64 protein-coding genes and 1 tRNA gene (1 of these 65 running past the window's edge) are annotated in these 54,710 nt (G+C 66.9%); 17 read left to right on the top strand and 48 right to left on the bottom strand.

Annotation, left to right across the window (positions count from 1 at the left end; all coding sequences use genetic code 11):
• From CRT23_RS12395 to CRT23_RS12195, 44 genes are all read right to left on the bottom strand, one after another.
• Positions 1 to 901, bottom strand: the 5' portion of a protein-coding gene (locus CRT23_RS12395; RefSeq protein WP_103709944.1) for a hypothetical protein. The gene continues 896 nt to the left of window position 1, outside the view; only the first 901 of its 1,797 coding nucleotides appear in the window; it begins with the start codon at positions 899 to 901; its stop codon lies beyond the left edge, outside the window.
• Positions 902 to 911: 10 nt separating this feature from the next.
• Positions 912 to 1,271, bottom strand: a complete 360-nt coding sequence (locus CRT23_RS12390; RefSeq protein ID WP_103709943.1) for a hypothetical protein — start codon at positions 1,269 to 1,271, stop codon at positions 912 to 914.
• Positions 1,272 to 1,285: 14 nt separating this feature from the next.
• A complete protein-coding gene (locus CRT23_RS12385) occupies positions 1,286 to 1,687 on the bottom strand; it encodes a hypothetical protein (protein ID WP_103709942.1) in 402 nt (133 codons plus the stop codon).
• An 8-nt stretch (positions 1,688 to 1,695) separates the two neighbouring features.
• On the bottom strand, positions 1,696 to 2,850 hold the full coding sequence (locus tag CRT23_RS12380) for a hypothetical protein (protein WP_103709941.1): 1,155 nt from the start codon (positions 2,848 to 2,850) through the stop codon (positions 1,696 to 1,698).
• A gap of 453 nt (positions 2,851 to 3,303) precedes the next feature.
• Positions 3,304 to 6,549: a hypothetical protein gene (locus tag CRT23_RS12375; protein ID WP_103709940.1), complete on the bottom strand. Its 3,246-nt coding sequence runs from the start codon at positions 6,547 to 6,549 to the stop codon at positions 3,304 to 3,306.
• Positions 6,549 to 8,906 carry a hypothetical protein gene (locus CRT23_RS28480; RefSeq protein ID WP_181017333.1) on the bottom strand — a complete coding sequence of 786 codons (2,358 nt, stop codon included), beginning with the start codon at positions 8,904 to 8,906 and terminating at the stop codon, positions 6,549 to 6,551. Before CRT23_RS28480 ends, CRT23_RS12375 begins: the two co-directional genes overlap by 1 nt.
• Before the next feature lie 4 nt (positions 8,907 to 8,910).
• On the bottom strand, positions 8,911 to 9,636 hold the full coding sequence (locus CRT23_RS12365) for a hypothetical protein (RefSeq protein WP_103709939.1): 726 nt from the start codon (positions 9,634 to 9,636) through the stop codon (positions 8,911 to 8,913).
• A gap of 9 nt (positions 9,637 to 9,645) precedes the next feature.
• Positions 9,646 to 9,801, bottom strand: coding sequence for a hypothetical protein (locus tag CRT23_RS28475; RefSeq protein WP_156653309.1), 156 nt, complete (start codon positions 9,799 to 9,801; stop codon positions 9,646 to 9,648).
• Positions 9,798 to 11,219, bottom strand: a complete 1,422-nt coding sequence (locus CRT23_RS12360) for a hypothetical protein (protein ID WP_103709938.1) — start codon at positions 11,217 to 11,219, stop codon at positions 9,798 to 9,800. The genes CRT23_RS28475 and CRT23_RS12360 overlap by 4 nt, the downstream gene beginning before the upstream one ends.
• Entirely contained in the window at positions 11,219 to 11,599 is a 381-nt protein-coding gene (locus CRT23_RS12355; RefSeq protein ID WP_103709937.1) for a hypothetical protein, read from the bottom strand. Before CRT23_RS12355 ends, CRT23_RS12360 begins: the two co-directional genes overlap by 1 nt.
• 1 nt (position 11,600) lies before the next feature.
• A complete protein-coding gene (locus CRT23_RS12350) occupies positions 11,601 to 12,194 on the bottom strand; it encodes a hypothetical protein (RefSeq protein ID WP_103709936.1) in 594 nt (197 codons plus the stop codon).
• A gap of 89 nt (positions 12,195 to 12,283) precedes the next feature.
• Positions 12,284 to 13,528 carry a P22 phage major capsid protein family protein gene (locus CRT23_RS12345; protein ID WP_103709935.1) on the bottom strand — a complete coding sequence of 415 codons (1,245 nt, stop codon included), beginning with the start codon at positions 13,526 to 13,528 and terminating at the stop codon, positions 12,284 to 12,286.
• A gap of 21 nt (positions 13,529 to 13,549) precedes the next feature.
• Complete coding sequence (locus tag CRT23_RS12340) at positions 13,550 to 14,422, bottom strand: hypothetical protein (RefSeq protein ID WP_103709934.1); 873 nt, start codon at positions 14,420 to 14,422, stop codon at positions 13,550 to 13,552.
• A gap of 1,178 nt (positions 14,423 to 15,600) precedes the next feature.
• A complete protein-coding gene (locus CRT23_RS12335; protein ID WP_103709933.1) occupies positions 15,601 to 16,491 on the bottom strand; it encodes a glycoside hydrolase family 16 protein in 891 nt (296 codons plus the stop codon).
• 154 nt (positions 16,492 to 16,645) lie between these two features.
• The gene (locus CRT23_RS12330; protein ID WP_103709932.1) at positions 16,646 to 18,025 is read right to left on the bottom strand and encodes a hypothetical protein; all 1,380 of its coding nucleotides are present in this window, start codon (positions 18,023 to 18,025) and stop codon (positions 16,646 to 16,648) included.
• A gap of 76 nt (positions 18,026 to 18,101) precedes the next feature.
• The gene (locus CRT23_RS12325; protein ID WP_103709931.1) at positions 18,102 to 18,338 is read right to left on the bottom strand and encodes a hypothetical protein; all 237 of its coding nucleotides are present in this window, start codon (positions 18,336 to 18,338) and stop codon (positions 18,102 to 18,104) included.
• Between the two features lie 67 nt (positions 18,339 to 18,405).
• A complete protein-coding gene (locus tag CRT23_RS12320) occupies positions 18,406 to 19,149 on the bottom strand; it encodes a hypothetical protein (RefSeq protein ID WP_103709930.1) in 744 nt (247 codons plus the stop codon).
• A 5-nt stretch (positions 19,150 to 19,154) separates the two neighbouring features.
• Positions 19,155 to 21,452: a portal protein gene (locus tag CRT23_RS12315; protein ID WP_103709929.1), complete on the bottom strand. Its 2,298-nt coding sequence runs from the start codon at positions 21,450 to 21,452 to the stop codon at positions 19,155 to 19,157.
• On the bottom strand, positions 21,452 to 23,029 hold the full coding sequence (locus CRT23_RS12310) for a hypothetical protein (protein WP_103709928.1): 1,578 nt from the start codon (positions 23,027 to 23,029) through the stop codon (positions 21,452 to 21,454). The genes CRT23_RS12315 and CRT23_RS12310 overlap by 1 nt, the downstream gene beginning before the upstream one ends.
• Complete coding sequence (locus CRT23_RS12305) at positions 23,022 to 23,459, bottom strand: DUF2280 domain-containing protein (RefSeq protein ID WP_103709927.1); 438 nt, start codon at positions 23,457 to 23,459, stop codon at positions 23,022 to 23,024. Before CRT23_RS12305 ends, CRT23_RS12310 begins: the two co-directional genes overlap by 8 nt.
• Positions 23,460 to 23,466: 7 nt before the next feature.
• Positions 23,467 to 24,105, bottom strand: coding sequence for a putative metallopeptidase (locus CRT23_RS12300; protein ID WP_103710030.1), 639 nt, complete (start codon positions 24,103 to 24,105; stop codon positions 23,467 to 23,469).
• Entirely contained in the window at positions 24,105 to 24,374 is a 270-nt protein-coding gene (locus tag CRT23_RS12295; protein ID WP_103709926.1) for a hypothetical protein, read from the bottom strand. Before CRT23_RS12295 ends, CRT23_RS12300 begins: the two co-directional genes overlap by 1 nt.
• Positions 24,374 to 24,523, bottom strand: a complete 150-nt coding sequence (locus tag CRT23_RS28470) for a hypothetical protein (protein WP_181017332.1) — start codon at positions 24,521 to 24,523, stop codon at positions 24,374 to 24,376. Before CRT23_RS28470 ends, CRT23_RS12295 begins: the two co-directional genes overlap by 1 nt.
• Positions 24,524 to 24,753: 230 nt before the next feature.
• Positions 24,754 to 24,984: a hypothetical protein gene (locus tag CRT23_RS12290; protein ID WP_103709925.1), complete on the bottom strand. Its 231-nt coding sequence runs from the start codon at positions 24,982 to 24,984 to the stop codon at positions 24,754 to 24,756.
• Positions 24,981 to 25,178: a hypothetical protein gene (locus CRT23_RS12285; protein WP_103709924.1), complete on the bottom strand. Its 198-nt coding sequence runs from the start codon at positions 25,176 to 25,178 to the stop codon at positions 24,981 to 24,983. The genes CRT23_RS12290 and CRT23_RS12285 overlap by 4 nt, the downstream gene beginning before the upstream one ends.
• Entirely contained in the window at positions 25,175 to 25,315 is a 141-nt protein-coding gene (locus CRT23_RS28465) for a hypothetical protein (RefSeq protein WP_181017331.1), read from the bottom strand. The genes CRT23_RS12285 and CRT23_RS28465 overlap by 4 nt, the downstream gene beginning before the upstream one ends.
• On the bottom strand, positions 25,312 to 25,545 hold the full coding sequence (locus tag CRT23_RS12280) for a hypothetical protein (protein ID WP_103709923.1): 234 nt from the start codon (positions 25,543 to 25,545) through the stop codon (positions 25,312 to 25,314). The genes CRT23_RS28465 and CRT23_RS12280 overlap by 4 nt, the downstream gene beginning before the upstream one ends.
• 14 nt (positions 25,546 to 25,559) lie before the next feature.
• A complete protein-coding gene (locus CRT23_RS12275) occupies positions 25,560 to 26,420 on the bottom strand; it encodes a recombinase family protein (RefSeq protein ID WP_103709922.1) in 861 nt (286 codons plus the stop codon).
• Between the two features lie 106 nt (positions 26,421 to 26,526).
• Positions 26,527 to 26,814 (bottom strand): hypothetical protein, encoded by a 288-nt coding sequence (locus tag CRT23_RS12270; RefSeq protein WP_103709921.1) that lies wholly within the window; start codon positions 26,812 to 26,814, stop codon positions 26,527 to 26,529.
• Positions 26,815 to 27,028: 214 nt separating this feature from the next.
• Complete coding sequence (locus tag CRT23_RS12265; protein ID WP_103709920.1) at positions 27,029 to 27,763, bottom strand: hypothetical protein; 735 nt, start codon at positions 27,761 to 27,763, stop codon at positions 27,029 to 27,031.
• Positions 27,764 to 27,870: 107 nt separating this feature from the next.
• Positions 27,871 to 28,515, bottom strand: a complete 645-nt coding sequence (locus CRT23_RS12260; protein ID WP_103709919.1) for a hypothetical protein — start codon at positions 28,513 to 28,515, stop codon at positions 27,871 to 27,873.
• Complete coding sequence (locus CRT23_RS12255; protein ID WP_245436167.1) at positions 28,512 to 29,255, bottom strand: DNA-processing protein DprA; 744 nt, start codon at positions 29,253 to 29,255, stop codon at positions 28,512 to 28,514. The genes CRT23_RS12260 and CRT23_RS12255 overlap by 4 nt, the downstream gene beginning before the upstream one ends.
• Before the next feature lie 167 nt (positions 29,256 to 29,422).
• Entirely contained in the window at positions 29,423 to 29,794 is a 372-nt protein-coding gene (locus tag CRT23_RS12250; protein ID WP_146056370.1) for a hypothetical protein, read from the bottom strand.
• On the bottom strand, positions 29,772 to 30,176 hold the full coding sequence (locus CRT23_RS12245) for a hypothetical protein (RefSeq protein WP_146056369.1): 405 nt from the start codon (positions 30,174 to 30,176) through the stop codon (positions 29,772 to 29,774). The genes CRT23_RS12250 and CRT23_RS12245 overlap by 23 nt, the downstream gene beginning before the upstream one ends.
• A complete protein-coding gene (locus tag CRT23_RS12240; RefSeq protein WP_103709915.1) occupies positions 30,173 to 31,216 on the bottom strand; it encodes a DUF1376 domain-containing protein in 1,044 nt (347 codons plus the stop codon). The genes CRT23_RS12245 and CRT23_RS12240 overlap by 4 nt, the downstream gene beginning before the upstream one ends.
• Positions 31,213 to 32,679, bottom strand: a complete 1,467-nt coding sequence (locus CRT23_RS12235; protein WP_103709914.1) for a DnaB-like helicase C-terminal domain-containing protein — start codon at positions 32,677 to 32,679, stop codon at positions 31,213 to 31,215. Before CRT23_RS12235 ends, CRT23_RS12240 begins: the two co-directional genes overlap by 4 nt.
• Positions 32,676 to 32,867, bottom strand: coding sequence for a hypothetical protein (locus CRT23_RS12230; protein ID WP_103709913.1), 192 nt, complete (start codon positions 32,865 to 32,867; stop codon positions 32,676 to 32,678). Before CRT23_RS12230 ends, CRT23_RS12235 begins: the two co-directional genes overlap by 4 nt.
• 4 nt (positions 32,868 to 32,871) lie before the next feature.
• Positions 32,872 to 34,137, bottom strand: coding sequence for a site-specific DNA-methyltransferase (locus tag CRT23_RS12225; protein ID WP_103709912.1), 1,266 nt, complete (start codon positions 34,135 to 34,137; stop codon positions 32,872 to 32,874).
• Positions 34,134 to 34,595: a RusA family crossover junction endodeoxyribonuclease gene (locus CRT23_RS12220; RefSeq protein ID WP_103709911.1), complete on the bottom strand. Its 462-nt coding sequence runs from the start codon at positions 34,593 to 34,595 to the stop codon at positions 34,134 to 34,136. Before CRT23_RS12220 ends, CRT23_RS12225 begins: the two co-directional genes overlap by 4 nt.
• A 15-nt stretch (positions 34,596 to 34,610) precedes the next feature.
• Positions 34,611 to 35,237 (bottom strand): hypothetical protein, encoded by a 627-nt coding sequence (locus CRT23_RS12215; protein WP_146056368.1) that lies wholly within the window; start codon positions 35,235 to 35,237, stop codon positions 34,611 to 34,613.
• 92 nt (positions 35,238 to 35,329) lie between these two features.
• A complete protein-coding gene (locus CRT23_RS12210) occupies positions 35,330 to 35,998 on the bottom strand; it encodes a Gp49 family protein (protein ID WP_245436165.1) in 669 nt (222 codons plus the stop codon).
• A gap of 51 nt (positions 35,999 to 36,049) precedes the next feature.
• Positions 36,050 to 36,673 (bottom strand): DUF2829 domain-containing protein, encoded by a 624-nt coding sequence (locus CRT23_RS12205; RefSeq protein WP_103709909.1) that lies wholly within the window; start codon positions 36,671 to 36,673, stop codon positions 36,050 to 36,052.
• Positions 36,674 to 36,675: 2 nt separating this feature from the next.
• Positions 36,676 to 37,164, bottom strand: a complete 489-nt coding sequence (locus CRT23_RS12200) for a hypothetical protein (RefSeq protein WP_103709908.1) — start codon at positions 37,162 to 37,164, stop codon at positions 36,676 to 36,678.
• Between the two features lie 326 nt (positions 37,165 to 37,490).
• Positions 37,491 to 37,563 (bottom strand) — tRNA-Trp (locus CRT23_RS12195).
• Between the two features lie 374 nt (positions 37,564 to 37,937).
• Here CRT23_RS12195 and CRT23_RS12185 point away from each other — a divergent pair.
• Entirely contained in the window at positions 37,938 to 38,678 is a 741-nt protein-coding gene (locus CRT23_RS12185) for a LexA family transcriptional regulator (RefSeq protein WP_103709906.1), read from the top strand.
• 55 nt (positions 38,679 to 38,733) lie between these two features.
• Here the strand turns inward: CRT23_RS12185 and CRT23_RS12180 are convergent, their stop codons facing one another.
• A complete protein-coding gene (locus CRT23_RS12180) occupies positions 38,734 to 39,759 on the bottom strand; it encodes a P63C domain-containing protein (protein ID WP_103709905.1) in 1,026 nt (341 codons plus the stop codon).
• A gap of 77 nt (positions 39,760 to 39,836) precedes the next feature.
• Positions 39,837 to 40,094 carry a hypothetical protein gene (locus tag CRT23_RS12175; protein WP_103710028.1) on the bottom strand — a complete coding sequence of 86 codons (258 nt, stop codon included), beginning with the start codon at positions 40,092 to 40,094 and terminating at the stop codon, positions 39,837 to 39,839.
• Positions 40,095 to 40,285: 191 nt separating this feature from the next.
• Here CRT23_RS12175 and CRT23_RS12170 point away from each other — a divergent pair, with 191 nt between their 5' ends.
• From CRT23_RS12170 to CRT23_RS12090, 16 genes are all read left to right on the top strand, one after another.
• Positions 40,286 to 40,777 carry a hypothetical protein gene (locus CRT23_RS12170; RefSeq protein WP_103709904.1) on the top strand — a complete coding sequence of 164 codons (492 nt, stop codon included), beginning with the start codon at positions 40,286 to 40,288 and terminating at the stop codon, positions 40,775 to 40,777.
• Positions 40,777 to 41,061 carry a hypothetical protein gene (locus CRT23_RS12165; RefSeq protein ID WP_103709903.1) on the top strand — a complete coding sequence of 95 codons (285 nt, stop codon included), beginning with the start codon at positions 40,777 to 40,779 and terminating at the stop codon, positions 41,059 to 41,061. Before CRT23_RS12170 ends, CRT23_RS12165 begins: the two co-directional genes overlap by 1 nt.
• On the top strand, positions 41,061 to 41,321 hold the full coding sequence (locus CRT23_RS12160) for a hypothetical protein (RefSeq protein ID WP_103709902.1): 261 nt from the start codon (positions 41,061 to 41,063) through the stop codon (positions 41,319 to 41,321). The genes CRT23_RS12165 and CRT23_RS12160 overlap by 1 nt, the downstream gene beginning before the upstream one ends.
• A gap of 55 nt (positions 41,322 to 41,376) precedes the next feature.
• The gene (locus tag CRT23_RS12155; protein ID WP_103709901.1) at positions 41,377 to 41,802 is read left to right on the top strand and encodes a hypothetical protein; all 426 of its coding nucleotides are present in this window, start codon (positions 41,377 to 41,379) and stop codon (positions 41,800 to 41,802) included.
• A 65-nt stretch (positions 41,803 to 41,867) separates the two neighbouring features.
• Positions 41,868 to 42,134 (top strand): hypothetical protein, encoded by a 267-nt coding sequence (locus CRT23_RS12150; protein WP_103709900.1) that lies wholly within the window; start codon positions 41,868 to 41,870, stop codon positions 42,132 to 42,134.
• A 2-nt stretch (positions 42,135 to 42,136) separates the two neighbouring features.
• Positions 42,137 to 42,361 (top strand): hypothetical protein, encoded by a 225-nt coding sequence (locus tag CRT23_RS12145; protein WP_103709899.1) that lies wholly within the window; start codon positions 42,137 to 42,139, stop codon positions 42,359 to 42,361.
• An 8-nt stretch (positions 42,362 to 42,369) separates the two neighbouring features.
• Entirely contained in the window at positions 42,370 to 43,653 is a 1,284-nt protein-coding gene (locus CRT23_RS12140) for an ATP-binding protein (RefSeq protein WP_146056367.1), read from the top strand.
• Positions 43,654 to 43,658: 5 nt separating this feature from the next.
• Positions 43,659 to 44,171, top strand: a complete 513-nt coding sequence (locus CRT23_RS12135) for an HNH endonuclease (RefSeq protein ID WP_103709897.1) — start codon at positions 43,659 to 43,661, stop codon at positions 44,169 to 44,171.
• Positions 44,168 to 45,142 (top strand): PD-(D/E)XK nuclease-like domain-containing protein, encoded by a 975-nt coding sequence (locus CRT23_RS12130; protein ID WP_103709896.1) that lies wholly within the window; start codon positions 44,168 to 44,170, stop codon positions 45,140 to 45,142. Before CRT23_RS12135 ends, CRT23_RS12130 begins: the two co-directional genes overlap by 4 nt.
• On the top strand, positions 45,139 to 46,140 hold the full coding sequence (locus CRT23_RS12125) for an AAA family ATPase (protein ID WP_103709895.1): 1,002 nt from the start codon (positions 45,139 to 45,141) through the stop codon (positions 46,138 to 46,140). Before CRT23_RS12130 ends, CRT23_RS12125 begins: the two co-directional genes overlap by 4 nt.
• Positions 46,140 to 46,514, top strand: coding sequence for a helix-turn-helix domain-containing protein (locus CRT23_RS12120; RefSeq protein ID WP_103709894.1), 375 nt, complete (start codon positions 46,140 to 46,142; stop codon positions 46,512 to 46,514). Before CRT23_RS12125 ends, CRT23_RS12120 begins: the two co-directional genes overlap by 1 nt.
• Positions 46,511 to 47,347, top strand: a complete 837-nt coding sequence (locus CRT23_RS12115) for a zinc-finger-containing protein (RefSeq protein ID WP_103709893.1) — start codon at positions 46,511 to 46,513, stop codon at positions 47,345 to 47,347. Before CRT23_RS12120 ends, CRT23_RS12115 begins: the two co-directional genes overlap by 4 nt.
• Entirely contained in the window at positions 47,344 to 48,111 is a 768-nt protein-coding gene (locus CRT23_RS12110; RefSeq protein WP_103709892.1) for a hypothetical protein, read from the top strand. The genes CRT23_RS12115 and CRT23_RS12110 overlap by 4 nt, the downstream gene beginning before the upstream one ends.
• The gene (locus tag CRT23_RS12105; protein ID WP_103709891.1) at positions 48,108 to 48,374 is read left to right on the top strand and encodes a hypothetical protein; all 267 of its coding nucleotides are present in this window, start codon (positions 48,108 to 48,110) and stop codon (positions 48,372 to 48,374) included. Before CRT23_RS12110 ends, CRT23_RS12105 begins: the two co-directional genes overlap by 4 nt.
• Positions 48,371 to 48,679 carry a hypothetical protein gene (locus CRT23_RS12100; protein WP_103709890.1) on the top strand — a complete coding sequence of 103 codons (309 nt, stop codon included), beginning with the start codon at positions 48,371 to 48,373 and terminating at the stop codon, positions 48,677 to 48,679. Before CRT23_RS12105 ends, CRT23_RS12100 begins: the two co-directional genes overlap by 4 nt.
• A 147-nt stretch (positions 48,680 to 48,826) precedes the next feature.
• Complete coding sequence (locus CRT23_RS12090; RefSeq protein WP_103709888.1) at positions 48,827 to 49,903, top strand: site-specific integrase; 1,077 nt, start codon at positions 48,827 to 48,829, stop codon at positions 49,901 to 49,903.
• A gap of 1,394 nt (positions 49,904 to 51,297) precedes the next feature.
• Here CRT23_RS12090 and CRT23_RS12085 read toward each other — a convergent pair.
• Both CRT23_RS12085 and CRT23_RS12080 read right to left on the bottom strand, forming a co-directional pair.
• Positions 51,298 to 52,080, bottom strand: a complete 783-nt coding sequence (locus tag CRT23_RS12085) for a calcium-binding protein (protein ID WP_146056379.1) — start codon at positions 52,078 to 52,080, stop codon at positions 51,298 to 51,300.
• Positions 52,081 to 52,957: 877 nt separating this feature from the next.
• On the bottom strand, positions 52,958 to 54,583 hold the full coding sequence (locus CRT23_RS12080; RefSeq protein WP_103709886.1) for a hybrid sensor histidine kinase/response regulator: 1,626 nt from the start codon (positions 54,581 to 54,583) through the stop codon (positions 52,958 to 52,960).
• Positions 54,584 to 54,710 lie beyond the last annotated feature (127 nt).

Genomic DNA, 54,710 nt, shown 5'->3' with positions numbered 1-54,710 from the left:
ACACCGGCCAGAAGTGCGTTTTACCGGTGAAGTGTGTCTTGTCGTACATCCGGTCGAGCCGGTAGGCGTTGTGCAGCACCTGCCCGAAGATATTGTTGGTCTCCAGGCGTCCAGAGAGATCGGCATCCACGAAGTCGTAGACCGGGGCGAGGATGATGTTGTCGAAGCGGACCATGCCGGCCAGGCCCTGGACGCTGAACACGTACGGGTAGACGGTTGGTGTCCACGGCGTCGCCGGAGCAGGCTGATCCTGGTAGATCCCGAGATTGCTGAAAGTCGTGCCTCGCGCGCGGGGATCAGTGAGTTTGAACGGGTTCGCTACGGTCCCCGTGATGTGGATCCACGTGCCGCCGCCCGAGGGAACCTCGCTCCAGCCCTGCCCCTCCCATACGATCGGGCAGGCCCATGTGATCGACGTTGCCGCCGGCAGGACCATTGTCAGCGCCGGCAGCCGGATCTTGCCGCCGGCGGGGCTCTTCGCACACATCGCGTTCGCAGCGGATTGGAACGTTGAGGTCGCGTCGGCCAGGAACTGCGCATAGGTCGAGCCGGCCGGAATGAACGAGAGTAGCGACGGTCCAGCATCCATGGCCAGCTGCGCGTGCGTCCGTCCGAAGGTGCCCCCCGGCGGCTTGATCGAGAATGGCGAGACGTCACCACCGGACGCGGCATCGGCGTTCGAGGGCAGGGACAGAGCGTTCGGGGTGGATCGGAACCCGTTCGACCCGGTGTCCACGCAGCCCATCGGCACCTGCGCGGCGTTCGCGCGATTGCGGACACTCAGCTGGCGACAGGTCCCACTATTCTGGATGCCGATTTCGGGCAGTGTAAGGGCTTGTGAGGCTGCCGCACCGGACAAGCCGACGAGGGCGACCAGAGCGAGAGAGATCCTGCTGAGCATGGGGTGATCCTTAGTTCGCGATCGAGGCGGCGGCGGCGAGCACTGCGGCGATCTGTTCTTCGGTCAAGCCCAGGGTTGCCTTGGCGAAGACGACAAGGGTGCAGCCTGCCGTAACGAACGCTGTCCCGGTAAACGCGCGATTGTTCAGGTCGCCCGGATCGGACGGAACGGCGGCGGCCAGGGTCGCAGTCGCGCCGGGGATCAGGTCTTCGAGGGCAGCGAAGAATTGGTTGCGGCCCGGGGACAGGGTCGCGGCGGCCCCGGCGGGATTGAGGTCGAACCGGAAGCCTGTGCCGACGCGGGTCGCCGTGACGCTCGGGCTGGAGCTGACGTCGATCGGGAAGGTGGGGCGGATCGGATAAGAGGGCATGCCGTGCTCCAGGCTCAGGCGAATTCGATTGGTTCGTCGAAGATCTCGGCCGTCTCTGGACCGATCGTCACCGACACGCGCACGTCGTAGAGACCGGGCGGGAAGTTCAGCAGCGTGCCGGCCTGGAACACCGCCTCGACGATCCCGGGGTTGGCGACGAGGAGCGTTCCGGCGGACCAGGAGGCCGAGAGGATCGGCGCGAGGTCCACGCCTGACCGGCCCCAGTCACGGGCATGGTGACGGACGGGCGGGCGCGGCGTGACGGTCAGAACCAGGTCTGACGCGCGCGAAAAGTCGATCAGGCCGGCATCCGAGATGTCGAGGCGATCGTCCGCCGTCGCGCTGCGGAAGACATGCCTGAATCGCCACTGCCCGCGCCGGGAGACCGCACCGAGCGTGTTCATGTACGAGGGCATGGCAGCGCTCAGAGCTTGAGATAGAAGGTGCCGAGCCGGGTCGGCTGCATGGTCCGGTGGGGCACACCGCCATCCGGGTTCGAGATCGGCACACCGAACGTCTTCGAGCCTACCGGGTTGGGCGTGGTCTTGTAGTTCGTGGTTGCGGTCCAGACATTCGGCACCGCAGCTCCGCTACCCTGCTGCACGACCTGGAGCTGAGAGTAGATAACGCCCGTCTGCTCCGGATAGCTGACCTCGACCGTGCCGTCTGGCAGGTCGGCCGGCAGGTTCTTCAGGGATAGCGCTTCGACGCAATCACCGCCGATCTGGCCTGGCACCTGGGCGTCGGGGAAGTAGGAGAACCGGGCTGAGACCGTTCCCGTCGTTCCTGCGCCTGCCGGCGCCGACATGGTGATTGTGCCGCCGGACCTGCCAATGACCGTGGTTCCAGCCGGCACGCCATCGGCCTGGATGATCATGTCCAGGCCGACGCGGCCGAAGTTGTCCACGGTGGCGACTGCGGAGCCGGCCGTAAGCGTGAGCTGCCCGGAGACCTGCAGGCGGTTCGCAGGCGTAGACCCCATGTCGTCGAGGCCTCCCGCGACGAACCCCTGCATGGTGGGGATTACGATCTGGCGACTGGCGGAAAAATCCTCGGTCGCCGACACACCACGCCCGCCGATCACGGACGCGATCGCATCCGGGAAGGTGTTCCACAGGTAGAGGAAGAGGGCCTTGGCACTGACGTTGGCGAGCTCGGTGGCACCCGAGCCGGCCCCGCCGATGGTGCGTGCGTTCATCCGGACCCAGCCGGCCTGGATCGATGCGTCGAGGCGCCATTTGATGTCGCCCGTCATCGCGATGGCAGTCGGGTCGACCGGCGCGTCGGAGCCGGTGTCGGCCGCGAGTGCCTCGCCAAGGCCGTCGTCGTTCCAGAGCAGGTCGCCGTAGGGACCGAGCACCTCCTCGCGGTACAAGCCGGCCGGCAGGTAGACCCGGGGAAAGCGCCCAAATCCGTCGGCCTCGACGGGCTGCGTCCAGGGCTTGGTCAGCGCCGCATCCTTGTAGACCGTCAGCGGCGTGGTCGTGCCGCCAGCATAGAAGTTCGCCCGCGGGATCAGAAGGGGACGACCGGAGTCGTCGAGCACCTGCTGCCGCGAGAACGGCCAGGAAATCGTCATGCAGGGGTGCTCCGGAAATGCAAAAGCCCCGCGCGGAGGCGGGGCCTTGGGCAGCGCGGCGGATCGCTCGCGCGCGTCTCGGGACGCTGGTTGTTTCGGGCGGATTGCCTGTGAGGTCAAGGGGCGCCGCGTCGGCGGTGCGAAGCGGACCGGAAGGGAGCGAAACTTTCACAGGCTCAGGCCCGGAAACTTTCCGGACGTTCTGGCTCGGCTGCTTGGCCGTGGCGCAAGAGCGACGCATCCGGTACCGTACCCGGCAACCCGCGAGGATCGCAGATGACCCGAGTTCTCTGGATGATGGTCCAGGCCGCTACGATCGGGTGGCTCACGTGGAGCGCGTTCAACAACGCCGACGTGCATCCGGATCCGCGCCTGTCGGGCCCGCTCGCCGTCTTGGTCATGTTCCTGCTGTCGACCCTGATGGTGGCCTTCGCCACCGCCGTCCTAACGAACCTATGGGACTGGGCGCACCGTCAGCTTCAGGGGCTCCCCTTCCGAGCTGGGCGCGCGGTCGCCCGCTTGCGCAACGCGTCCTGTGATGCGGGTCAGGCGATCGAGCAGGGCAATGGTCGCGGCGCCCGGCTTGGCGCTGGCCAGTTGCGCCAAGCGCCGGCCGCCCTCCGGAGTCGTGAGTAGCTCGGCGAGCCGATCCACGTTCTTGCCCGCCTGCCAGTCGTCAAGCCGGTTCATGATGCGCGACGGCAGCTTGAATCCACCGGTGGCGATCGCTGCGCCGCCCTCGCCGACGAGCCCGCGCTTGCGGAGCTCCTGCAGCGCCTCGTTGTTGAACGAGGTCTTCGAGCCGATCCCCTGCCGGGTGCCCGTCGCTTCCAGGATGTCGAGGAAGCGCGAGAAGCCGGCGTTCACCTGCTCGCCGTTGGGCAGGGCGCGGATCGCCGCCTCGATGTTCTCACGCTGCAGGGCATTGCCCCGGATCGCTGCGGCGAACTTCGCTCCGCCGGCCTGATTGGGGCCGGTCTGGAGGCGCTGCGTCGCCTCGGCGAACTCAGTGCCGAGGTGCATCCGGACGAGGTCGCGGGCCGCGTTGGGGTTGCTCCGGGACAGTGCCCGAACCGTTGTGGTGACTTCCTGCGCCGTCCCCTCGCGCGGCTTGGTCGGGAACAGTGCGGCGATCGCGTCGCTCACCTTGGGCGAGTTGGCGATCCGGCCGAGCGGCGAGCGATCGATCGCCTCGCGGCCCTGATAGGCGACCGCGAGGCGCTGGAGGCGCTGCCGGGCCTCGGGCAGCTGCGCGAGCAGATCCTCGTTCCGGCGCATCGCGGCCCGGATCGTCGTGGCGGAGGCACCGCCCTCGGCTCCGCCGACCTCATCAAGGATCCGCGTGACTTCGCGATCCTGAAAGGCGCGCCGCGCTTCCGGGGTGGCGTTCGCCAGGAACTCGCGCGCGGCAGTCGGTCCCTGCACCGCGCCCGGCACCTGTTCGGCCGGGGTCGCCATCCGACCGGTGCGGGGGTCCCGCTGGACGAGGCGGGCGAGCGGCGTGTTGCCCGAGAACGGCTCCAGGGGCCGGCTGTTGGCCGCGAACCGTGCATCGGCCGTTGCCATCTCGGGCACGCCCTTCAGCACGTTGTCGAGAGCGGTGCGGGCGGCCTGGAGGCGGCTCGCTTTCACGCCATCGCCCATGTCCGTGGCGGTGCGGATGTCCTGGTCGAGCCGCTCCCGGGCTTGGTGCAGCCCGTCGACCGTCATGTCGGTTTCGCGGCCGGCAGGCCCGAACAGGTTGCGTCGAGCCGCCTGGAGCGAGGCACGGACGTCGCCCTTGGCGGTGCGCAGCGCCTCGTCGACCGCGTCGAGCGCAGCCTGTGGGTTCACCTGCCCGAACCGCACGCTTGGGATTTCTTCCGTGACCGTGGTCGACTTCACGTAGGGCTCGAGCGGGCCCTTCATCCGGCCGACCACGTGCTCGTAGGCGTCGAGCGGATCGCTGATCTCGCCGCGCATCAGGGCGCCGACCACGCGACTGCGGATGTCAGGGTGCACGCCGGCCGGGTCGATCCCGGCGCGGGTCAGGTCCTCGTCGAGGCGGGACTCTGAGGTCGACAGCGCGGCGTCGTACTCGTCGCGGCCACGGCTCGCGTCGGAACGTGCGCGCGGCTTCCCCTGCGCATCGAGCGGGTAGGACGGCACGCCGCGCTGCTCGTTCTGGAGCTTGCGCAGCAACTCGGACGAGATGTCCCGCGCCATGCCACCGTCGGAGTCGGACCGGAAGTAGCCCTCCTCGATCAGGCGCTCGCGCCAGAAGTTGTCGAGGCTCTTGCCGTCGGGCCGGGCGACCTTGCCTACGCCGGGCACGGTGAAGCGGTGCAGGTCCGTCGCGGCGGCGTCGCCATCCAGACGCAGGCCGCCGTTGCGGGCGATGAAGCGTGCCAAGCTTTCCCGGCCGGGCTCGGCTTCCACGGCGCCGGGGCGCTCGAACGGCTCCACCGGGCGCGGCGCATCGGCCTCGAACTGAGGGCGCGAGTAGGCGGGTTGGGTCACGATCGGCTCGCCGGGCCGCTCCACCGTGACGGTCCCCTCGATGCCCGCGTTCTCGGGCACGGCTCGGGCGGCCGCATAGTCGCGCGCGGCCTGTTCGGTGCGGGTCGCCTCGCGAGCGTCCGCGACCCGGCGCATCTCCTGCTGCATGACCTGTCCGGCCCGCTCCGGGGAGACGCGCGGGCCCGCCGCCTGGGTGGCGCGGATCACGGATTGCCCCTCGGGCGTGCCGGCCACACCGGCCCGGGCCGCGGCTTGCACGTCGGTGCCGACCTGGGTCGGGCTGGGCCCGGCCGGCGCGACACGGTCGAGCGCACCGCCGCCAGCAGCCTTGATCTGCTCGGCACGCCGGCCGAAGAAGTCGGCCAAGCCGCCCTGGCCTTCGACCACGCGCAGGAGGTCGCCAGCCCGACGGGGCCCGAGGACCTGCTGCGCCGCCTCGGCCCAGGTCAGGTCGATCGGCGTCGCGCGTCCATCAGCGCTGCGCAGCGCGGCACCGTCGTCGACAACGGCCTGGATCTTCCCGAGCTCGTCGGGCGTGATGCTGCCGAACGACTTGTCGAACAGGCGCTCGGCGGTCGAGGTCCGGCCATGGAGGGCACCAGCGGCGCCAGCCGCTAGCGCGACGCCGCCACGAGCCCACGGTTCCAGGTCAGTACCCTTCGTGGCTTGGCCTGCTGTCTCGCTGGCCACGGCCGGGATCAAGGCGTTCTTCACCAAGCCGGCGACCGTTTTACCGGCACCCGGCACGAACTCGGCGATGGTGCCAGCATACTCGCCCGCCGTTGTCTGAGGCTTGTAGAGCGGCTCCGTCACAGCTTCGAGGCCCTTGATCGCGGACTCGCCCGGCTTGGGCAGGTCGGATGGGGACGGGATGCTGCTGGTCGAGCGCGTGTCGACGCCGAGATCCGAGTTGGGCGTTCCACCGAACAGGCGGATCGCACCGCGCGCCGCTGCGCCAGCGCCCGCATCCGCCAGCCCATAGAGGGTCTGGGGCAGGTCAACCAACCCGGCCGCGCCTCGGATCACGCCAGCGCCGGCAGACTGCACCACGTCGCCCGCGACAGAGGCCGCACGACTGAGCGCGGACGGTTCGGCCGGCCGGGCATCCGGCACGTCGTCGAACAGCCCGCCCCGCGTCGGAGCGGCCGAGGGAGCGGTCGCAGCCTTCGGAGCGTCGGGTACGTCGTCGAACAGACCCATCAGTCGTCCAGCCTCTTCGGATCGATGCCGTAGGCGCGCAGGCGCTCGGCGATCACCGCCTTGTCCTTACCACCCGCAACGGCCGCCTTGGCGTCGGATAGGGCCCGAGCCGCGGTGTACCCGCCCGGCAGCGACACGCGCTCGGCGCCCTTCGCCACCGGAGCAGGCGCAGGCGTTCCGGACGTGGGCGCCGCGCTGCTGCCGGCCGCCGCGCCAGCACCGCCGCTCCGGTATTCCTTGAACCGCGCGAAGGGGCTGGGCAGAGCGCGGATGGCCTGATCGGCCTCGGCTTGGCTGACCTCGCCGCGCAGGGCCTTGCCGGCGATCTCTCCAGCCTGTGCCTGATAGTCGGCGAGGCCTCGGAAGGTGTCGGCGATGATCGCGTTGCCTTCACGGGTCTTCAGCAGTGACGGGAGCGAATTGCGGAACGACCGGCCTTCCGCGTCCGAGGTCGAGCCCGAGCCCGGGACACGCATGCGGGGCACCAGCTTGTCGGCCAGAGCTGTGAAGGCTTCCATCGACTCCATCTTGCCCCCGGCGAGCTTGGTTGCGACGTCGTCCATGCCGGCCGCCTTGGCGTACTGCGCCAGGCCGAGGCGGGTCTCAGCGAGCTTGCCCGAGGCGAAGTCCTGCGCGAGCGCAGACATGGTGTCGACGTCGGCTCGTAGCGGCACCGCGTTGTCGGCAGCGTCGACCATCTCGCCGTAGCGCTTGGCCTGGATCTCGTTCGCCTTTTCCGAGAACTTGCCAGCGCCCTTGGTGTCGACGTTGACCTCGGTCTTGCCGCCTCCGATGCCGAACGGCTTGCCATCCGAGCCCATACCCGCCGCAGCCCCATCCGGCACGCCGTAGGCACGGCGCTCGTCGGCGGTGAGCGGGCGCGGCTGCTGGCCTGGGCGGATCACCTGGACGTCGGCCGGGTTGGCCGGGTTCACCGCGAGCAGCGTCCCGTCCTGGGCAGTCTGCATCGAGTACTTGGTCTCGGTCTCCTTGTTCGGCGCCGTGAACACGGGCTGCCGGGAGACCGGATCGAACAGCACATTGCCCGGCGCAACGGTCTGGAGCTTCGTCGCGTCCTTGTCCTGGCCCTGGTAGATGACCTGGCCCGTTGCGGTGTCGACCACTGCGTTGCCGACCGTGGTGGTGGAGCGCTTGCCCTGGCCCACCGGGACGATCTGAGCGGTGCGCTCGTTGAAGAGCACGGGCTGGTCGCCCATCTGCTGCAGCTTCCAGGGGCTGGCCTGCCCCTTCATCAGCTCGCCGTAGATCTGGGTCGCCATCGGCCGGGTGACGGGGTTCTTCCACGCAGCCTGGAGCGCGGAGGCCTGCTCGGGCGACATCCGCGAGGCGCCGGTACCGAAGCCGGCGAAGCCCTGCGGCGCAGCTGGTGCGGTGGGACCTGCGATTGGTGCCGCTGGCGCTGCCGGTGCCGTTGCCCCCTGGCCCGGGACGAAGAAGCCAGCCGGGCGCGCGTCGGCCGCCGGCATGTCCGCATCGGCCGTCGCGGTCGCCGGCATCATGCCCATACGCTGCTCCAGCGCCTGGGTCTGGGCCTCGTTCTCTGCCACCTGGACCGGGCGCTGCGCCGTGATGGCGGGGGGAGCCGCGGCCACCATGCTCGGCACACCAGGAGCGTTCGGCGCCGCCGCAGCTGGCGCGTCGCCACCGAGCTTGGCGAGGTAGGCTCGGGTCGAGTTGAGCCGCGCCTGTGCCTCGCCGCCGGGCCGATTGTAGCCCGCGAACTTCCAGGCGTCCGCCATCAGTCGGTTGGCCTCCTCGGGCGACTTGGCGTTCTGGAGCGCCAGCGTCAGGTCCGGGTTCTCGGTCAGGGTGAACTTTGCCTGCGCGACAACCGGGTCCTGAGCACCGGCCGTCAGCCGGCGCATGTTGGCGAAGCGGTCGCCGCGCCACGACAGGATGCCGCCCGACGTCCCGGGCGCACCGCTTTCGCTGGGGTCCGACCACGACCCGTTGATGTTGCCCCCCTTGTAGCCGCTTTCGTGCGCGGCATAGGCCGCCACCGCCGCAAGACCGTAGGGGTTGGTCAGGCCGCCATCCTTCAACGCGCCGATGAACCGCTTCTCGGTCTCGCCACCATTACCGGGCGAGCGCATGGACGCCTGCCCACCCGCGAACGCGGGCACGGCGTTGCCGGCCGGCGCCGGGCCCTGCCCAAGAGTGCCGAGCGTGGACCCGGGGGCTGGCGCGGCCGAGGGCGCAGCGTTGATCCCGAGCAGCTGCCCGAAGATCGCCGGGGCCTCGTCCTCCTGGGCCTGCTTGCGCGCCGACTCGTAGGACTTCCCGAAGGAATCCCCGATGCCGGTGATCATGCTGTAGATGCTGGTGCCGCCGCTCATCAGGTCACCCGAAGATCGAGAAGGCAGAGGTCAGGTTTTTGCCGATGTTGCTGACCGCGTTGCCGTTGCCGGCGAGGCCTCCGAAGGCGGACCCGGCGAGGTTGGCCACACCGAGCAGGGCGCCGAGCTTGTTCTCGTTGGCTTTCTGCTCGGCCTCGCCGACCTTGTATGCGCCCTGCGCCACGGCGTTGCCGGCGTTGACGTCGATGCCGGCCTTGCCCGCCCCGGTCTGGTAGGCGAGGTTTCCGAGCGCCCCGAGCGTGCCCGCCTGTCCCGTGGTCGCGGCGAGGGTCTTCCCGTCGTAGCCCGAGAGGTTCTGGAGCCAGGTGTTGAAATCCTGCGAGGCGAGGCCGGACGCGAACTTCATCGCGTCGGTGTCGGCGTTGCCCGATGCGAGCGTGCCGTTGACCGCACGGGTGCGCTGGAGGCCCTGAAGGCCTTGATCCAGGTTAAACGTGTAGCCCGGCGTCGCCGTGTAGGCCGAGCGGGCCGCGATGCTCGCGTCCTTCCCGTTCACGCCCAGCGCATCGGCGTAGAGCTTCGAGCCCTGGCCATAGCTGGACGCCAGATTGCCGAAGAGGCCGCCTGCCTGCCCGTACAGGTCAGCCGCCTGGTCATAGCCCTGGTCGAGCTGATCCTTTCCCTGGATCTGGCCGGTCTGGATGGCCTTCGCGGCGGTCGCGACGGCGTCCTTGGTCGGCTTCGCGCTGAACGCGCCGAATAGGCCCATCGGACCCTCCTACTTCTGTTCAAGGGCGGAGATGCGGGCCTCCTGCGCGACGAGCGCGGCGAGGAGGGCCTGCAGGAAGGTGAACCACTCGCGGTTCAGCACGCCGGTCGAGGCGACGACGGCGGGCGCCTGCGGGGATGGGGTCGTCGGGAGATTGGTGCTCATTCGGTGCGGGCCTCGACTGCCATCGCCCCGCCGAGGAGGGCGCAGTAGACCGGATCGGACACGTCGATGCGCCAGATCCGGCCCTGCACGCCGGTCAGGCCGGTGCGCAGCACGTTGATGCGGGTGCGGGACTCGCCCTGACGGCCGAGCGCTCGGCGTAGCGGGTTCGACCACGTCACCCCGCCATCGTCCGACCAGGAGATCAGGACGACCGGATCGCGGATGGTCGGATCGGCGGAGAGCCGCCCGACACCGAGCACGAAGTCGAAGTCGGCCCGCGGGATCTGGAGGCGCTGGGGGAAGCCCTGGCCCGGCAGGCTTTCGATCCGGAAGCGCAGCGGTGCGCCGTCCTCGTCGAACACGTCCTCACGGACCTCGAGGAGGCCGGTGCCGGTGCTGTCGCCGATCAGCCAGCGGCCGAACGCGTTCACGCTCTGGGTCCCGCGCCACCGCTCCAGGCCGGCGCTGGCCCGCTCGAACCACTGCTCGGTGGTCAGGTCGTAGACCCAGGTCCGGCCCGGCATCGAGACGACCCAGAACGCGTGGCCACCGATCAGGTGGACCGAGGCCTCGATCGCGGTCCGGTCGACCTTCGCCGCCGCGGCGAGATCTCGCTCGACGTCATGGTTCGAGACGCGGGCCGGGGCGTAGCCGGAGAGCTTGTAGACGACGGAATCGTCGCCCACCCACAGCATCTCGTTCGACCAGCCCTCCTCGTGGCCGGCGACGGCCCAGGGCCCGATCAGGCCGCGCGGAATGCCGGTGACGCGGGCGAGCGGGAAGCCGTTGGCCTGCGCCTGTCCGCCGTAGACACCGATCCCGGATGGGCCGAACAGGAACAGCTCATCGCGGAACGCCACACCGCGCAGCAGCCCGCCGGGCCGCGCCTGCTCGGTGGTCTTGTCCAGGGTGTTGAACGTGGTCGCGTTCAGCCCCGACGCGAAGCAGGTCCCGTCGCCCGCCGTAAAGAACAGGAAGCCGAAGAGCTCGCAGACCGAGTTGGGCTGGGGCAGGCCCGCCGGGATGATCAGGGGCTGCGGCTGACCGTCCAGGCTGAGTTTGTAGGCGCCATATTCCGTGGTCGCGACGATGTCCGGCGCCGGGGCGCGGTTGTTGCGCCCGATCGTGATGCGCTGCGAGCCGGGCAGCGGCCCGAGCACCCGCACCGTGCCGTCCTCGGAGATCCGGGCGACCTGGTCGCGATAGCCGGCGAGCACGTTCGCCCCGATCCCGCGCATGCCGCGCGGCCCACGCAGGCCCGTGTCGACGAAGCGGCCGAGGCCGGGCGCCCGACGGTGGGAGACCGGGGCGCGGGCACCGTCGCCGAGCTTCTCGACAAACGCGTTGATGAGACGGCCCGAGCCCTCCGCATCGGAGAGCCCCGGGCGGGACGAAAGCGGCCAAGCGATCGCAGGCATCAGCAGCGCCCACGTCGGGCGCCGCAGCCGCCCCAGAACGGCTCGACCCGCATCGGGGGCCGGGCGTCGTAGACCTTGTACGCCAGCTGCAGGGACGTGCGCGCGCGCTCGGCGTTCGCCATCATCTCCTGCGCCCGGGTGCCGCCGATGCCGAACGGCACCATGGCGGCCTCGGCGATGATCGCGGCGAGCGGCAGGTAAACCGCGTCGTCGATCTCATCGCCGTTCACCTTCGCGACCTCATCGGCGAGTAGCTTGGCGCAGACTGGCTCGATCAGGTCGTCGATCTCGGCCCGGTCCTCATCGGAGGGCTGCTGCCCGGCCGCGAGCACCCCGACGTCCTTCAGGACGCGTTTGATCAGGTCCTCGCGGGTGCGCATGCTACTTGGCCTTGCCCGAGGCCTTCGGCGCTGTGGCCGCGTCGAGATCGGCACGGACCTGGGCGAGCTCGGTCCGGAGCGTCTCCAGATCGGCGTTCGCCGCGTCGCGCTCTTCCACCGCGAACCCGCCATCGGCCTGGGCCTTGGTGAGCTGCGCCTGCAGGTCGGTCAGGGCGGTGGTGGCGTGGTCGAGCGCCGTCAGGGTCTCGGCATGTGCGCCACGGGCGGTCTCGACCTCAGCGAGGGCCGCGTCGCGGGCATCCTCGACGGTCTCGATCTCAGCAATGAGGCGCTGGTTCTCAGCTGAGCCCATCGTGATGATCCCGTTCAGGCGCTCGTTCTCGGTGACCAGGATCTCCAGCTCGGCGAGCGGGTTCGCGGTCGCGGCATCCGAAACAACGAGGACGGTCTCATAGGCGCGGCCGGCTGCCCGGGCGGTGATCGCCTCGGCGGTGGCCAGCGTCGGATCCGTGATGCAGTCCGGGGAGGCGAACCAACCCTCGGGCAGGGCCTCGCCGGGGGCGAGGTCGAAGATGCGGGCCGCACCGTCGGGCTGGTAGCCCCAGGTCGGCAGGGTGTCGGCGTTTTCGTCCACGTCGGGCCTCGTCTGTTGCGGGGCGGGGCCCCAGAACGACGAAGGGCGCCACGAGGGCGCCCTTTCGTCTTAGCGGTGATGGGGAGGGATTAGCCGTTGAGGCGGACCGCGAGGCGGGGATCGACCGCCTTCACGCCGTACAGGATGTCCAGACGCCAGTTGGAGACGTCGTTGGTGCCATCGTAGTACGGGATCAGGCGGACGCTGAGGCCCTTGTAGGACTCGCGCTCGCAGGACACGGCACCGTCCGGCTTCACCAGCGGCACGCAGGTCAGAGCGAAGGCGCTCTTATGGGCCATGATGTTCTGGACGTACGGGGTGTTGGCCGCGCCCATCCAGGTCACCACGGCGCCGGAAGCCGGAGCCGCCGAGACAGTCTGGCACGCACCCGAGGCGATGATTGCGGGCGAGATGTTGACCGCGGCGGCACCGGTACCGTCGGCAACGACGGCGTTCAGCACCGTGAACTGGCGCAGGTAGGGGAGAACCTGCTTGGTCACGTGGTTGACCGCGAACACGCCGGCGATGGTGAACACGTCACCCTTCACCAGGGTGCCGGCGGCGCCGAGGCCGGTCAGGTTGAGGATCTGACCACCGAAGTCCTTCACCGCGACGCCGTTGGCGAGCACCTGGGTGTAGGTGACGTTCTGGTTGGCGCCGTTGACCGTGCCGTTGGTGCGCGAGCCGGTGACGTGCACGGGCACGTTCTGGCTCATGTAGGTGTCGACCTGGGCGATGCGGCCGACAGCGCCGTCGCGGTAGGCGTCCGCCACGAGCTTGTCGTTGTAGAAGGTCGACTGCGCAGCGGCGAGGCCGGACTCGTCGTCGGGCGACAGCATGGCGAAGCGTGAGTCCTTCGGGACCGAGCCGTTGTTCATGCGGGTCGTGCCGCGCAGGAAGCCGGCGTAGCTCGACAGGACGTTGCCCGGGGTGCCGACCCAGCTCGGGACGGACGAGTAGAGGCTCATCACGTCCTGATCGACCTGGTTGGCCAGGGTGACCATGGCCGGCTTGATCACGCGCTCGGAGAGCTCGCCGATCGACAGGGTGCGATCCGTCGAGGTGATCTTGAGGTCGATGCCCTTCTTCTTGTCGACGGTGACGGTGGTCGAGCCCTCGGTGATGTCCTGGGGCTGGGCGATATCGCCGTCGCGGACCTGGAACTGCGGGGGCTTCTTGATGGTGACGGCGGAGCCCTTCTCGTAGCCGTTCACGCTGGCGCCGAACTCGGCCTCGTAGCCGCGGAACACCTTGGAGGCGGCCACGAGCTCGTTGTCGAGGATCTTGACCGCAGCCTTGGCGATCACATTGGCGGTGAGGAAGTTGTTGGGCATGGGTCTGGTCGTCCTGTCCGGTTAGCGCCCGCTTCGGCCGTAGGTCTTGGCGAGGTACGCATCGAGCTCCGCATCGGGAGACGAGGGCGCAGCTCCACCAGCGACCGGCTTTGCGGGGGCGGGGGCTTGGGTGGCTTTCTTGGGTTTCGCCAGGGTCAGGCGTGCTTCGAGCGCACCCACGGCCTTCGCGGCCTGGATGGGGCTCATCCCGTTGAGCCGAGCCAGCTCAGCGGGGGTCTTCGCGAGGTAGTAGGCAAGCAGCCCACCCTTCTCGCTTTCGACGATCAGCTCCTCGACGTGGGGCTTCACATCACGGTTCGCGGCGGCCTTCACGACCTTGTCGAAGTCCGGGATGGCTTCCCGGGCATCGTCCATGCGGTCATGGAAGGCCTCGATCGCCGCTTCCCGGGCCTGCGCCTGGCTGCGCGACGCCTGGGCGTCCCGCTCGTTCAGGCGCTGCTCGGCGAGGGCTTTGGACAGACGATAGTCCGCCTTGGCATCCTCGAACGCGGCATAATCCTCGAAGTCGGCTTCCTTCGGGGGTGCACCGATCTCTTTCTCGATGGCCGCCTTCCGGTCGCCACTGTCGCCCGTCGGCGCATTGCGGCTCAGGAGTTCGGCGCGCTCGGCTTCGAGTCGGGCGATACGGTCCTGCATCCGCTGGATGCCGGAGCGCTTCTTCGGCTTCTCCGCGTCGCCGTCCTCTTCGCCCTCGCCCTTCGGGGCATCAGGCTTCGGAGCGTCGGCGGCCGGTTCGGCCTGCTCTGTCCCTGGCTGTACGACCTCGGCGCCTTCGGCCTGCTGGCCTTCCGGAGCTGCGGTCGCGTCCGAGACCTCGCCACCTGCCGCTGGCGTTTCCGCCTGCGCGCCCAGCACGATCAGGTCCTCGTCCATGTGGTTCGTCCATGAAAAAACCCGCCCTGGTGAGGAGCGGGTGCGGGCATCATCGCGGCCTGCGCGTCATGCACTGGCCTGCGTGAAGAGGAGCGGACGTGCGTCGAGGGCCGATCGGTCGGCGGGCACGTCTGAAATGGGGGCTGGCGCAAGCAGGGCCGATGCGGCCCACGCGTCTCGCGACAGGTAGCTATTGCGCGCAGAATGCCCGTGAGGTCAAGCGCTACCAAGCGGCCGGCAGCTTGCACTGAGAAATTTCAGAACAAGCGCGGTAGGTCGGATTGATGCGTATCGAGACAGATGCTGTTCAGTTGCGAGACACCCGCGACTGGCGAGAGTGGATGATCCTTGCTGGATTGCTTCTCGGCTTTGTCGCTACCGTCGCTTGGTGCGGGACTATCCTCGCATCGACATGGTGGCTGTATACTCATCTGGCCTCATAGACCGATTACGCTCAAGCCACATGAATTTGGCGTGGCGAGCGCATCGGTAATCCCGTCCAGGAGAAGGATGGATCAGCGGTTGATCTTTGGTCGGCAGCTCGGCCGTTTGCGAGTGCAATAATACTATTCAATAAGAGGGCGGTCATGACGGCCGTCTGGTGTTGATCTCATCAAATGGAGGTTACAAGATGAGCAGGAGGTTTATTCCGATTTTACTGTTTTGTTCGTGGATTACGAGCGCTCAGGGTAAGCCTATCAATACCTTGAACGAACTTCATCAAGCGTTAGTAGCCTGCTCACGCATCCCTGACGCGCCAGTAGGTTCAAAGGGTTCATCACTCAGAATAAAATATAGTGTCCGACGCGATGGAAGCCTATTTGGTCAAACGGCGGTAACCTACGCTCAGCTACAAGGCACTGATTCTGATAAAACCGCCTTTCGCGAGATAGCATTGAAAACATTCACTGGCTGTTTTCCAGTCGAACTTACGGATCAGCTGGGTAATGCGATTGCCGGTGGTCGATTTACCCATGTAGTTACTTACTAGTAGTTCCTTGATCTAAAATCCTGCTGACCAACGCGCGCCAGTAACATTAGATTTTTCGGGGTGTTCCGCCACCTCGGCTGCCTCTTTCCGGAGAGTTCTGATACCCATTCAACCTAAAGGATGGCACTTCAGGAACTTGGAAATGAGCTTGCCGAAGTAGCGGTAGGGGATCGGTCGGCCCAGCCAGCTATTTAGTGGGCAAAGCGCCATTCGCGGCGAGCTCGGCGCCCTTGTAGTTCCGCTGCGCCTTGCGATCCTGCCAGACGCGCACGTACTCGATCGCCATCTCGGCCGGGAAAGCGGCCGGATCGGGCTTGCCGGCCCATCCGCCCACGGCGAGGTTCATGAGGAGGTACATCGGCGCCTTGAACGCCTCGGGCGTCGCCACGCTGCCGAGCTTCACCCCATTGAGGTAGACGGCGATCTCGTGCTCGTTCCAGTCGAGCCCATAGGTCTGGTAGTCGGCCGAGAGGTCGTTCGTCTTCGTGCGCACCAGGAGGTGCTTACCGTCGACCGTGCCGTCGCCGTTGCTGTCCCAATGCAGGGTGGACATGAAGTAGTCGGGCTGCTGGCCGAGCGTCTCGATAATGTCGATCTCGCCGCCCTTAGATCCCGTCGCGCGGTTCAAGAGCCACAGCGCGGGCCAGAGGCCGGCCCCCTTCGGCAGCTTGGCGCGGATCTCGACGTAGCCATAGGTGAAGGCGAACGAGTGATAGGTCGTGAGCAGGCCCGAGACGTAGGGCATCGCGACCTTGTGCTTGATGCTGTCGGGCGTCGCGCACGCCGTGATGGTCACGCCCTTGTCCTTCGAGCAGCGCCCGAAAGGGCTGAGGCCTGGCTTCAGGCCGTCAGCGAACTCCATGTCGCGGTCGATGTAGAACTGCTGCTCGCCGTTGGTGCCGAGCGTGCGCGCACCCCAGAAGAACGTCGTGTCGAAGGCGCCCGTCTTGGTGGGCTTGTTGTAGCGGTTCTGGTCGACATGCTTGGCGAAGTGCTCGATGAGCACGGGCACATAGCCCGGCTTCGGAGCGGTGATGTCTGCGCCGTAGCGCGCCGGGAGCGGCGTGGTCTTGATCATGTCAGGTCTCCGGGGTGTGCGCGTTTGTGAGCGCAAAGAAAAAGCCGCCCGGTGAGGGGCGGCCTGGGGTGAAGGGTTGTCCTGAAACGAGTTGGGCCGGGCGCTATGAAAGCGGCCCGGCCGATGTGCTTAGAGCCGAGCAGCGATGCCAGCTTTAGACAAATCGAACGGCCTCAAGGGCAGCAGCTATGGTGAGAGCAGCGCCGTAGCTGCTTTCGTGATTGATCGCGTTGCCGTCGATCGGGCTCCCATTCCCGCCGATAATCTGGCCGCCCCACATCTGCGCATCCGTGAGGGTCTTTTGCGTCGCGATGCAGCTCCCGGCCGAGTAGGCGTCCACTGTCATAGAGGCGCCAGTCGGCGGCACTGTCATGGCTAGGGTGGGCTGAAAATAGCCCCCAGGACGCGCGACGAGCTGATCGAGGAGAATGACCCCGTTTGCCTCAACGATAAGATGGGATTGCTTGCACGAAACGCGGAAGGTTACGTTGCCAGTACCGATCGGCGCATTCGCCGATACTGTCGACTGATAGGGGCCATAAAGGTATTGAGCAATAATGTTTGTGGGATTGAGGGAAAATCGAACCCTACAAAGCTCGCTGCCTCCTGCCGTTGACGGGCCGGCCGAAATCGTGATCGCATTGCTTGAGCCGAACAGTGTTGACGCTTGGGCAGGAAAGGTTAGCTGTAAGTCGAAGTCGCCATCACACTGCGCGAACGCGAACGGGAACGCAGTAATGCCAGATTGCGCCGTCATCTTTCGCGTGAGATACTGCACGCACGGATCGAACCCGAGACGCGACATTGCATCCATGCGGCCTAGATCAATAACGCCGATCCGCTTCGTGAACAGCGTCGATCCAGTAGAGGTCGGCCCAGCGATGCCAATGGACCGCATAAGCCCGGACGCCATCTGATAACCATTCTGCGACAGATCCCCATTGTTCGGAGTGCGTCCATGGGGCGTAACAAAGATGATGTCGGGCGTGATCGGGAAGGTTGACGTATTAGCGATAATATCCAGAACGGTGCGGATGTTAGAAAGAGCAATAAAATAGCTATCGTTGGTGCCCATGGGGATCACGAGAACGTCAGGTCCAGGATTTCCAATCCCAGCGTTCGGCTTGACGTAGGTCTGTAGCCACGGCTGCGACGGCACAGTGTACCAAGACGGCGGAGTGATCCCGCCCGCGAAGTTCGGGATGCCCTTAAGGTCGTTCCACGTCGAGCCGCCAATGCCGCGATCGTTGAAGCGGATGGAGACGCCCGGATAATCCTCCCGGATACGTCGCATGAATTGACCGAACAGGTTTTCGGATTGAGCGACCGCGTTATTCGCGTTCTTTGTGCTGGTGCTGTCACCGCAGAACGTGATCGTCGGCGTACCACCGCTGGCCGATGCCGCATTGCTCGCAATCGCCGCCGCCAACTGCGTGAGGTGCAGCGCCGGGATGAGCGTCGGGCGCAGAAGCCGCGGGAGGGGTGGGAACGGCTGAAGCTGCGACGGCTTCACCGGCGGCGAACTGAAACCCATAACGGCGGTATCCTTCGGGCACGAAAAAGCCCGCCGTGTTAGGGCGGGCCGGGCAGGTCAGGGAGGCGGGGCGATCTCAGTCGACGACGCTGACCGTCACCGTGGCAGTCGTGCTCGGGCCGTCCACGCCGACGACACCGATGTCGTCGAGCGGCGAGGTGCCCTGGAAACAGTAGGTTTCGAGGAGCGAGCCATCCTGCATGATGAGCGTCACGACGCCTTCAACCTTGCAGGACATGATCACACCGCGACCGGAGCGGACGAGCTGACCAGGCGTGATCTTGCGGGCGGTCGTATACTTCTCAGTGGGCATGGCTGTCTCCGTTCGGCCGGGATGCGATGGTGGGCGGGGTTGTGCGCTGAAGCGCCGCCCGTGAAGCTTACGGAACGCTCGCCACGAGGAAGGCCATCGCTGACACGCGGCTGGTCGCCTCGGAGTGGTTGAGCGCCGTGACGTCATCCGGCCATGTGCCGAACGTCTGTCCGCTGATCAGGACGCCGGCGGGCTGCGCCGCCTGCGAGGCTCCAAGCCCGTTGGTCGAGCCATAGAACGACAGGTGGTTGAACGAGGTCGTGCCGTTACCGAGCAAGACGCAGACAGCATTGTCGACCATGCAGGCGAACCAGTAGCCGCCCGGCTCCAGCGTCACGTCTCCGCCGGTGAACGCTCCGGCAACGGCGCCGGTCGCCGTTGTAGAGAGGTTTCCGGTCTTCGCCACCAGCGTTGAGACACGCCGCGTCGATGGGTCTGAGTTGTAGATGGCGAGCTGAATATTACCGCCAGCCGACAGCGTCGTGACGCGCGCCTGTAGTTGCGAGACTGTGATGCGCTCTTTGATGACCCCGTAGCTGAGATACATCGTGCCGACGAGCTGTGTGATGCCGGCGACCGGAGCGCCTTGCCCGAACGGCGTGAAGAACCTGCCGACGTTGTAGCCAGGGTGGTCGGCAACATCGATCTTGACCCACCGCGCGGCGCCGACGGCAGCGGAGCGGCAGCGCCACATATCGCCCGTGCCTGGGACCATCCAGGACGAGCCGACGGCATAGCCGGCCGCACCGGCGACCGTGACGGCTGTCAGGCGGATGGTCCCATTCGGGACCGCTCGAAAGGCGCGTTCCATGGCGATCAGCTCATCATCGGAGCGGCGGGCTGACCCATCGCGCTCGGGTCAAAAGAAAAGGCGCCCTGAGGCGCCTCGATTGGTTCGGCGGGCAGCTGGCCCGGTATCAGGTCCGGCAGCCCTGGCGGGCCGCTCTGCGCAGCAGGATCGGGTGCCTGTGCCTCGGCCGGTGGGGTCATCTCTTCCATCAGCATCGAGACGAGGTCGGACAGGTGCTGGAGCGCGCCGGCGATGGCGTCGACACGCGGATCCTCGACCGGTGCGCCGGCAGCGCCCTCCGCCGGGCGGTTGGCCTCGGCGATGCGGGCCTCGTGCTCGAGCACGGCTTTCTGGACCTCGCCCTGGATCTTCGCCATTTCGGCCTGGAGCTTCTGGTGCTCCACTTCGATCTTGGCGCCTTCGAGCTGGTGCTTGGCCGCTTCTAGTTGCTCCTGCCGCTGCTGAGCCTGCATCGCAGCCTGCTGCTCGGGCGAGGGCGGCACAGGTGGCGGTGGAGGCTCGCCACTCTCCTGCGCTTCCTCGGCCTGGATCTGGGGCGGCAGCATGGTGCGGATGCGCTTGGCGATCTTGTCCGCCATCGGCCAATCCTGAGCCTTGGCCAGGAGGTCGAGCACCAGCGGAGCGACGTCGGGCGCGGCCTGGACGAGGGAGATCATGCCGTCGAGCGCGGCCTCGCGCCGGGTCGTGTACGAGGCCCCCATCTCCATGGCGACGTCATAGGCCCCGACCGTGACGTCGTTCCGGGTGGTCTCGGCCTCGCCGTCGAGCGCGACGCCCTCCGGCTTGTTGATGTCGACGAGGTCGACCTTGCCGTCCTCGCCCACGATCCGGAGCGTGCGCGCCGTGTCGTAGATGAAGGGGATCATGCTGGTGACGATCGCGCCGGTGTGCCGGATCGCCCGGCTGAAGTTCACGATGTAGACGTAGGACCCGACGTCGCCCTCCTGCTGGCGGGCGCGGATCGCCTTGCCCGAGGTCTCGTTCGAGCGAGCACCCAGCGAGGCGTCGTAGATGCCGGTCACCGCCTTGATGTCCTCGGCGGACTCGCGGGTCAGCTCGGCGAGGCCGGCGGAGGCGACGGGCGGGGTCTGACGCTGTGGCGCGACCTGGGTCTTCGGGTCCGGGTTGTACGGCAGGAACGGGTGGGCCTCGGTGTTGGCCGTCGACCAGATGTGCTCGTAGCCCCTGAACTGCTCCACCGTACCAACGAAGCCGGCCTTGGGCTGGAGCGCCACGACCTCGGTCTGGGTCGAGCGGGCATAGTTGTAGGCGCGCTGCGCGTCCTTCGCCTTGCGGACCACGCCGCGGCGCGTGCGCAGCTTCCCGATGACGGTCTCGATGCCGATCACCGGCACGATCGGGATGAACCGGCCCGGGATCAGGTCGGGCCCTTCCAGGATCTCGGTCGCGCTGATGACGTAGCGCTCGACCTTGTGACCCGGGCGCTTCTCGATGCGGGCGCCGGCCGCGTTGGCCCGCGCCAGCTTCTCGTCGTACTCGTCGTCGTCCTCGTCGGTCAGGTCGAGGATCTCGCCGTTCGGCATCAGGGCGAGCGTCTTCTGCACCGGGGTCTTGGTGTAGTACTCGGCCGTGCGCACAACGTCGGTCGTGGCCCACTCGTTCAGGCCGAGGTCGGACAGGCGGCTGTCGCCGATCTCCGCCGCGACCTTGTCCGGGTAGGTCTCCTCGAACACGTCGCGGGTCAGGTCCACCGGCACGAAGCAGAACTTGGCGTCTTCGCGGGTCGGCAGGATCGCGTCCGGGTCCCAGCGCACGCCGATGCCGTCCGGGATCGGGGCGATGCGGATCTCCTGCTCGAACGTCGAGTCCGAGCCGTATTCCGTCATCACCTTCCAGTGGCCGATGCCGGCGGTGACCTGGTGGTCCGCCGCCGCGAAGTAGGCCGCAGGCGCGTCGGAGCGGTTCTCGATGTACCGGACCATGCCGGCGATGGTGTCGGCCGTCTTCACGTCGCCGCGGCTGTCGACCGGCACGACCTTGATCGCGGGCCGCATCTGCCGGATGTCGCCGGTGATCTGCAGGATGGACGTGCCGAGGCGGTCGAACTCCAGGCAGGGCCGGCCCTCGCGGGCGAGCTTCGCCTCCTTGGTCCACTGCGCGCCCTCGACCTCGACGAACTCCAGGTCCTCGTAGGCCTTGTCGCGGTTCACCTTGTCGGCGTCGTCCGCCCGAAGCCAGCGCTTCATGGCGACCTCGATCACCTTGTCGATCGCCGGAGCCTCCTTCGGCTCGGGCTTCGCCGACGACGGCTTGGCGGGGCGACGTGGTTGCTTCGCGGCCATCAGGCACCCATCCAACCGCCGGCGCGACGGGCGCCGGTCTTGATCACGAGCGGAGCGGCGTCGACCACGGGCTCGGCGAAGGTCAGCGCGACGGCATCCCAGAGGTCAGGCGAGGGGATGCCCATGCCGCGCATCTTTTCCTTCGACCAGAGCTGCACCTGGCCGCGCGAGTTGTGGCCGTAGCCGGTGGAGCAGGCGTCGGCCTGGATCTCGTCCTCGTCCGGCAGGTCGACGCCGGCCGGGTCCTCAAGCCATTCGAGCGAGTTGAGCCAGATCTCGGCGCGCCGGTTAAGCGGGCCTGGCAGCTTCTCGCCGGTGGTGGGCGAGTAGCGCTCATCCTGGATCGGGGCGCCGCCGAAGTTGACCGGGACAACGATGCCCCGGCCGGGCGAGCCGTAGCCGCGCTCGACCAGGATGTCGTAGACGCCGGCGCCGTAGCCGCCCGTCACGTCGATGAAGCACTTCACCGGGTTGTCCCGGTCGATGTGGCCCGCGACGTAGTTCGCGCTTTCCGGGATCGACATGCCCGGCTTGCCGCCGGCCCAGAGGACCTTGCGTCCGCGGCGCTTGGCCAGCGCATGGCGATCGCCGCCCTGGTGGGCCGGATCGTAGCCGAACACGAGGGGGCCCGAGGGCTCCACGGTGCGCTTGCGGGCGGCCATGACCAGCTTGGCGCTGATCAGCCCGTTGGTGTTCGCCATCTGGAAAGCCTCGGCCGCCGTGGCGGGGTATTCCTGCCGGAACAGGGACTCGCCGAGGTCCGCGATCTTGCGGCGGCGCCAGAACATCTGCTCGTGGTCGAGGCCGTGCGCCTCGGCGTAGTCGATCTCGGACTCGCCCTGCTCGTCCGGATCGGCGGAGAGCGCGAAATCCGGGGGCGGAGCTTTCCGGTAGCCGTCATCCCAGAACCACGGGACGAAGATCGGCTGAAACTCGGACTCGCCCCGCTCCGCCTTCCGCCATTGCTGGTGGAAGTAGTTCCCGACCCCGTTGGCCGTGCTTTCGAGGATCACCTCGGTGCCGGGCTCGTCCGCGATGGCCTGAAGGATGCCCGACGCGTGGCTGTGCGCGTGCGGCCAGAACCCGACCTCGGAGCCGTGGAAGAACTGGAGCGTGTTGCCGCGCCCGACCGCCTTCGAGCCCGCCGTGCCGACCTTGTACCCGCTGTCGAGGCGGTCGAAGAGCAGCTCCTTGGCGTTGGCCGCCCCTGCGGAGGGCCGCACCAGCGACGGACAGTGCTCGTGGTAGCGCGACACCATCTCGAACAGCGCCGCGGTCGAGTCCTCCTGGTGGGTCAGGATGAAGGTTCGGACGCCGCGGTTGTGGCTGGTACGCCAGAAGAACCGGCCGCCAATGTAGGTCGAGGCGCCCTGCTGCCGGCCCTTCAGGATCAGGGCCCGGACGCTGCCCGTGCTGAGCAGCTGCTCCTGCAGCCGGGCGTGGATGTAGCGCTGCGCCTTGTTCAGCGTGAACGGGACGATCTTGCCCGACTTGGTCCGGATGCGCAGGCACCGCGGCGCGTAGTGCTCGAAGTCGGATTTCAGCTTCTGCCGGATCGCGAGCTCGCGCTCACTCAAGATCCCCGAGAGCGTCTTCGTGGCTGCGGACGGTGTGGCTTGCATCAATCCGCTGCCGGTTCGTGAACACGTCGCCGACTTCCTTGGCGACCTGAGCCAGCAGCTGCGCCGCGAGCGCGACGTTGCCCTGGCCCTCGGCCTTGTCGATCAGGCCTTCCAGGCGACGCAGGCGGGTGACGCGATGGGCGACGCCGATGCTCGCCTGATCGTCGAGGAAGGCCTCCCGGGTGCTGGCGAACAGTGCGCGCCATTCCTCGGAGAGGCCGGCGCCGGCCACCTTCGTCGGGTCGTAGTACTGGACGGCCTGGCGCGTGATCGTCTCGCCGAACTGATCCTTGACGGCCTTCGCGACGGTCGAGGGCGAGTCCCAGCACGCAAGGCTCTGAACGATGAAGGTTTTCACCGCGTCGGACAGGACAGCTTCGGACATGGTTCCGTCAGGCTCCGGTCAAGGAGCGCCCGCAGGTCCCGCAGGCGCCGGCGATCTCCGCCTCGCAGATGATCGGGGCCCGGTTGGCCGCCGCGACCAGGGCAGCGGTCTGGCCCGCCGCCGCGCCGGTGCCGTACCGCGCCACCACGCCGACGAACTCCTCGACGTCGTGGCCGCGGATCGTGAAGGCCGGAGATCCATCCTTCCGGAACTTCGGGGCGCCGTAGGGGTCGCGCTCCTGGCCAGCGTGGTAGAGCTCGTGCTCCACCAGGCTGCAGAACGTGGCATCGTCGCACTGGGCGGCGTACTCGGCGTCGAAGGTCAGCAGGAAGTGCGGCATCGTGCCGAACCACCCGGTGACCTGCTGCTCGAAGCGCGCCTTGGCCCAGCGGTTGCCCATGAAGGCGGTCGTCTCGCACATGCCGACCACCGCGTTGCCCTGGCGGGCGTTCGGGACGGCACACCAGAGCACGCCAAGCCGCGCCTCGCGCAGGTGGGCGTGATCCTCGTTCAGCAACAGCGCGTCCTCATCGATGAATGTCGCGCGCATCCAGTCGAGCAGGTCGGGCGCGGGGCGTACCGGGGTCTCGGTGACAGCGCCCTCGGCGCCGATCAGGTCCTCGGGCGGGCGCGGCCGGATTAGCATCAGGCGCGCGGCATGCCGACGACGGCGGCGCAACGGGCGCGGATCGCGCGGGCGTCACCCGGCAGGCCGAACCGCTCCAGGTTCGCGGCGCGAGTCTGGCAGGCGTAGAGGCCGGCCCAGGTGCGGGGCGACGGCGCGAGCTGACGGCAGACGGTGCCGGCGCAGGCCTGCGCCTCGACGCGGTAGCCGATGGTCTCGGCGTCGGCCGAGCTGTACGGCACGCCGATCAGCAGGACGAGGCAGACCAGGAGGATGATCGCGCGATCCATCAGTGCACCGTTGGCGAGGTCGGCCGACGCGTCGCATGGAGGCGGGGCTCGTCCGGCAGAATGATCAGGAAGGGCGGCAGCTTCGGAGGCGACGGCGGCACCGGCGGGGCGGCAGGCGCAGTCAGCATCAGGATGGCGGCGGCCAGCATCAGTGCTTGAACCCTTCCGCGAAGGCCATGAGCACGAGGAAGCCGACCGCCAGTGCGGCGGCCACCGCCACCACGAGGACAGCCGCGCCAGCCATGCCGAGGAGAAATCCAGTCATGTCAGCGTCCAGTCCCGTTCGAGAGGATGGTCTCGCCGCGGTGGACGACGGTCGTCGTCACAGGCGGGATGGTCGCAGGCTTGCCGACGAGGCGGCGGAGCAGGGCGAGGTACGTCACAGGCGGACCCTCCGCTTGAAGTCGACACGGATCAGGTTGTCAGGCCGCGCCGGAGCAGGCAGCGCCAGCACCTCGCCCGCCGGCAGGTCGAGCTTGCCGACCATCTCGGCGACCTCGCTCCACTCGGCGACGGTGGGTAGGCGACCCTTGTCGAACACGGCGTGGTCGATCTCGGTGACGCGCGCCTTGAGGGCGGCGACGGGCGAGCGTGCGTCGGCGGATTTCATGCTGTGGCCTTGAGCGGGTGAAGGCGGACGCTCGCGCGGCCGGCGGTGAACACGATCTCGCGGATGTGGCCCGGGACCGGATGGGCCTGGGCGGCGAGGGCCATGGCGGCGACCCAGTGCGCGGCGGTGGGCCGGCCCTGGCTGACCGTGAGGGCGAGGCCGGCGAGGCGCCGGGAAAGCGTGACGGCGTTCATGCGATCCGCGCCTTCCGAGCCTCCGCCTCGCGGCGGGCCTTGATCAGGATCCAGTAGGCGGCAGCGGCCGGGTCGCGCTTGAGATCGCGCTGGGCCTGGACGGCCTGGGCGAGCGTCCAGTCGGGCCGGGCGGTCATGCCTTCCGGACGTCGGCGATGATCCGATCCACGAGGGCCATGTCGCTGGTGGTACGGAGGCCGACGCGGTGCATGCTCAGATCAAGGCTGATCCGGCAGAGTGCCGCAGCGGCGACCAGGGCAGCTCCCTCCACGAACCGACCGTTCCAGATCAGGCTCAGGCCAGTCACCGACACAGCGATGCGCGTGATGCCCGAGAAGAACATCATGAACTTGAGGAGAGCGCGCATGTCGGGACCTTCGTTCAGCCGATGATCGCGGCGTGTGCGCCTGGCTGCAGGACGTGCTGTTCGACCCCCGTCCACGAGAACAGGTATTCGACCGCGCCGCGGTATTTCGGGTTGTCGAGGAGGTAGCCGACGCCGCCGGCCGTCCACGTCTTGCCCGTGGGTGAAGGGATGCGATCGGCGTTGAGGCCGTCGGCGATGGCTTGGAGCGTGCGCTTCGTCCGGTGTGCCGGGCCACGCTCGCGGAAGATCCTGCGGACCACGACCGCCTGATCCGGGACGATGACCAGGTGCCCGGCCTTGTCCGTCTCATAGCCGTAAGGCGCCCGGCCTCCCGCGAAGCCGCCGCGACCAGCCTTCGAGAGCTTCCCGCCGGCGGTGCGGTCGCGGATCGTGAAGCGCTCACTCTCGGCCATGCCGGCGAGGATCGCGAAGACCGTGCGGCCCATCGGGGTCGCGGTGTCGATCGGCTCCGTCACCGACCGGATGCCGATGTCGTGTTGCTCGGCGAGGTCGGCCACCGTGGTGACCGCGTACCGGATCTCGCGGGCGAGCCGGTCGAACTTGTAGACGAGCAGGATGGAGAAGGCCTTGGCCTCCGCCAGCTCGAACACCCGACTGAACCCAGGACGTTCATTCGGCTTCGTCGCGCCGGAAACACCGGCATCTGTCACCAACTCGACCAGCTCGTAGGCTTGGCTTTCGGCGAAGGCGCGGAGAGCGCGTTCCTGTGTTTCGAGGCCGAAACCGTTGGCCGCTTGCTCGTCGGTTGAGACCCGGAGGTAGGCTACCGCCCGAGTGGCGATGACCGCCTTCTCGGCCTCCTGGGTTTTTATTCTGGCCCGAATGCGGGACGTGCGCTTGGAGCCAGCCAGCATAACTAAGCCCCTCAAAACGCTCAGCTATTTCGGACGATGCCGGCTTCGTTTGATACAAAATCCGAATAGTCTTGGTAATTCGGATATTGCTGCGTTTCGGAGCCGATCAGGCCCGCGCGGCGAGCACCCGAGGCCGACCCCGGAACGCCACGGTGGCGCGGGTGCCGGCGATCGATCCGGGGCTGAACGAGGCGAGGACCGAGCGGCGCGGCGCGGGTTCGCGGGGCAGCTCGTGGCCGGTCAGGTCGCGGTAGAGCCGGCGGAGCCCGGCGCGGATCTCGTCCTGGGACTCGATGACCATGTCGACGGTGTGGCGATGGCCCGGGACCCGGAGCCGGTCGGCCATGCGAAGCAGGTCGGCGACCTGCTCGGCGCGTTCGCGATCCGTCATCATCGGGTGCCGATCATGTCAGGGAGGCCCGTCCGCGTCACGCTCTGGCAACGCTGAAGCTGGGGAAGGGGTCCAGACATGCAAACGCCCGGCGGCTGTGAGCCCCGGGCGCGTGTCGTGCGACTTAGGTTTCCTACGCGTTTTGCCCGTGAGGCGCAACGGGCATCAGCGACCATGCCAACTTGCGCAAAATCGCAAACTGACCCGGGATGCTTGTCTAAATCGCAGCGGCGTCGGACTCCTGCGCAGCTGCAAGGGCAGCAGACCGGAGCAGGCGGTCGGCCAGATCGTCGGCCTGAGCAGCGTACCCGTCCCGGATCGGAGCCGCGCCTGGGGCCCGTGCGGTGTGCTGCGCCTCGGTCAGCTCTTCGAGGAGCCAGCGGAAGCGCCGGGTGATGTCGGAGATGGCGCGCCAGTCGGCGGCGCGGCCTCGGGCTTCGGCGTAGCTCTTGAAGCTGTGGCCCTCGGCGAGGATCGCCCGGAGGAAGTGGACGCCGGCCTCGCCGATCACACGAGCTGCGCGCTCGTTGGAGGCCTTCACGAGGCGGGCCGTCTCGATCCGGCCGAGCATCCGGACGTCCTCGATGGTGAAGGCGTGGGAGACGGCGAGTTGGTTTGAGCCTGCGTTCGACGTGGTGCTGTCCCAGGTCCCGCCCGAGCGGACGCCGAGTTGCTTCTCCCAGAGCATCTGCAAGGTGCGGCCGACGAGGAATTGGGCCTCGGTGATCCGGCCGGCGCTGCGCTCGGTGGCGAGGAGGTCGACCTTGCGGTTGACCGTGGTGCTGATGAAGGTCGAGGGGTCGTAGGGATCGCGAACCGAGGCGGTACCGACCTGGATCTCGGTATCGCGTGCCATGACTGGCGCGAGGCTGACCGGACGGCGGCGGGCGCTGGTGGCGCGGGTCTTGGCGGTGCGGGTGGTGCTGGCGGACTTTTTGGCCGACGCGGTCACGGTGGTGCCCCTGTGCAGGACCGATCTGGATCGCCGGGCCTAAATCGCGGATCGGGCGGGGTTGGCACAGATGTCAAGATCGGTTGAACGAGCACAAGAGCCGCACATCATATAATCATCTGTTCGATCTTCTCTTCCACCCACTGCAGTGCATTGGGAGTTTGAACGGCCGTCGTCTTTCCAACTGCCATCCCGAACAAAACTTCTATGCCGGCATTGCGAAGGATGTACGTTGCGGCAAGCATCTGCGAGCCGGACGTGATGACGTCGTCGATAAGCACGACAGGGGTCTCAGGCGCGGCAACAATCGCCAACTTTTCCGTGAAGTGGTTTGCATGCCGGTAGCCGCCCTGCTGATGCTGCTTTTCCTTGGCGGTCAACCAAAGTAAGGCTGGCAATGCAATGGCTTTGCCGGCCGAATGATGAGCTATGGTATTCGCAAGTAGGAGTGTTCTAAAATTATGGTCGCCACCGATCCAGGCAGCGCTATTTGGGATAGGAACTAGGGTCACGGGCGCTTGGATCAGCTCGACAAGCTTGCTGGCTACGACCTCGCCAGCGATTTGCAGGCCAACATCTTTATTAGCAGAACTCAACCGGGTCGTTTTTCCGCCAATCTTAGCATCGAAGTAGCCGTTGAAATCTTCGCCTTTGACAGCTTTTATGATCACTCTCGCGTTGTGGTCTATATTCCTCCAGTCGCCGCCGGCGGTGAGGTACTGGCAGCACGTGTGAACCTGGAGGGCTGTCATTTTTCTATGGCGTCGAGAATTTCCTGTGTTGAAGAGATAACAGCTACCTTCGGCTTGTCGATGAATTTCCGAGGCCAGGACAACGACTGATCATCAGCGACGGAACGCATGATGAACAGCCACCGGCCCAAGCGCCCGCATTCTGCCGCCTGATGTAGTGTCCCAGACGTGTCGGAAGCTTCAACGATCACGGTAGCATCAGAAACAGCAGCCATGACTCGATTGCGTTTGGGGAAATTGCCTCGAAAGGTAGCCTCGCCGATCGCGAACGGGGTCAGCAACAAGTGCTCGCCGTAGATCTGCTCCTGGAGAGAGGCGTTCTCTGCGGGGTAAGCCTTGTCGAGGGGGGTACCGATCACGGCGGCGGTCCGCCCACCAACCTCAAGAGCTGCTGACAAGGCAGCCGTATCTACCCCCTTCGCCAGCCCACTGACGACAGTCACCCCAGCAGCGACCAACTCGCGGGCCAGCTTCCGAGCCCGTCGACGCCCTTCATCACTGACTTCGCGCGTTCCTACGATTGAGACAGCACGTTGGTTAAGAACGCCAAGGTCGCCAGAATAGTAGATAGTCGCGATGCCAGACTGTTTTGCGGAACTTAGAAAATCGAGTTGCTTGGGTTCGAGGGCTGGGCGGTGGACCTGCTCAAGCAATGTAGGCAAGCCGATCGTACGCATATCGCTTGGAGTGCGATATCGAGTGCGCCGTGGCATCGCCGTATGCTGCCGATCGAGTTCCATGCACATCATATTTAGCGGTCGAGCTTAACCCGCAGTTGAGTTCGGTATGAACGTGGGAACGTGGTAAACAGCAGGTTAACAGATCGCCATCTGCTGCCCAGCCTGAATCCTAAGTTGTGCACCCTGATCCCGCTTCTGAGTATTACCAGGCAGGGTCCTCGTTCGGGTTATGTCACGTCGCCACGCTGGTGGATCATGACCAGGAACAAATGGGCGAGCGCGAGGTCAACGTGGCGGAGCGCGGAGGTCCGGTTCCAACCCCGCAGCCGGCAGGACTCGCGGAACGCGCCTTCGTCCATCTGTGCCCGGCACCAGGCCTTCAGCTGCTCGCGGTGTTCCCGGTCCGGGATCTCACGCTCCACGAGGCGGCGCATCCGGGTGTCCAGCGGCGACATGCCGAAGTCCGGGTGGGCGGGCTTGTCGGTCAGCCCTGAGATGATCCAGGCCACGGCCTGTCGATGGCTGAAGCGGGGCGGATAGGTCGGTGGATCGGGGCCTTCAAGACGGAACGGGCTTTCAGCCAGCACGCGCGCGGGCACTCCTCACGAACTCCCAGAGGGAGATGGAATCGGCCGGGTTGGTCATGCCGCGGTTCACGAGGCCGTTCGTGAACCGGATGATACCGGGCTCGATCGACGCCACCGGCATGTGGTTGACGTTCACCAGGGCGCCGGTGGCATCCACGCGGAACGCGGCAGCGAGCCGATGGACGCCGAATAGCGCCCGAGTGCCGAACCCGAGGTGAACCGCCTCGACGCCCCAGGTGTCGAGGAACTCGATCATCCCAGCGTGGACATCCGGCCAACCCGCAGCGGTCATGCCCTGGCAGGGCGGATAGTGCGGCGGCACCGACAGGACGCCGGCACGCCAATGCTCGACGATGCGCTCGGCATCCTGGGGCAATGCGGCAGCAATGCTCACGCAGCGCTCCTCGCATCCGGCAGATCCCGCTCGGCGACGGCCCGAGCCTCGGCGATCACGTCTGGCGGGGTGGTGCAGGCTGGATGGCCGGGCAGGAACTCGTCGGGCCAGCCCTGTCGCCACTCGCCCCGGAAATAGGCCGTGGCCTTGGCGAGCCGATTCCGCCGGTCCTGCTCCGGCGTCGCCGGCGGCTTGGCGACGGATCGCGGCCCGGCCTTGGCGACCCCTTCGAGCCGATCCTTGGTCGCGCCCTTGATCCAGCCGACGAGCTGCTGCCATCGGCGGGGCCGGAAATCCTTCGTCGCCATGGCCGCCGCGATCCCGGCCTCGACGTCGGCCCGCGTCGAATCCTCGGCGAGCAGCCGTTCGATGACGTGGATGTCCTGGGCGACTAGCACCGGTTCCTGGCCGACGAGGGATCGTAACCAAGGTCCGAGTTCGTCCGTGCCTTGGGCCGGCGGCTGCCCGCGCCGATGCGCGGTTCCTTCTCCCTGTCCCTGTCCCTGTCTATTCCCTTTCGGCAATGCTCCCGGCATGCTCGCGCATTGCTCGGGCATTGCTCGGGCATTCTTGCCCCCCGAGCTTGGGTCATCCCCCTCCGGAGGCGTCTCTGGTGCGGGATCCTTCTTGCCCCAGCGCGCACCGGCCGCCTTGGCTGCCTGCTCCTTGCGCTGAGACTCGCGCGTGGCGAACTCCTGCTTCTTCTCCCAGGCCTCGATAGCCTTCTCGGCTATCACGGGGTGGTAGAGCCGCCCGTCGGAGCACTCGACCCAGCCGTAGAGGGCGCCGGCCGAGACCTTGTCCCACTCGGCCACGACCCGGCCGTAGCCCGCGAACTTCGAGAGCTGCCGGGCTTCCTTCGGGAGCGAACCAGCCGGGACCTGGTGCCACGAGGCGCACCAGAGCAGAATGGCCGCCCGGAACTCGTCTCCGGTGATCTCATCCACGATGGAGGAGTCCCGCAGGCGTGAGACCTCAAGCGGCATGAAGGGGAAATCGCGCAGGTCGACGTGCGCAGGAACGAGGGGCTGCACGGTCATGGCTGCTGCCTGTTGCGGATCGCGTTGAGGGCCGGGTCTATCCAGGCGCGCACGACCTGGTTCGCGCGGCCGGCCCGGTTCTTGTCGATGATCAGTTCGAGGTCGTGCCGCACGCGCTCGAAGTCGTCCTGCGCGGTCGGGTCGCCGTCGCGGAAGGCCTGGGACCGTTCGATGTAGTAGGAGGCCCGGTAGAGGAAGACGACGGCGTCCGAGTTCTCCTCGAAGGCGCCGGCCCCGCGGATGTCGGCGAGCTGCGGGCGCTTGTCCTCACGCCCCTCAGTGTTGCGGTTGCACTGCGCCAACAGGAACACAGGGCAATCGAGGTGCTTGGCGAGCGCCAGGGCGCCGTCCGCGACTTCCTTCAGGCCCTCGTCCTCGCGACGGTAGGCCCGCGACGCCTTCACAATGTGGGCGTGGTCGATCACCACGCAGCCGAGCGGGATGCCCTTGCGGGCGTAGTGGTTCGCCAGCCGGTCCGAGGAGGCTGCGATGTCGCCGATGGTGCGCCCGCCGCCGTCCTCGATCGTCATGGGCTGGGCGCGCTGCTCGTAGAGCGTGCCGGCCACGATCTCGGCCTGGCGCTGATTCAGCCCGCCGCGGCGCAGGATCTGCTCGAACGGCATCCGGACACCGCGCCGCTCCAGCTCGCTCGCCGCGACACGGGCCGCGACCTGCCGGCGGGACATTTCCAGCGAATGGTAGATCGAGGCGAACCCCTGATCCGCCATGGAGGCTGCAACCTCGACGCCGAGCACCGACTTGCCCATCGAGGTCCGGGCCGCGACCGTGATCAGGGTCGCGGGCTGGGGGGCTCCACCGATCTCCCGGTCGAACTGGGCTAGGCCCGAGCTCGGGAGCTTCCGGCCCTCTCCCTGAAGATCAGCCTGGATTGACGCGACCAGGTCGTCGCCAGCCTGCTCCAGCGTCGCCGACATGCTCTTGCGGGACACGAACGACGCGCGGACCTCGTCGACCCGGGCGTAGATGCGCTCCAGCGCCGGGCCGGGCACGAAGCCGGCGCCCTCGCGCACGTCGACGGTGGCGATCGCCAGCTCGCGCAGCTGCCAGTACTGTTGGATCGTCCGGGCATACTCCTCGGCCGTGGCGGGCGTGCAGCCGTCCGACGCGAGGCGCGTCAGGTACTCCATCGCAGTCTGGCCGCCGAGGTCGCAGGCCATGAGCTTCGGCCCGGCCGCTGCCTTCACCTTCAGCAGGTTCGGCGTGTCACCGGCGGCAGCGACCGCCATGATGATCTCCCACACCGCACCGTGGGTCTGCTCGAAGAAGTGCTCGGGCGCGATGAGGTGCTGGATCAGCGGGAAGACCTGAGGCTGCCAGAGCACGCAGCCGATCAGGGCGGCCTCGGTCTCGACGCTGACGGCCGGGAGCGTGGGCTTCGGCGCGCGGGGCGTGAACGGGACGACGGCGCCATAGGCGTCTGCGGGATCGAAGAGCTCGGTCATCCGAGGAGCCCTTCCTGCTCACGCGCCGTCGGGCATGTCAGCTCCACGAAGGCGTTCCAGGCCTTCACGGCCGCAGCCATGTCGAGGATGCGCAGCGTTTCATCCGCAACCGCTTTGGCCGACACGTAGGCCTCGAACGCAGCTTGTTCCCGGGCATCCCGAACGGATTGAAGGTCGATCACATTCATCGCGCTACTCCGCCGCCTGGAGGGCAGGGACGGGCGCGCCGACGATGATCGCAGCGGCTCCGATCCGGCGCGCGGACATCTCCGCGTATTCCGGATTCAGTTCGATCAGCGTGGCGTCGAGGCCGAGCGCGTCAGCGACGAGCCCGACCGTCCCAGCACCGCCGAACGGGTCGAGGACGCGGCCGGGCACCGCCGGCAGGCCGGCGCAGAGCCCCCCACACTTCGGCTGGGGCAGCGCGTGGCCGCAGAACGCGCAGGCCTGCGCCGGGACGCCGGCCTTGATGCAGCGCTCGGCCAGGGCCGGCGGGAAGGTCGCGAAATGCGCCTCGCGGTAAGCCTTTGGCGCGATCGTCCAGACGTTGCGGGCGTTGCGTGTTTCGAGCGGGGAGAGGCTGAGCGTGGCCAGAGCCGCGTCCATGCTCGAGTTGTTCTTCGTGCCGCTCCCCGGCTGCGCCAGCTTTCGGGACACCGGGGTGCGATCAACATTCTGCCGGCTGTTCGGGCCGGGTCGCTTGATGCGGTTCCGCCCGCGGTCCGCTTGATCGGGGTCGAGCTTGTCGAGGCGACCCCAGCCCACGCCGGTATCGGTGCCGCGAGCCGCTGCGCGCACATGGGCCCCACCCGTGACGGGCTCGCGGATGGCCTCGTGGTTGTAGAAGTAGTCCTCGCCCTTGGTGAGCAGCCACACCTTTTCATGCGCCGATGTCGGCCGGTCGTAGACCGACTCGGGCATGGGGTTCGGCTTGTGCCAGATGATCTCGGAGCGGACCCACCAGCCATCGTCCTGGAGGGCGATCGCCAGCCGGTTCGGGATCATGCAGAGGTCCTTCGGTTTCAGGTACCCGCCGGCAACCACGCGCCCCGATGGCGGTAGAGCCGAGCGGGTGCGGAAGACGTCGCCCCTCTGTCCGCGCGAGGTTGAGTGCCCCTGCTCAAGCACCGGCCCGACCGTCGAGAACGGCTTGTCACGGAAGGTGCGGTCGTCGCCGACCACGTCCGCAGCGGCCCGTCCGTTGGGGTGCGCGGCGTAGCAGTCGCCGTAGTTCAGCCAGAGCGTGCCGCGGGGCTTGAGCACCCGGCGGACCTCCCGGAAAACCTCGACCATGACGGCAAGGTGCTCGCCGAGCGTCGGCTCAAGGCCGATCTGCCCCGCGACGCCATAGTCGCGCAGGCCCCAGTACGGGGGCGAGGTCACCACGCTGTCGAAGTAGGCGTCCGGCATGGCGCGCAGCTGCTCGCGGACGTCGCCGACGTGGATGCGCACCGTCATGACGCGAGGTCCTGGGCAAGCGGCGCGGCCGGCTCAATGCGGAACACCAGGGCAGGGATCTCGGCGTAGGCCTTGCGGACGAAGCCCTCGACCACGGAGGCGTCGTCGCCCCAGACGATGCCGTTGAAGGCGTCGGAGCACTTCGCGATGTTGTCCCAGTCCGGCTTGACCTCGGGCCGGACGAGGCCGGCCAGGGCCTCGGCGCGCTTCTTCTTCGAGAAGCTCTTCGGGATCGGCATGTAGGCGTAGACCGCCACGGACAGGGGGCCAGCGAGCGGGGCGCGCCCCCGCATGGCAGCACTCGCCACCATGCGCAGCGCGCCCTCGTAGGATTGCGTCTTCGGATCGGCGTATTGCTGCGCACGCGGCGCCTTACCGGCCGCCACGACAACGCGCGACCGGTGCCGTCCCTTGCCCATGGGCGGGCCGGGCAGGCGGATGATGATGGGATCTGGCACCGCTCGCGCTCCCGGTCAGGCGTCGACAGCGGTGCGGGTCGTGTCGGCCGGCATGGCCGGCGCAGGCGGAGCGTCGTCGCCGGCAGCGGTGCGACGGCGCCGACGAGGCCTGCCGCCTGCGGTCTCCGCTTGATCGGCATCGGCCTCGTCGCCCTCTGCCTCCCCCTCGTCGGGGTTGGGGTTGAGCTCGTTCAGCTTAAGCTCGGTCTCCTGTTGGAAGACGCCGTCCTCGTCGATCGGGAGGTCGGGCTGATCCTTGTCGGCCTTGGCCTCGGCGCGCTGGCCGAAATAGGCGGCGGCATCGGCGAACACGAGGATGGCCGAACCTCCGCCATGCTCGGCCAGCTTGGTGATGTCCTCGACTGAGCCGGATGCGTTGACCTTGAGCTTGATGCCGTCCTTCACGGTCCACTCGCCCGTGGTAACCAGCATGTGCACGAAGCCGGTCTGGGCGACGATGTCGACGGACCCGCGGACCACGTCGCGCGAGAGCTTCTCGATGTTGGAGATGGCGCGCTTTTGCTGATGTTCGCTAAGCTTGGTCCAGGGTTCGTCTAAGCCTCGAAGCACGTCGAGGAACTGATCGCGGATGTCGCCAGACAGGGTCTCGGCTTGCATCTCGACTGTATTTGTGGCTTCCATCGTCTCTCTCCACACACGGGCACCACGCCCGATCTCGATGCCGCCCGGACCCTGCTTGCCGCGCAGGGTTCCGGGCGGTGTTGTTTCGGGGGTTAGGCGGCCGGCGGGACGCGGGGCTCGCCGCGGGAGCGCAGGTCCTGGGACGCGCTGGGGGCCTCGACGGCATTGTCCTGGCCGCGCAGCGAGGCGGCGACGGCCGAGAGCGTCTCGCGCAGCAGGTACGCCTCGAAGGCCCAAATCTGCCGGACCGCGTCGTCGTAGGCGTAGCGCTCGCCGGCGGCCTGGTCGTAGTTCTCAGGCGAGGCGCAGGCGGACTTCCCGACGAAGGTGAAGCCGTTCCGCATGGTGATGATGCAGATCGTCAGCACGCCGGAGCGGAAGTACTCGACGTCACCGATCTTGGCCTTGATCGCATCCAGCGTGACGCGCGGGGCCGTCGATTTCTCGACGATCGCGTCGGCCTCGTTGCGGCTGAGCGCCGGATCACCGCTGCTATCCGCCGAGCGTGAGGCGATGGTGTAGGTCGCCTGGAAGACCGAGTCCCGGCAGGGGTAGAACTCGCCCTCGACGCCGCGGATGATCCAGTCGCCATCCCGCGCCGTCATCGTGCCTTCGGTCGTAGTGATCTGGCAGCTGCCGTCCTCGACGAACACGAGGCGGCCGGCGACGATCCCCTCGTGGATCATGGCGTCGCCGGGGATCTCGCCGAGGCGGAACTGCACGGCTTCGATGGTGACGGGCTTCTTCGTGAAAGCGGACACGGGCGTTCTCCAGTGTAAAGCAGGGTGTGAAGGGGAGCGCTCAGGCGGGCGTCAGACGACGCACCAGTCCTCGGCGAGCATGTCCGTCTGGGACGCGAGCCAGCCCATGAGGATCTCGCCGGTGGCGGTCTTCATGGTGATGCAGGGCAGCACGGTCGCGGAGCCGCCGTTCTGGCGCGCGAACTCGCTGTTGTTCGAGGACCAGAAGTTCTCGAAGGCGATCTCCCGGCCGGGCAGGGGACCGCTCAGCGAGAGCCACATGCCCTTGCCGTTCCAGCCTTCGCGCGCGACGCGGCTGCCGGCCTTCAGCGCGGCGATTGCTTGACCGAATGCGAGATCCCGCACGGCCTGACCGAGCGAAGTATTGCCGGCATCGAAGGCGCCCCGAGGCGAGAACGAGAGGTAGCCCTCCGGGTGCGCCTTATCGGGTGCGTACCGGACCAGCATGCTGCCGGCCTGGGGCACACCACGCGCGGTGATGTCGGCCGGGACCTTGATCGGAATGAGCGCCCCGCCATCGTCGACGATCGCGATCAGACCGCGCTCGTCGCTCGGGTCGAGGTCCAACCGCACCAGCGGGTACGCCTCGACCTGCTTGTGGCTGACGTGCGTGGGCGTGAAAGGGCGCGCGGTGCTGTCCGCGAACGCCAGCGCCTGCTCTGTCCCGTCGACCATGGTCACTCCTCCTGGTGGGCGGCCTGCCACAGCGGCAGGTCGGTCAGATCCGCCGGCACCCGCGGCGCACGCGATCGAGCATGCGCAGGGGCAAGTGCCGGTACGGACGGTCGCCCTGGACGGCGCGGAGCTGATGCTTCAGCGTGAGCCGCTCCAGGAGCGCGAGACGGAGGCGCCGCAGCGCCCGAAAGAAGAGCCGCATGGAGATCCTCACGGAGGGCGTTGTTGCCGGCCTCGACCTTGTCGGCCGCGGCCTCGATGCGGGCGCAGACGCGGGCGTAGAGCGTCGCGATGTTGAGGGCGTCGTGCAGTCCGACCGTGACGTCCGGTGCCCGCCCGAGGACTTTGCGGACCCAAGTCGCCGAGCGCCCGAGCGGCGCGCCGACGAGTCCGTAGGCCCGCATCCGTGACCCCGCGCTGCGCTCGCGTTCGGCCACCAGAGCGGCCAGAGGCGAGCGTGCGCGTTCGAGTGCCTGTTCGGCCGTGATCATCACGCGACCGTCTCCCGACTTTGACCGCATTCGGTCAGTCCTCCGTGCTTCAAGAAGATCGAAGCAACAGGGGCGACAAAGTGCGGGAGGTTGAGGGAAGTACGCAGTACAGACGCGGGATCGACAGCTTGGCGGCCACGACGATCACGCGAATTCAGGGACGTGCGGGCCGATCCCCCGGGAGGGTCGGACCAGCCCGCACGCTCACGCACCGGAGCAGCAAGAGCTCGACGGGCGCGATCTCGGGAATACGCGCGCCCGCTCCGGTGGGAGCCGTGAGGAAGAGCGGGCGCGATCGGCGGGTTCAGCCCCGCGCGATGGGAAACTGGCACCGGTGGCAGGAGTCGAACCTGCGGGTTTCGGGTTTGGAGCCCGAGCCACAACCACTTGCTCACCGGCAGGAGATGGGCGGCGCTCACGCGGCGCTCGCCTCGGACGGTACGACCGACTTCGCGGGGCGCTGGACGTCAGCCGGCCAGTCAGCATCACGCGAGAGAGGCCAGTTGTCCGAAAACCACTGCAGGGTGCGCGCTAAGCGCTTCACCCCGATGTCGCACGATCCACTGCGCAACTGAGCCAGACGGGCACTGTCCTGCAGCGCCCGCTTGGAGACTGTCGACTGCGGGACCGAACACACGTCGCCGTATGCGTCCGCGACTGCCAGGAGTGAAGAAATGCCCGTCATGGGCCTAGAAGTAGGGTATGTTTACCCCACCGGTCAAGGGTCTACATACCCCTCAGGGTACGCCGAGAGGCGGGTAATAATACCCGCCATGGAAAGACCCTTCGTCAGCCGCATCCAAGAACGCCTTGAGGCGACAGGTAAGTCTGTGCGCAAGGCCGCACTGGATGCTGGGCTTAGCGAGACAGCCCTCAAGGATCTGTTGGCGAATCCCAAGCAGTTTCCGAAGCTCGATACGATGCAGAAGCTAGCCGAGTCGCTTGGCGCTGATCCAGCGTGGCTCGCCTATGGCGTCTCAGGCGACATTGTGAAGGCGCAGGAAGAGACAGCGGAGCAGGAAGACGACTCGTTACCTGTCAAAGGCGAGGTAGCAGCCGGTCGATGGCTAGAGGCTGATGATCACGTTGACGTACCCGCCTACGATCCTGTGCCAGTAAAGCCAGACAGTCGCTGGCGGCGCGAACACCAATACGGCCTCGTCGTTCGTGGCTCGTCGCTAAATCGCATAGCGATCGACGGCGACATCCTCGCTTGTGTCGATGCCATCGCCATCCGCTACAAGCCAGCCGAGGACGACCTGGTCGTCGTTGAGATGCGTCGGAACGCGGGGCTGCTCCGGCAACGCACCGCGAAGCGCTACATGAAGCAGGGCAACCATGTGGAGCTCTGGCCCGACTCAGATGATCCACGCTGGCAAAAGCCGATCATCATCCCTCAGGGGCCGACCGCCCTGGAATCCATGATTGAGGACGAGGACGGGCGGATCGAGGTTTCGATCATCGCCCTTGTGACATGGGTGCACCGGCCTATTCAGCGGCGAAGGCGCGCCTGACAAGTCAAAAGCGCTATCGGGATCTATACCATCTCAAAGCGCCTTTGATTGATCGTCAAATTCTCATAGAACCTCGTCCACGGGGCACCTCGTCTTCGTCAACCTTGAAGACCTTTCTGAACAATTTTTTAAATTCCAGCCAACTGTCTGACGCCTGCATAAGGCCAATTACTTTAGCTAAATGTTTTTCTAAATGTGGATTGCCGATGTCATCGGTCAAAAACTGATGATGTTTGAACCTACGCTTGCCGGTACTAGATTGCACAGGATTTTGTGATTTAAGTTGCTGCATTACGCCATCAGGAAGTCTTTCGTAAACCAGGGCATTCGTTAGCATACCTACGTAGCCAGGCTTTGCTCTGCTTGCAGGATCAAGATCATCCCACTTATGAAGCCTGTAGATACCTTCATAGAATTCCAGTGGAAATCTTTGCGCCCAAGGCAGCAATTCTTTGGATATGTACGCTTCGAGGATCTTAGCTAGAGCATCGCGCTTGCGATATATTTGATATCCTGTTGCCTCATCAACAAGGGCGACAATGCCGACTCGCGCAAGCCCTCTCATGATTAGCTCACACTGATGAGCTATTTGTTGTTGCTGTACCTGCAGCCCCGCCGGAGATGCGCGAGCAGTTAGGACGGCTTCGCAGATCTCGACAAGGACTTCCGCCTCGTACCCATAAGAGCGCTTGCCGCTCGGCGATAAAAATACGATTGGGTTGCGGATTCGATCAAGCAACTCACTGCTGATAAAAGGCTTTATGCGCTCGCGCGAGACAAAAAGTTCGAAACGATTCATCCCCGGAACCATACTGCCGCCCTTAGCCATGCTAAGAGCATCTTGCATGCCCCCGAAGGTCAAAACCCGTCTTTCGTCGTCCAGAACGTAACAGGGGATTCGGATGTCGCCGATCGATATCGGGCGAGCATCGTCACCGAACTCCGCTTGCGGCAACTCCGCCCTATCTGGCTCCGCCTTTGCCCATCGTGCTGCAGCACCGGCTGCTGCGGCTGCCTTCCGCTGCTCGGGCGTCTGCGCGAGCGCTCGCGCCTTCGCCGCTTGTCTATGCTGCTCTGCCATACCTGACCCCACTGCTAGCGTTCGCTAGCATAAGTGCATGCTAACGACCGCTAGCACAAGAGGCAGGATGTCAGAAATTAGAACGGTAGAGCGTCCACAATGCCCGCAGGTACCTGGCCGTAAGTTGCGATCGTTACGGCTTCACCCTCATCGAACTCTCCGGCGCCCGTCCGATAGAAAGCTGCCGCGCCTGTTGCATAGCCGCCGTTGACGCGCCCCTCGGCTAGCTTCCGCGCCTCATCTGCATTCTTGCAGGTCCAGAACCGCCCCTGGATCAGCTTGCCGAGCCGGTCGAGAATGAACGCCTGCACACCGTAGAGATCCTTGCCCGCCATCGCGTCCTCCAGAACTGGTTGCCTCATGGGAGCTGATCCAATGGTACAAAACAAGAACATGGAAAGCTGCCCTGTGGACGAGTGTGGATAGATAAATCACCCATGCCGGGGTAAATATCCTCCACATGGCTTGACGGGGTAAGAATACCCTGGTTATCTTCACTCCATCGCCCGCCGATGGAGCCGCCCCGGTGACCACCCTCCCCAACATCCCCCTCTCTCGCTCGGCGCTCCTCGGCGTCCTCGCGACGATCCAGAACGGCCCGACCTTCGCGAACCAGGACATCATGTCGTTCGCCGGCATGTGCTCCACCGACGAACTGGCCGACCACGTCATGGCGTCGTTCGGCCGGCTCGGAGCAGCGGAGAAGCTTTTCGCGCTTGAGGCACTGCAGGCTCGGGTCGCTCCGGCGCCGGCCTACATGGTCCCGCAGCCGTGCCAGCAGCAGCAGGCGCAGGCCAAGCCCCGTGAGACGGCTGCCGAGTGGGCCGCCCGCATGGACCGCAAGAAGCCGCGCCGGGCCCCGCGCCCCGTGGCCGAGGACAGCCCGGCTATGAAGGCGGGCCTCGCGATCGCTGCCGAAGCCGGCCGCGCCCACGCAGAGCGCCGGATGGCCGCCGCCGCCGAGCACAACATCACGACGCCGCTGGCCCTGGCCGGCCGCTACACGAGCGCTCGCTGATGGCCTCCTACGAAGCCCACGACCCGCGGGACTCGACCCGCGAGCGCATGCTCGACGTCGACTTCACCATCGACAGCTACGGCGCGCCCGCCCGCACCTTCTGCTTGCCGGAGGACTCGGATCCCGGAGAGCCAGCCGAGATCACCCTTGAAGCCGCCTTCGACATCACCGGCGCCGACGTCCTCTCGCTCCTGACGACCGAGCAGCAAGAGGCGATCGAGAGCGAGGTCCTGGAGAACTTCGACTTCGACGGCGGCGAAGACGACTGGGACGGAGACCTGTGATGGCCATCCTCCTCGTCTCCACGGACTTCCCGGCTCAGAGCTTCCACGTCCGGATCGACGGCGATTACGTCGGCTTCGTCTACCGTGACGTCGAGACTGGCGAGTGGCTGCTCACCGCCGACGCCATGCGGTTCGAGACGCGCGCTGCGCTACCCGCGCCCTTCGAGCGCTGGACCTACGAGTTCGAGAGCCTGACCGAGCTCTGCGCCTTCCTGACCGCGCCGCATCCGGGCGCCCAGGGCCTCCGCGACGCCGCCTGAGCGTCGCCCTCCCGCCTTCACCCCCGAGCGCACCGCGCTCCAACACGAGAGCACCATGTCACGCGGTATCGAATCCATGATCCTGGGGAGCATCCTCGGTGAGGCCCTGAAAGACAACACGAGGACGATTAACCGCCCCAAGCGGCCGGTCTCCGATGACATCGCGACCCTGCGAGCCGCCTCCGAGCGCTTCAGCGGTCACAACCCGTTCAAGGCGGGCGATCTGGTCACGCCGCGCGCAGACAGCCCGATCAAGCAGGCGGGGCGGCCGCACATCGTGCTTGAGGTCGACCCTGCTCCGGTCGCGAACCGGGTTCCGACCCTCCACGGAGACGCGAACCGCTCCGACTTCGGCGCCCGGCGCGACATGCGCGTGGCCAGCACCTGCGACTGCGACCACGGCGAGATCGCCACCCACTGGGTCGAGAGCTGGATGTTCGAGGCCTTCGTCGAGGTAGCGCCCGAGAGCGCTGCCGCCTGAGCCGCCCACCGGGCCGCTCACGCCGGGCGGCCCGGCCCATCTCTTCCATCCCTGCGAGCCCTACCGTGTCGGACGCTCAACTCGCCTGCCTCGCCATCTTCGCCGGCCCCTTCCTCCTTGGCTGCATCGTTGCCCTCGGGAACCTCGTTCCGGTTGGTGCTGGCCCCGCCCCCTCGCCGAAGCGCGTCCTGCGCTGGTGCCTCGCGGGCCCGGTCTGGTTCGCCCTCGCGGTAATCGTCGGGCTCCTGGAGCTGATCGACGACCTCAACATCCTGCTGCACGCCGGCGCTCGCCGCGCGGTCATCGGCCTTCGCTCCTGGATGATCGCCTGACCATGAGCGCCAGCCCCTTCGCCTTCGACCGCGCGCCCTACCGCGTCCGGCTCGGCACCTACGCGATCCTGGAGGACCGGGACGGCCGGACCGTCGCCGGCGTCGCCGAACCCCTCAACGATCCCGCCGAGCGCCTCCGGTTCGCCCAGGCCCTCGTCGTCGAGATCAACGAGGCCGCCGCCCGCCACGCGGCCGAGAACCCCGCCCTTCCTCAAGCCGCCGAGTGACCGCCGCCATGAAGATCATCGAACTACAGGCCGAGAACGTGAAGCGGCTCCGAGCCGTCACGATCACGCCCCAAGGCAACATCGTGGAAATCAGCGGGCGAAACGGCGCCGGCAAGAGCAGCGTGCTCGACGCCATCTGGTGGGCCCTGTCCGGCACCACGAACATCCAGGCCAAGCCGATCCGGAAGGGCCAAGAAGAGGCGCGCATCAGCGTTGACCTCGGCGAGTTGAAGGTGATCCGCACCTTCCGCCAGCGCGAGGACGGCAGCCACACCACGAACCTCATCGTCGAGAACGGGGAGGGTGCCCGGTACCAGTCTCCGCAGCGGATGCTCGACGGGCTCCTCGGCGCTCTGACGTTCGATCCGCTCGCCTTCACCCGCATGGACGGCAAGGCGCAGCTCGAAACCCTCAAGCGCTTCGTGCCCGGCGTCGACTTCGCCGCGATCGAGAAGGCCAGTAAAATCGATTTTGACCGGCGGACCGAGGTCAACCGCACGATCCGCACCCTGCGGTCTCAGGCCGTCAGCATCGAGGTCCCGGCCGACACACCGGCCGAGCGCATCGACGACGCAGCCCTCGTCGCGGAAATGCAGGAGGCTGGCGAGCGCAACGCCCTCACCGAGCGCCGTCGGGTCAACCGAGAGAACTGGGCCGCCGACATCCAGCGGATGCAGGGCGAGGAGGAGCGCCTCCGCGCGCAGGCGGCTCAGCTGATCAGCCAGGCCGACGGCATCGCCGACGTGGTCGCCAGCAAGGTGCTGGAGATGAAGACCGCGCAGCCGCTGCCGGAGATGGTCGACGTTTCCGCCCTCCGCCAGCGGATCGCCGACGCGGGCCGGATCAATGCCGCCGTCACCCAGCGTGAGCAACGCGACCGGATCGAGGCTCAGGTGAAGGACGCCGAGGCCGAGGCCGCCGCGCTCACCAAGGCGATCGACGACCGCGCCGCTGAGAAGCGCGCGGCCATTGCCAGGGCCGACCTGCCCGTGCCCGGCATCGGGTTCGGCGACGACGAGATCCTGCTGAACGAGGTCCCGTTCGACCAGGCGTCGAGCGCCGAGCAGCTGCGCACGTCCGTCGCCATCGCCATCGCGGCCAACCCGAAGCTCCGGGTGATCCGCGTTCAGGACGGCTCGCTCCTCGACGAGGAGGCCATGCGGATCCTCGCCGAGATGGCGGACGCGGCCGACTATCAGGTCTGGATCGAGCGGGTTGGCGTCGGCAGCACGGTCGGGATCGTGATCGAGGATGGCGCGATCGCCTCGGCGTCCGCGCAGGCTGCGGAGTAGCAGCCATGACGACGGCGAGCGGCCGCTCCGTCATCACCCGGGATTTTGTCCTTCAGGTGCTGATCTACGACCCTGTGACCGGCATCTTCACGTGGCGCCAGTCGCGAGGCGGAAAGCTCCTTGGTACCAGGGCGGGCGGTCTCGACGGCGACGGCTACGAAGTCATTCGCCTCAACAAGCGGGCGTTTAAATCGCACCGGCTCGCGTGGCTCTACGTTCACAGCGACCTTCCGGACAGCGATCTCGACCATCGCGACCTGAATCGAGCGAACAACGCGATCAACAATCTTCGCCCTGCTACGCGGGCGCAGAACATCGCCAATACCAAGAAGCGGGCAACGAACCGCTCTGGCTACAAAGGCGTGAGCTACCACGCCTTCTCTGGTCTCTACCGCGCAACTCTCTTTGTTCGCGGCAAGCAGATCTGCGGCAAGTACCACAAGAAGCCTGAGGATGCCTACGCGGAGTACTGCGCGATGGCAGTTGCGTCTTACGGTGAATTTGCGAGGCTTTCATGAAAATCGTTGATTACATCACCGGCCCGATTGATGTGCCGGGTCTCTATCACATGGCCGCGAAGGCTTATCATGCAGATCCATGCGTGGAGCCGTCGCTGTCGTCGTCGATCGCGAAGGTGCTCATCACCCAGAGCCCGGAGCACGCCTGGGTCGAGCATCCGCGACTGGGCAAGGCGCCGGACGACGAGCGCGATCCGACGCGTACGATGGAGATCGGGACCGCGGCCCATAAGCTGATCCTGGGGCACGGCGCGGAACTCGTGATCATCGACGCACCGGACTACCGCACGAAGCTCGCGAAGGAGGCGAGAGCGGAAGCTTACCGCAACGGGCAGGCACCGGTCCTTCGCGACAGCATGGAGAAGGCCGAGACCCTGGCCGATCAGGTGAAGATCCGGCTGGCCCGCATCCCCGGCTGTGAGGGCTTCCAGGGCGCCCCCGCCGAAGTCGTCGCCATCGCCCGCGACGTGTCCGGCGCCTGGCTCCGCATCATGATGGACCGCGTCGAGATCCACGCCGATCACGCAATCATCTACGACGTGAAGACTGGAGACACGTCGGCCGCGCCCCAGACGCTCGGCCGCCGCGTCGAGCAGATGGGGATGGAGGTTCAGGCCGCCTTCTACATCCACGTTCTGGGGCTTCTGTTCCCGCACCTGCAAGGCCGCATCGCCTTCCGGTGGATCTTCATCGAGAACGACGCACCGCACGGCGTGTGCGTCGCCGAGGCCGACGCTGCAGGCCTTCACGTCGGCGCCCACAAGGTCGTGCTCGCGCTCACCCGCTGGAACAAGGCGATGAAGAGCGGGACCTGGGCCAGCTACCCGACGCAGATCGTCCGCGTCGAGTACCCGGAATGGGCCCAGAAGCGCTGGCTGGAGCGCGAGGAGCTCGAACTCGCGCAGGAGGTCCAGAACTTCGACCTCAACAGCAGCCCGTTCCGTCCCCTTGATTGGGAGGATGCGGCGTGAGCTTCACCTTCATCCCTGCAGAGCGCTTCAAGGAGCGCGCCGGCCTGTTCGTGTCCCTCACCGGGGGTACGAATTCCGGCAAGACATTCTCGGCGATGCGCCTCGCGCGCGGTATCGCCGGGCCGACTGGCAAGGTGGCAGTCCTCGACACCGAGGGCGGTCGCACGCTCCACCTGAAGGCTGACTTCGCCTTCGATGCGAGCGTCATGGACCCGCCCTTCCGTCCCGAGCGGTTCGCTGCCGCCGCGAAGGCCGCGGAGGACGCCGGCTACGATGCCCTGGTGATCGACAGCTTCTCGATGGAGTGGGCAGGCTTGGGCGGTGTGCTCGACTGGCAGGCGGCCGAGTTCGAGCGGATGGGCAGCAAGGACTCGGCGAAGGGCACGTCCTGGATCAAGCCGAAGATGGCCCACAAGGCCATGGTCTACTCGTTCCTGCAGCGGCGCATCCCGATCATCTTCTCGATCCGGGGCGAAGAGAGCTTCGTCCCTCCGAACAAGACGATCTTCAAGGCCATCACGAACAAGCAGTTCCCCTTCGAGGTCACCGTCTCGTTCCGGCTGGAGTCGGAGCGGAAGGGCTACATCGACCTGAACGACCCGAAGTCGTGGAAGATGGAGGGCGCGCACCAGGAGATCTTCAAGCACGGCGACCGGATCGACGAGGAGCACGGGGCCGCGCTCGCTCGCTGGGCCTGCGGTGCCTATGCGCCGAAACCTGCTCCGCAACTCGCTGCGCCGGCGATGAAGGACGAGCCGGAGCAGCGTCGGCTCACGGCACCCGCTGACGCTACCAAGCCGTCCAACCGAGACCGCTTGTTCACCGCGGCGCGTGAGGCCGCGAAGAAGGGCCACGTCTCCCTCGTGGACTTCCGTCGCACTCTCGACCCTCGCGCCGATCGCGCCCTCGACGAGATCCAGGCCGAGCTCATCGACATCGCCGCCGACGCGGACTCGCGCGACGACGGCGAGCCCGACCAGCACAGCGAGGCCGCGTGATGCCTGGCCGCCGCTTCACCGACGAACAGCGCGAGCAGATGGCGAACCGCCGCGAGGCGGGCGAGACGCTCGAAACCATCGCGCAGGCCTTCGGGTGCTCTGCCTCGAACGTCTACTGGACCTGCCTCGCGCTCGGCGCCGACAAGCCGAACGCGAAACCCCTCCCGACAACAGTGCTCGGCCCGATGGTCGTGCAGCGCAAGAACGGCGTCGTGCGCCGCTTCACCGCCGAGGAGGACGCTCGCCTCCTCGCTTTGGAAGCTCAGGGCAAAGGCGACACCGAGATCGGCAAAGCCCTCGGCCGTCGCGCCAATTCGGTGCGCGGTCGGCTGATGACACTCGCCCGCCGCGAAGCTCGCTCGGAGGCAGCATGACCACGGCCCCCATCTGCCCCGCCTGCGATACCGCAGCCCGCCTCACCGACGGCGCCGAGATCTACCCGCACCGGCCCGACCTCGCGGACAAGCCCATCTGGGCCTGCACAATCTGCGAGGACACCTATGTCGGGTGCCATCCCGGTACCGAGACCCCGCTCGGTTTCCCGGCCGACGCCGGCCTACGCGAAGCCCGGATGCTCCTGCATCGCAACCGGATCGATCCGCTTTGGAAGGGTGCGCCCGACTGCGGCGCGTACCGGCCCGAGAGCGACGCCGCGCGCAAGCAGATCCAGCGGGCCGCCCGGGCGCGCGTCTACCGCTTCTTGGCGAACCGCATGGGGCTCACGGAGGAGGCCTGCCACACCGGCATGTTCACGGTCGAGCAGTGCCGGGAGGCTTACGCCGCCCTGAACCGCGTCACGTACCTCGACGTGCGGAAGTGGGCCCAGGTCGGCGACCGGCCGGCCAAGCCGAAGAAGGAACGGAAGGCGAAGGCCCCGACGCCTCTGCCGGAGCCGACCGAGGCCGAGCGCGGCGCCGCGGCGATCGCCGCCGTGGTCCTGCGCGCGGCCCTCTCGGATCCGTCACTCATGGGCGAGGCGTCGACGGCCTTCCTCGATTTCGGCAGCCCGCGTCGCGGTGCAGTGCTGCGGACATGGGCCGGCCTTCCCGGCTTCTCGCTGATGAGCGGCGCCTACCACCATGATCTGTTGCCCGGCTGGCAATACTCCATGGACGAAGTCGCCGCCGAGATGATCCCCGACCTCGAGGCCCTCGCCGAGCGTGGCGAGCGGCCGACCCAAGCGACCAGCCAGGGAGTAGCAGCGTGACTGACCGCCCCATCATCTTCAGCGCGCCGATGGTGCGCGCCCTGCTCGACGGCCGGAAGACGCAGACCCGGCGCATCCTGAAGCTACCGAAATGGGCGAGCACCGATCCGAGCCATATCGAGTTCGGAGCATCCGGGGAGCCGGAGGTCATCTGCCGGGATACCGGGTGTCTCGCTGCTCTGCCCATGCCCTACGCGGTTGGCGACCGGCTTTGGGTCCGCGAGAACCATCGCTTTGCGGGCGGACGCTACAACGACGGCAGGGTCGGAGAGGCCAATTGGAGCGAGGACGAGTGGTTCAGGTGTTACGGCGGGGGTGGCTGCGGCGATAACTGGGACCCGTCTTTCCCTCCTGATTGGCGGCCGTCCGAGCACATGCAGGTCGCGGACCTCACCGGGCCAGGGCACGACGAGGGCCCTGACGTTGAGCGGTTCGCAACCAAGGTCCTGCCATCAATCCACATGCCGCGCTGGGCTTCGCGCCTGACGCTGGTGGTCACTGACGTCCGCGTCGAGCGGCTGCAGGACATCAGCGAGGCCGACGCTGTCGTGGAAGGCTTGAAGCCGGACACATGCGCCGGACAACGCATGTGGGACCCCGGGACCCCTCACGGCCTGTTCGGCGATCCGCGCGTCGCCTTCCGGATGCTCTGGGAAGACATCAACGGGCCCGGCGCATGGGAGGCGAACCCGTGGGTCGCCGCCGTCAGCTTCACCGTCCACCGCGCCAACATCGCCGCCCTCGACATCGGAGCCGCAGCATGACCGCCTGCAAGCACGAGAACTTCGCCGCGGCTGTCAGGGTCGCCCGGCTGGAAGACAGCGGCCGCTTCATGGCCGAGATCCGGATCAGTTGCACCGCATGCGGCGCGCCGTTCCAGTTCCTCGGCCTGGAGCCAGGCCTGGACCTGCAAGGGGCCCGGGTCAGCATCGACGGCCTCGAAGCCAACATCGCGATCGCGCCAGAGGGCACGCAACCGAGCCCGCTCCAGCGCATGGTGCACGGCGTCCAGGGGTTTGACGCATGACCGCCCCGTCCCTGCTCCACGCCGCCCGCACTGCTCGCGACCGCCGCGAGCGCATCCTCCGCATGGCCGAGACCATGCGCGAGCGGATCTACGGCCTGTCCGAGGGCTGCACCGTCGAGGACCTGCAGGCCGCCGGCTTCACCGAGGCCGAGGCCTACGCCTACCGCGACGACGCGATCGGCGCGCTCAGCGGCCGGCCCTCGCCGCTGCGCACCATCCCCATCGGACGCCTCAAGGGACTCGCGCTCGCCCGCCGGGCCGAGGCCATCCGCCACCGTAACCAGGGGAGGGGCGCTCGTGCGTGAGGACATCCTCATCCCTAAGCAGGTCGCGGCCCGCTGGGGCTGCTCGGAACAGCACGTCAGGAACATGGTCAACCGGGGCGAGCTCGGGCACTTTCGCCTCGGCGGGAAGCTCTTGCGGATTCCCCTCTCTGCCGTCGAGGAAGCGGAATGCGCGATCAAGGCCAGCTTTACGACATCGGACGGCTCAAGTCGGCCAGCTACCCCGAAGGCGAATGCGTCCTCACGTTCTGGAAGGACGGGAAGCGCCGCCGGTTCCGCCTCGGCACCAGTGTCGAGGCTGAGGCTCGCAGCCGTGCGCCAGCCGTCTACGCCGAAGCCCTGAGGCCGACCGGCACCACGGTCGCGGAGCTGTGGGAGGCTTACAGGATCGACAAGGCGGGGCGCCCGGTGGTCGAGATCATGCGGCACGAGTGGAAGGCCCTGGCGCCCCGTTTTGGAGAGATGGCGGCCGAGGCCATCACGATCGCCGACTGCCGGGCCTACATCGCGGAGCGGCGGGGCCTGCGCACCAAGCGGCACCCGAATGGGATCAAGGACGGGACGATCGTCACCGAGCTCGGCCGCATCCGCATGGTCCTGAAATGGGCCGAGAAGCACAAGCACATCGCCCACGCGCCGGCGATCGAGCGCCCGACCCTCCCGAAGCGCAACGTGGACAAGCACCTGTCCGCGCAACAGGTCCGGCAACTCGCCGAGGCCTGCAAGGCGCCGCATCTCGCGCTGTTCGTGCATGTGGCCTACGGCACGGCTGGCCGCGCCGCAGCGATCCTGGGACTGACCTGGGATCGCGTGCATTTTGATCGCGGCAAGATCGACCTGGAGGATCCGGACATCAAGGTCGCGCACAAGGGAAGGGCGGTAGTGCCGCTGACTCGGACCCTGCGCCTGCGGCTCCTAGAGCAGCAGCGGGGCGCCCGCTCCGATTTCGTGATCGAATGGAACGGCGAGCGGGTCGGTTCGGTGAAGAAGGGGCTGGCCACGGCCGCGAAGAACGCGGGCCTGCCCCACGTCCACCCTCACATGCTGCGCCACTCGGCGGCAGTGCGGCAGGCCGAGGCGGGCGTCCCGATGGAAGAGATCGCGAGCTTCCTGGGCCACTCTAACCCGAAGGTGACCCGCGAGATTTACGCGAAGTTCTCGCCCGAGGCCCTGAGCCGGGGCGCCGCCGCGCTGGAGCTCGACGACGACGAGCCGATCAGCCTCGTGGCCCGGAGGAAGGCGTAGGTAGTGCTCTTGGGTTCGCCGCGCCTGTTCCCCGTGAACGCAGCCGGAACAAGACGCGATTTTACGGAGGGGGACGCGAGGCAACCGTCAATGATTAGAGGCAGTTGGGGGAGGGGAACAAACTTGACATGGTAGGGGTCACAGGTTCGATCCCTGTCGCGCCCACCATTACTCATAGATCGGAGTAGTGGTCTGCAAAAGGCGGCCTTCGGGCCGCCTTTGTCGTTTCTGAGGGTTCCGCCCGGGACGATGACAAGCCATTGATGGCGGGCCGCTGAGAGTCGAGATCCGTGCGGATTGGCTTCGACGGACCCTGAACTCCACCGTGTTGTCTGAGTAATCCTGATCCGAGAGGTTGGGGCCATCACGAAGTGATCTCAGCCATTCTCATCGGAGCTATGCGGGCAGCGAAAAAGCCCGCTGGAACGCCCGGTTCGGAGGACGGTGTACTTCGCATGTTGGCAGCCAGGATCGGCAGCTCGGGCAAGATTCCGCGTGATCGTCGTCCAGCAGGCCCCACGTGCACTGCTCGTTTCGGGATAACGCAGAGCGGAAAAAGCAGTCCGCGGCGCAGAGGGGCTGAGATCCTGCCGAGCTGCGCCATACGGGCAGCGGTTCCCAGGATCGGGATCCGAGGGTCACTCCAGCGCGTCTGTCCCGCGGGCCGGGACAGCACCGCGTCCTGGATAGCCGTGGTCCCCAGCCGGCTCGACTGAGCGCTTGGGGCTGAAGGACGAACGGGCTGTCGGCCGCGGAATTTTGCCGTCGTCGTGACCTGCGGCGTGTTCGCTGGCTTCACGCATCGGGTTGCAGGCTGACGCGCGCGGGGTGTGGAGGGCGTGCTCGCGAGCGGGAGCCGGCCCTGCGAGGGGGCTGATCCGGTCGCCGCCGCGTCCATCTCGCGATCACGGGTCGCAAGGACGGACCCTGTCCGCCAGGGCGGCCGATGCGGCGAGGAGGCCTCACGCCGGCGATTGGCGGCTCGGCGGAGATCGCCTTCGTGACGGTGCACGCTGAATCGGTGGTCCAAGCCGGGCCCGCCCAATTCGATCGGAGCGCTTCCGGACCACGAATGGGGCTGAGGCCGCATTGCGCGAGCCTGCTGAACCCCACCGAGCCGTATGACGGTTCGCCCCGATGCCGGGGCGAGTCCGAGGCGCACGGTGCAGCCATGAAGAGCGCGTCGTCCGAGCTTAAATCTTCTGTCCAGCTTCGCGTGTCGCGCTAGGGCGCGACCCGGCGGGCCCCCGAGACATGTCTGGCCAAATCTGATCGCGGGGGCCTCGCAACGAGAAACAGCCGCCGCCCCCCAGCGGGGACGACGGCCGTCGACGATCAACCGCCGACCAGTCCGCGGACGGGTCTGCCGGCCATGTTACCCGGCGACCGCCAGCTCAGGCATAGAGCGGGGCGGTGTAGACCAGGAAATCGTCCGCATGGAGCTCGACGGGCTTCGTGTCGAGATGCGCGAAGACAACTGCCTTGCCGGCCCCAGCGGTCCCATCCGCATCGAAGGAGATGTTTCCGCTCGTGCTGTCATAGTTGATCGTCGGTGCGCCCTTCTGGGAGGCCTCGCTGCCGGGGCGCAGAACGAAGTGATTGTCCACTCCGGTCCCGTCCACGAGCTGAGCATAGCCGTTGTAGATCGGCGTGCTGTTGTTGAAGACGCCGAAGATCGAGCTGTCGAGGACGATCTTGTCGATGCCGACCTGGAAGTCGGTGATGTTGTCCGTGTTACCGGACGTCAGGGACGCATCGAAGATGAACTTGTCCGCACCCGCTCCACCGGTCAGGAAATCATGACCGGACCCACCGGAGATCACGTCGTCGCCAGCGCCACCATCGATCGTGTCGCTGCCGGCACCGCCACGCAGGCTGTTCATGCCGCTGTTACCGACGAGGATATTGTCGCCGTCATTGCCGGCGCCGCCGATGTTGGCCGACCCTTCGAGGTAGAAGTTCTTGAGATTGACGCCGAGCGCCCAGGTCACGGTCGAGTGGACGTTGTCGATACCGCCGCCCTCGCCGTTGAACTCGACGATTTTATCCTCGCGGTGATACACATAGTAGGTGTCATCGCCAGCACCGCCTTCAAGACAACTGTTCAGGGTCTCCGAGGCGACCAGTGTATCGTTACCATCGGTGCCGCGGGCGGAGTATCCGAAAGCTATACCCAAATTTCCTTCCCAAGATCCTTATACGGCACGGGCTACGGAATACTGCGTTCGAGAGAGAACGACTCTCCGCAGCAAGTGCGCCTCGCGCTGTAGCGGGAGCTTTAATAGAAGCTTAACCCAAAGCCAAGAGGCCGGAGGCGGCCGATCCGCATTTAAGCTGCGTAGGTCGGCTGGTTCAGCAGTCATTCTGCCGAAGAAAAACTACTTAGACGGCGGAGAACTGACTTGGGACGGTCGTTCCGGAAATCACCCCGCGAACGATGTTGAGGAACGGTCCTTGGATCGAACTGGATAGTTCCGAACAGCATTCCTCGCATAATGCGTCCACGAAAAAGAAGGACAGCATCCGGAAAGAACGCTGGGCGAACGCTCGAACACACAGATCGACTGGGATTTGAGAGCAAGACTGGCGAATGACACGGGCTGATCATGAGACATCAGCGGTTCATGTCATGGACGGACACGCCGGCGATTGAGGCGTTGCTGCGCCAATATACAGGTCGGCCGGATCGCGGGGTCCGAGGCCACCGGGATCACAACGTCGTGAGGGAGCCACCGAGGCGACCGCAGAGGCCGGCTTACAGTCCCTTGCCGCGGCACGGCGATTCTCCTGCCGCGGCCCCCGTTGCTGCAGGACGCTGCGTCTGGACCTTCATCTTATCCGGGCAAAAGGATCCCAGGGTCAGTCTTGCGCGAGAGGGTACAGGCCGTCAGCGGCCCGGCCTTGAGGGCGGCTCGGCCGGCGCTGCGGCGCGGGAGAGAGGTCCAGCCACCCTGCGCCGGATCTGGAGCCACCTTCGCCAAATCGCGCGATCCAGACAGCCGCCGGGCCAGGAGGCCGAGCTTGCGGTCGGCGGGCGCCGTCCCGATCCTTGCCTCAGCCGACCCCGGTGGGACCGTCGATGACGCGTCGCACGCGCCGCGCGAGTTCCAGGCGCTTGTAGGGCTTGTTGATGATTTCGAACTCGGTGCCGCCCGCATCAGTGCGCTCCAGGGACGCCTCCGCGTAGCCCGTGGTCAGCAGCACCTTGATCCGGGGCTGACGCTCGCGCGCGGCGCGGGCCAGCATGACGCCGTTCATGCCCCCCGGTATGATGAGGTCGGTGAACAGGAGGTCGATCCGTCGCTCGCCGTCGAGGATCTCGATGGCAGCCCGGGGGCCGTCGGCCACGATGACCTTGTAGCCGAAATCCTCCAGGATGATGCTGGCGGTCTCGGCCACGTCCACCCGGTCGTCCACGACCAGCACCGTCTCGGTTCCGTGCCGGTCCGCGGACCGCTGCGAGGCCTTGCGCTCCTCCTCGATCTTCTGGTCGCTCGCCGGGAACAGCAGGCGCACCGTCGTGCCGTGCCCGACTTCGGAGTAGACCTTCACCGAGCCGCCCGATTGCTTGGCGAAGCCGTAGACCATCGCGAGTCCGAGACCGGTGCCCTTGCCCTCGCCCTTGGTGGTGAAGAACGGCTCCATCACGCGCTTCAGGATCTCGGGCGGCATGCCGCTCCCGGTGTCGGTGACGGAGACCACCACGTAGGCCCCCGGTCCGACCGTCTTGAACAGGGCGGCGTCCTCGTCCTCGACGAGGAGGTTCTCCGTCTTCACCGTGACGGTGCCCCCGCCCGGCATCGCGTCGCACGCGTTCAGCATCACGTTGAGCAGGGCCACCTCGGCCTGGGTCGGGTCGATGCGGGTATTCCAGAGCTCGGGCAGGAGGTCCTGGCGCAGGGTGACGTGGTCTCCCAAGGTCCGCTCGGCCATCTCGCTCATGCTCTGGACGAGGCCGTTCAGGTTGAGCAGTCGCCCCTCGAGCCGCTGCTTGCGCGAGAAGGCGAGAAGCTGGTGGGTCAGCTTGGCCGCCCGCTCGGACGCATCGCGGACCGCCTCACCGGCCCGGCGCAGGCGTCCGACATCGATATCGGGATGGTCGACCAGCGCGAGCATGACCTCGTTATGTCCGGAGATCACCTGCAGCAGGTTGTTGAAGTCATGCGCGATGCCGCCGGTGAGCTGGCCCAGGCTCTCCATCTTCTGCGCCTGATGCAGGGACTCTTCGGCATCGCGTCGCCGGGAGACGTCGAGCTGCGAGCCGAAGAAGTAGACGAGTTCGCCGGACCGGTTGAACACCGGGGACACGAACAGGGCGTTCCAGAACGAGGAGCCGTCCTTGCGGTAGTTGATGATCTCGGTCGAGAATTCCCGCTGTTCCTGGATGGCCAGGCGCAGGTCGCTCACCACCTCGCGGTCCGTCTCCGCGCCCTGCAGGAAGCGGCAATTCGTGCCGATCAGCTCGTCCCGGGTGTAGCCGGTCATGCGCTCGAAGGCGCGATTGACGAAGATGATCGGATTGTCCGCCTGATGCGGATCCGTGACGATCATCGGCATGCGCGTCGTTTCGACGGCGGCGAAGAAGATATCGTGGTGCTGATCGATGACGCCCGACGGACCGCGGCCGCTGACGGGGGTCTTGGGACCATAAGTCTTCGGCTTCTCGGGGGACGTCGTCAATGCGAAGCTCCAGTCTTCGAGGCACCGGGCGCGCCTTGAACCAGGCCAAATCCACAGATGCCATACGGTGTAATACCAAGCCTCACTGATCAGAACGCATGGGCCCATCGGCGCAGTCCGATGGACA

This window comes from Methylobacterium sp. V23, assembly GCF_002917135.1.
Lineage (GTDB): Bacteria > Pseudomonadota > Alphaproteobacteria > Rhizobiales > Beijerinckiaceae > Methylobacterium.
The sequence above is the reverse complement of the archived record's forward strand: the minus strand, read 5'-3'. Positions and strand labels throughout refer to the sequence as shown.

Coding starts and splice junctions, on each gene's coding strand:
- CRT23_RS12355 (WP_103709937.1), bottom strand. CDS start 11,599: ATGCGCACCCGCGAGGACCTGATCAAACGCGTCCTGAAGGACGTCGGG.
- CRT23_RS12130 (WP_103709896.1), top strand. CDS start 44,168: ATGAAAATCGTTGATTACATCACCGGCCCGATTGATGTGCCGGGTCTC.
- CRT23_RS12155 (WP_103709901.1), top strand. CDS start 41,377: ATGTCACGCGGTATCGAATCCATGATCCTGGGGAGCATCCTCGGTGAG.
- CRT23_RS12180 (WP_103709905.1), bottom strand. CDS start 39,759: ATGGCAGAGCAGCATAGACAAGCGGCGAAGGCGCGAGCGCTCGCGCAG.
- CRT23_RS12360 (WP_103709938.1), bottom strand. CDS start 11,219: ATGCCTGCGATCGCTTGGCCGCTTTCGTCCCGCCCGGGGCTCTCCGAT.
- CRT23_RS12305 (WP_103709927.1), bottom strand. CDS start 23,459: ATGTCCGAAGCTGTCCTGTCCGACGCGGTGAAAACCTTCATCGTTCAG.
- CRT23_RS12315 (WP_103709929.1), bottom strand. CDS start 21,452: ATGGCCGCGAAGCAACCACGTCGCCCCGCCAAGCCGTCGTCGGCGAAG.
- CRT23_RS12115 (WP_103709893.1), top strand. CDS start 46,511: ATGACCACGGCCCCCATCTGCCCCGCCTGCGATACCGCAGCCCGCCTC.
- CRT23_RS12145 (WP_103709899.1), top strand. CDS start 42,137: ATGAGCGCCAGCCCCTTCGCCTTCGACCGCGCGCCCTACCGCGTCCGG.
- CRT23_RS12325 (WP_103709931.1), bottom strand. CDS start 18,338: ATGCCCACTGAGAAGTATACGACCGCCCGCAAGATCACGCCTGGTCAG.
- CRT23_RS12340 (WP_103709934.1), bottom strand. CDS start 14,422: ATGGACGAGGACCTGATCGTGCTGGGCGCGCAGGCGGAAACGCCAGCG.
- CRT23_RS28475 (WP_156653309.1), bottom strand. CDS start 9,801: ATGAGCACCAATCTCCCGACGACCCCATCCCCGCAGGCGCCCGCCGTC.
- CRT23_RS12270 (WP_103709921.1), bottom strand. CDS start 26,814: ATGATGACGGATCGCGAACGCGCCGAGCAGGTCGCCGACCTGCTTCGC.
- CRT23_RS12235 (WP_103709914.1), bottom strand. CDS start 32,679: ATGACCGAGCTCTTCGATCCCGCAGACGCCTATGGCGCCGTCGTCCCG.
- CRT23_RS12240 (WP_103709915.1), bottom strand. CDS start 31,216: ATGACCGTGCAGCCCCTCGTTCCTGCGCACGTCGACCTGCGCGATTTC.
- CRT23_RS12205 (WP_103709909.1), bottom strand. CDS start 36,673: ATGGTCGACGGGACAGAGCAGGCGCTGGCGTTCGCGGACAGCACCGCG.
- CRT23_RS12280 (WP_103709923.1), bottom strand. CDS start 25,545: ATGCGCGCTCTCCTCAAGTTCATGATGTTCTTCTCGGGCATCACGCGC.
- CRT23_RS12385 (WP_103709942.1), bottom strand. CDS start 1,687: ATGCCCTCGTACATGAACACGCTCGGTGCGGTCTCCCGGCGCGGGCAG.
- CRT23_RS12200 (WP_103709908.1), bottom strand. CDS start 37,164: ATGATCACGGCCGAACAGGCACTCGAACGCGCACGCTCGCCTCTGGCC.
- CRT23_RS12375 (WP_103709940.1), bottom strand. CDS start 6,549: ATGGGTCTGTTCGACGACGTACCCGACGCTCCGAAGGCTGCGACCGCT.
- CRT23_RS12380 (WP_103709941.1), bottom strand. CDS start 2,850: ATGACGATTTCCTGGCCGTTCTCGCGGCAGCAGGTGCTCGACGACTCC.
- CRT23_RS12335 (WP_103709933.1), bottom strand. CDS start 16,491: ATGATCAAGACCACGCCGCTCCCGGCGCGCTACGGCGCAGACATCACC.
- CRT23_RS12090 (WP_103709888.1), top strand. CDS start 48,827: ATGCGCGATCAAGGCCAGCTTTACGACATCGGACGGCTCAAGTCGGCC.
- CRT23_RS28470 (WP_181017332.1), bottom strand. CDS start 24,523: ATGCTGGCCGCCGCCATCCTGATGCTGACTGCGCCTGCCGCCCCGCCG.
- CRT23_RS12300 (WP_103710030.1), bottom strand. CDS start 24,105: ATGCTAATCCGGCCGCGCCCGCCCGAGGACCTGATCGGCGCCGAGGGC.
- CRT23_RS12120 (WP_103709894.1), top strand. CDS start 46,140: ATGCCTGGCCGCCGCTTCACCGACGAACAGCGCGAGCAGATGGCGAAC.
- CRT23_RS12140 (WP_146056367.1), top strand. CDS start 42,370: ATGAAGATCATCGAACTACAGGCCGAGAACGTGAAGCGGCTCCGAGCC.
- CRT23_RS12165 (WP_103709903.1), top strand. CDS start 40,777: ATGGCCTCCTACGAAGCCCACGACCCGCGGGACTCGACCCGCGAGCGC.
- CRT23_RS12320 (WP_103709930.1), bottom strand. CDS start 19,149: ATGGAACGCGCCTTTCGAGCGGTCCCGAATGGGACCATCCGCCTGACA.
- CRT23_RS12160 (WP_103709902.1), top strand. CDS start 41,061: ATGGCCATCCTCCTCGTCTCCACGGACTTCCCGGCTCAGAGCTTCCAC.
- CRT23_RS12290 (WP_103709925.1), bottom strand. CDS start 24,984: ATGAAATCCGCCGACGCACGCTCGCCCGTCGCCGCCCTCAAGGCGCGC.
- CRT23_RS12330 (WP_103709932.1), bottom strand. CDS start 18,025: ATGGGTTTCAGTTCGCCGCCGGTGAAGCCGTCGCAGCTTCAGCCGTTC.
- CRT23_RS12275 (WP_103709922.1), bottom strand. CDS start 26,420: ATGCTGGCTGGCTCCAAGCGCACGTCCCGCATTCGGGCCAGAATAAAA.
- CRT23_RS12285 (WP_103709924.1), bottom strand. CDS start 25,178: ATGAACGCCGTCACGCTTTCCCGGCGCCTCGCCGGCCTCGCCCTCACG.
- CRT23_RS12390 (WP_103709943.1), bottom strand. CDS start 1,271: ATGCCCTCTTATCCGATCCGCCCCACCTTCCCGATCGACGTCAGCTCC.
- CRT23_RS12255 (WP_245436167.1), bottom strand. CDS start 29,255: ATGGAACTCGATCGGCAGCATACGGCGATGCCACGGCGCACTCGATAT.
- CRT23_RS12175 (WP_103710028.1), bottom strand. CDS start 40,094: ATGGCGGGCAAGGATCTCTACGGTGTGCAGGCGTTCATTCTCGACCGG.
- CRT23_RS12135 (WP_103709897.1), top strand. CDS start 43,659: ATGACGACGGCGAGCGGCCGCTCCGTCATCACCCGGGATTTTGTCCTT.
- CRT23_RS12345 (WP_103709935.1), bottom strand. CDS start 13,528: ATGCCCAACAACTTCCTCACCGCCAATGTGATCGCCAAGGCTGCGGTC.
- CRT23_RS12215 (WP_146056368.1), bottom strand. CDS start 35,237: ATGGAAGCCACAAATACAGTCGAGATGCAAGCCGAGACCCTGTCTGGC.
- CRT23_RS12230 (WP_103709913.1), bottom strand. CDS start 32,867: ATGAATGTGATCGACCTTCAATCCGTTCGGGATGCCCGGGAACAAGCT.
- CRT23_RS12105 (WP_103709891.1), top strand. CDS start 48,108: ATGACCGCCTGCAAGCACGAGAACTTCGCCGCGGCTGTCAGGGTCGCC.
- CRT23_RS12225 (WP_103709912.1), bottom strand. CDS start 34,137: ATGACGGTGCGCATCCACGTCGGCGACGTCCGCGAGCAGCTGCGCGCC.
- CRT23_RS12365 (WP_103709939.1), bottom strand. CDS start 9,636: ATGGGCCTATTCGGCGCGTTCAGCGCGAAGCCGACCAAGGACGCCGTC.
- CRT23_RS12185 (WP_103709906.1), top strand. CDS start 37,938: ATGGAAAGACCCTTCGTCAGCCGCATCCAAGAACGCCTTGAGGCGACA.
- CRT23_RS12295 (WP_103709926.1), bottom strand. CDS start 24,374: ATGGATCGCGCGATCATCCTCCTGGTCTGCCTCGTCCTGCTGATCGGC.
- CRT23_RS28480 (WP_181017333.1), bottom strand. CDS start 8,906: ATGAGCGGCGGCACCAGCATCTACAGCATGATCACCGGCATCGGGGAT.
- CRT23_RS12100 (WP_103709890.1), top strand. CDS start 48,371: ATGACCGCCCCGTCCCTGCTCCACGCCGCCCGCACTGCTCGCGACCGC.
- CRT23_RS12260 (WP_103709919.1), bottom strand. CDS start 28,515: ATGACAGCCCTCCAGGTTCACACGTGCTGCCAGTACCTCACCGCCGGC.
- CRT23_RS28465 (WP_181017331.1), bottom strand. CDS start 25,315: ATGACCGCCCGGCCCGACTGGACGCTCGCCCAGGCCGTCCAGGCCCAG.